Below are 57671 nucleotides of genomic sequence, written 5' to 3' on the forward strand. Positions count from 1 at the left end.
ATGGTACTTTATTGAGCAAATAACCATTAAAATTATGATCAAAATAAAGATTCACTGAATGGTCGGTTACAAACTCCATAAAGTTCATTAGGTTAAATGAGCGGTGGGAATAGATATAGCTTTGATTAGCCGGAACTAAATTTAGCAATGGGAACGGTACCTGACCAAAAACCCAACGTCCTTCAACGGCAATATCAGTATAACCAACCTGTGATAGATAAAAGCGCTTTGCAATGCCTCCGCTTAAGGATTGATAATTATAATCGCCGCCAAAGAAATCCTTTATTCCTACGGTAAGTTTTGCTGACAATATGGGAAACTTGTTTGGAATTTGAGTCCGGTATGATTTTCCTTCAATCATTTGCTCATGCGGTGCCCAGCGTAATCGAAGCGAAAGGTCTGTTGTTGTTAAGGTTTCTACTTCTGTTTGAACACCGTCATTGACAACCAAATAGTGCAGATCTAAAGCCGGGGATTGCTCAGTCCTTCTAAATCCAAGATCATAAGAAAAATGGTTGTTAAATTCGTGCACATAGTTAAACTTATAGGCATTCGTATAAAGCCATTTATTATCCTCTCCTCTTTTAAATGAAAGTAAAAACCCATCACTTTGTGACAGTTCTAAAGCCTGACCGGGGATGATCGCAGTACTTTCAACCCCAACCTTTAAATAATTATTGGGAAATTTATAAATGGATTTATGATTTAAGGAATATGCAACAGAGGCGCTATACTTCCATCTTTCATCTTTTAAACCATAGGCTCCATATCCGTCAAAATACCAGGTTCGGTTAAATGCGGGCAATGTCCGTCCCCCAAATTTAAATCGTGAACCTTCCAGTGCGTTAAAGCTAAAAAAGGTACTGGCCGGTCCCATTTCAAACTTACCGAAGGAATGATACCCTGTTATTAAAAAGTTAGTGATTTTAACCATACTCTTAAAACGCGGAACGGTTTGCAGCGTATCCATGTTATAATACACTTTTGATTCGGTAGTACTTAGTGAATCTGCTCTGTTTTCGTCCCAATAGCTTTCCGTTTGCGAGGTGCTATTTGCAGCTATTATTACCGTATCAACATTATAAAAAGAGTCTTCGCGCGGATGGTTAATTACGTAATCTTTAAAGTTCATTGAGCGTTCGCCCACCACTCCTATGCCCTTGTTTTTCAAAAAACCGAAATCCGACAACACATGGCTCGAGCTTAAATAATAATGACATAAACTATCTTGATTATAAGTCAAATTAATAGCTAAACTCCTGACCCAATTCAAGTTGACATCTTTATTCAGGTTCATTTCAACTTTTTTAATAGCATAACGCCCATCGAGGGTAACATATAAATTTCCCTCAAACATCATATTGCCCTTAACTCGGGGAGTAAAACTTAATTCAACAAGATCTCCTTCAACTGTTTTTATAGTGTCGGTTATAAAAAATTTATAAGAATCCTGGGCGTTATCGGCAATCGGACTTAAAAACTGATTGGTAACTATAAAAATGTTGTTCGCATAAATATCAATATCAGCATACATCCTGTTCAGGTAAATACTTACCCCGTTTTGATCAACATATTTACTTATATCTACCTGTTGCTTCGCTTTTATAACCGTTTTGGTCTTTTTTAATTTTTTGCTGTAGAAGTTATCCGAAATCTTCTCTTCCATGTACATTGGATAAATCGTCTTGCCTTTTATCTTCAATGTATCTTTATTTTCGAATAGAAATTTCATAGGAGAAAGCAGTTTTTTATCCAGTACTTTCTGCGGAAGATCGCTCAATGAAAAAACAAGCTTTTCATACTTTTCATACTCAATGCTTTCATAGTTTTTAGGCTGATTGATGGGTTTGTTTTCAATAACCTTTTGAATAAGTGCTACAGCAGGATTGTCCTTGTTTTTGTAAACAAGTTTTTTGCTTGCCCGTACCTCTGCTTCTGACAAGGTTTGGGCATCATTTATCATTTGAACATTGATAGTTTGAGTAATTCCGGGTGTAACTTTCTTAGTGACAGTTTTATAACCTAAAATACTAAACTGAAGCTGAATGGAGCTGGAGGATGTAACGATCGAATAAAATCCGTTTTCATTTGTTGTAACGCCTATTTTGGTGTTTACTAAAGAAATACTAACACCAGCAATTACTTCACCCGATTTTGCATCTGTAACTTTCCCCTTAATGATGGTTGATTGAGCGTAGGTAAAAGTTGTTGTAAAAACAAGAATGCAAAAAATGCTTATAAAATTGAGATTGTACGGTAATGAGCGGCCCCTGAACATTTGCTGGTTTTAATAATCGACCTTACTATAACACAAAAAGGTTATTGAAGTTCTGTTAAACGTTATTTTTTACACAATAAAAAAATGCGTTCAAAACCAACTCTATAATTATCACAAATACACAACTGCAGCTTTAATTTCCTTCTATAAGCATATTATTAGCACATTTCCCAATGATAAGAAGAGCATTTTCAACTTCCGGAGTAAACTGATTACAATAACCAATTCTGATATAGTTTTCATGGCGTTTTTTAGCTGAAAAAATAGAACCCGGTAAAATGGCAATTCCTTGTCTGAGTACGATATCCTGAAGTTCTATGGCATTTACTTTATGAGGAAGTTCTATCCAGATAACATGTCCTCCCTGAGGATCAGTTACTTTTGTCCCTTCCGGGAAATATTTAAAAATAGCTTCCCTGTACTTCCGCATTTGAATATGATAGGCCAAGCGCAAAGCCTTTAAATGATTATCATAGCGGCCATTTTCCAAAAAATGAGCAACGGCTTGTTGCATAAGCGTTGGAGCAGCAATACTGGTCATAAACTTTAACCGCTCTACTTTTTCTTTGAACCGGCCCGGCGCAGTCCAACCTACTCGTAAACCAGGAGCTACAGTTTTAGAAAATGATGAGCATAACAACACCAGTCCATGTTTATCAAACGACTTCGCATTTTTCGGTCTACTTTTCCCAAAGTAGATATCTCCAAGGATATCATCTTCGATCAGCGGAATTTCCCGTTTAGCCAATAACTCTACCAATCGTTTTTTTTCGCTATCAGGCATGCAACTTCCCAACGGATTATTGAAATTCAACGTAAATAAACAAGCGGCAACCTTCGTTTTGATGATTGCTTTTTCAAGCTCGTCAACATCAATCCCCGTATCAGGATTAGTGGTAATTTCCAACACCTTCATCCCGAGGCTTTCGATCGTTTGAAGCACTCCATAGTAAGTAGGCGACTCAATAGCAATGGTGTCGCCTTGCTTTGCCACCGCTCGCAGGCATATATTAATGGCCTCCATGCACCCATTGGTCACAATAATTTCATCCTTAGCAAGACTCCCACCCCAATGCAACGAAAGGCGTGCTATTTGCCGTAGTAAATTTTCATCGCCCGGCGGAAAAGCATATTGAAACGATTTACCCTTATGCTCACGTAAAACAGCTTGAATAGATTTATTGAGTTTTGCTACCGGCAACAATTCAACAGAAGGACCGGCAATTGACAAATCAACCACTGATGCTTTAGCATGAGGTTTGACAAAATCAGATACTAAGCTATCAACCCTTACATTAATGGGCATTTTCCAGGTGGCTGTGGCTGACGGCTCTTGAGAATTTCGTTTAAATGATTTTCGAACGTAGTAGCCCGAACGAGGTCGGGCTTCAATCAAACCCTTCTTTTCTAAAAGGTAATAAGCCTGAAAAACGGTCGACATGCTCACCTTTTGTTCTAAGCTCAAAGAACGTACAGAAGGCATTTTATCACCGGGTTTTAAAACCTCATTATCAATTAAACGTTGAATAGAAAGTGCTATTTTTTCAAACAACGTAACTTTGGTTAAAACGATTTCGTCTTCCATTTTCAAAACTGATATGGTCAAATTTAACAAAACTGAATCTGTTTAGTTGTTATTTTTTTATTCAACTTTGTTTTGAAGATCAGAAAATACTGTGCAGATGAACAACACACATACTAAAGCATACATTGCATTGGCTATAATTTGTGTAACCTGGGGGACCACATTTTTAGCAACAAGGGTCGGCATTCAATCAATTCCGCCTATTTTATTCGGGGCAATGCGCCAAACCCTTGCAGCACTCTTTTTCTTTACTGTGTTTTTTATGCGTGGCGGAGTACTTCCAAAATGGCACGACATGCGCATGCAAGTTGTAGCGGGCTTGCTCATGATTGCTTTTGGCAATGGAGTTGTAGCCTGGGGAATAAAATATGTGAGCAGCGGTTTGGCCACGATCATCTGTTCAATGATGCCTATTTGGGTAATTCTGATCAATTTGGTAAGCAATAGTGGTGAAAAACTCAACTGGAAAATCGGTTTAGGAACCTTGATGGGTTTTACGGGTCTGGCGCTTATTTTCCGTGATCATTTAACTGACCTTCAAAACCGTGATTACCTCTTCGGAATTATAGTGATTGTGTTTGCCAGTATCTCATGGACACTGGGAACAATGATCGCCAAAAAGAACTTTACCGAAAAAGTAAGCCCTTTCCTCTCTTCAGGTATTCAAACACTTTCAGGAGGGATAATGCTTTTCATTTTCAGTCCGTTTGTTGATAGTTATGAACACTTAAAGTTCGACCAGAATGGATTGATGGCCCTTGCATACCTGGTGATTTTAGGTTCGGCCGTTTCATATACTTGTTATAGTTATGCCCTTTCAAAACTGCCTACGTCTGTAGTGGCAATGTACGCCTACATTAATCCGGTTATTGCGGTGATAATGGGCTGGCTAATTCTGGATGAGAAATTAAACGGAGTGATTGGCATTTCGGCAGCTATAATTCTTGGCGGTTTGTATTTAGTAAATCAAGGTTTTAAAACGCAAACTAAAAAAGAAGAGCCTGAGCTCGTGAAACCGAATGTTGCCCAATTGGAGTACGAATAAATTGTAAAAATCCTCAAACTATTAAAATCGAATAATATGGAAACGCTTGCTGTAAACATTGTTGATTTTAATTCAACCCATTATAAAGCTTTTGAAGCGTTAAACAGTGCATGGATTGAGAAATACTTTTATCTGGAAGAGATAGATAAAGAAGTATTGAGTAAACCCGACAAATATATTTTTGATCACGGTGGAGCCATTATCATGGCTGAAGTGGATGGAGTTGCTGTTGGAACTGTCGCATTAAAACGTGTTGACGATGAAACTTTTGAGATGACCAAAATGGCCGTTGACGAAGACTATCGCGGACTGAAAATTGGCTGGTTATTGGGAAAAGCCATTTTGAACAAAGCAAAAGAATTAGGTGCCACGAAAGTGATTCTATATTCAAACCGCATATTGATACCGGCAATAACCATGTACCACAAGCTTGGCTTTGCAGAGGTTGCGTTGGAAGAAAGTGGCTATGTCAGATCAGATATAAAAATGGAAGTAAACTTAAGTTCTAGGTTTGAAATTCAAAGTACAAAGTAATGAGGGTAGATTACTTCTGCCCTTGTACTTTTAAAATTGTACTTTCTTAAATCATCTTTCCTCTTTCCAGTACCAATCGATGTTCAATGCAAGCAGGCATTTCACTTTCGTAGTGTGAAACGTAAATCAGCGTTTTTTCAAAATGCTTACAAATATCGTTTACAATGCTGGTAAAATGACTGGTTTGATAACGGTCCAAACCCTGACAAGGTTCATCCAACAGCAACAATGGAGGATTTTTAACCAATGAACGGATTAAAAGCAACAACCGCTGTTCTCCTAATGAAGCCTTATAAAACGGTTTGTTACTCAAGTGTTTCAAATCCATTATTTCGAGCCAGCTCTTCACTAAGGCTTGTTGAAAATAACTTACCTCAACTGATGAGCCAATTTGATCATTAAATCCTGAGCAAACCGTTTCATAAGCCGTTGTAGGGTCCTGCGAAAACCCACTTAAGGTATAATCATTTGAAGCCACACTTATCGCTTCAACATATGAACTTGTGCGCTGAAAGAAATTATGCATTTCGGGTGATACATAACCTATTTTTCGTTTGATATCCCAAATGCTTTCTCCGCTTCCACGCTTTTTATCAAATAAATAAACTTCGCTTTGGTAGCCCTGTGGGTTATCGGCATAAATTAAACTTAGCAATGTTGATTTACCAGATCCGTTTTCACCTGTTAATGCCCAATGTTCTCCCCTTTTAACCTTCCAGGAAACATCGTCTAAGATCAGTTTATCATCAAAGCCTATGGTTACATTTTCCATTCTTACAGCATTTTCAAAAGAAGAATCATTTGCAGATGAATATTGCCTTATTTCGTCCCAATTGACTTCTTTTCCGATAGTTATTGCACCATAGCCATCTTCTTTCTGAAAATCATGGTAATTGAAAACATGTTTGATTTCACCATTATTCATTGAAAATATGCGGTCGGTACAAGTCGGAATTTCGTCAGATGCAACAACTACCAAGGTTAACTCATAGGTATTTTTTAGGTTGGCGAGTAATAGATGCAAAGCCGATCGGGTTCTAACATCCAAGCCAATAAAAGGCTGATCGAGCACTAATAAGGTTGGTTTTGCCAGCAAAGCCTGTGCAAGCTGTACACGCTTCCCTTCACCATTAGAAAGTTCAATTATCGACTGATCGAGTTTTTCTTCTAACTGAAGGAACTTTATCACCTCGTGCAATTCCATTTCACTAGCATTTGATCGGGCTAAAACTTGCCTAACAGTTGGAAAATTCCCGTGATAATTACGGTCAAAACGTTGCCCGAAATAAGTTCTATTGTGAAATGCAAAGCGAAAATCGTGTTGCTGATGCACAAAAACGCGTCGAATGCCCTCATCATTAATTTGAAGCGAACCGCTTGAAACAGGATAATGCCCTGCAATAACTTTAGCTAAAGATGTTTTTCCGGCACCTGATTTACCGGTAATGGCGATACATTCTCCTTGCTGAATGTTAAAAGTACAAGCCGACAAAATATGTTCTCGTTGCAAAACTAGTTCAACGTTTTCGGCTTCGATAAGAGGTAACCTCATTTTCCTTATCATTTAAATCTGAAGGGTCAAATGTAACAGGTTTGCAAAAACTTGCTAAACAAACTGCTTAACTTACTACGATAATTAACAAGCTCTTTACACAGCCATTGCTTTTTTATTCAGCTTACGATCACTATTTTCGATGCACAAAACCAATCATAATGATCAGTATCAACTCGGTTAAACAATTCTATAACGGCGCTACTCAACTCCATTTCAACGACTGGTTGGTAAATTCGGGCGAACATTGGCTGATGCTTGGTGGTTCAGGAACGGGAAAAACCACCTTACTGCATATCATGAGCGGCTTATTGAAACCCAGTCAGGGTACTGTCAATATTGAAGGAACTGACCTTTATAGTTTGAAAGGTGCCGAACTTGATCATTTCAGAGGAAGAAACATTGGTATTATCTTCCAACAACCTCATTTGATTAAAAACCTTACCGTTTTAAACAATGTAATAGCAGCCCAATATTTTGCAGGTTTAAAAGAAGATAAAAAGAGGGCATTAGAAGTGCTGGATTCATTAGGATTATCATCAAAAACTAAATCTCTTCCTGCTGAGCTTAGCCAGGGACAAATGCAGCGGGTAGCAATAGCGCGGGCTGTTGTCAATCATCCTAAAATTGTAATTGCTGACGAACCTACCTCAAGCCTGGATGACGAAAACACGGATTCGGTGTTGAAACTCCTCGAAGAACAGGCAGAACGTAATGGAGCAACATTGGTAATTGCTACGCATGATGAACGGATAAAGAAACGATTGACGAGACAATACATACTTTAATAATCACCAATTACCATCCGAGAAAGCAAGCGACTCTGTAAGCCTAAGCTCATGAAACGAAAACTCAACAATCTAAAATCATCAATCTAAAATCAATAGATGAATCTTTTAAAACTTAGCTGGTATAATCTTAAAGCCAATATATTATCAACACTGCTAAATGTGTTGTTGCTTTCGTTTGGGATAGGAATTATTGCCCTGTTAATGCTGGCTTCTGACCAGGTTGGTAAAAAACTGGAGAGTAATGCCAAAGGCGTTGATGCTGTTGTTGGCGCTAAAGGCAGCCCGCTTCAACTAATCCTTTCGAGCATTTACCAGATCGATAACCCTACTGGAAACATTAAATTATCTGATGCCCAAATGATCATGCGCAACCAGGCAGTAAAACTTGCTGTTCCATTGGGCCTGGGTGATAGTTATGAGCAATTCCGAATTGTAGGAACCAATGCCAAGTATGCCGAACTTTATGAACTGACTTTAGCTCAGGGGAAAACATTCGATTCGCTTTTTGAAGTGAATATTGGAGCGAATGTGGCAAAAGTAAAGAACTTGAAGATTGGCGATACCTTCAATGGCTCACATGGTTTAAGTGAAGGAGGAGAAGAACACCATGAACATAAGTATAAAGTAACCGGAATTTTCAATCCTTCGGGTTCAATTGCCGACAACCTGGTTTTAACCTCTATGCCGAGTATTTGGGCCATGCATTCGGAAAGTACAGCTCATGAGGCGCCTCATAAGCACCAACAGGGCGAGGTTGAAACAACGGGACCCAATGCTGGTTTCGAAGAATCTAAATTAGTACACGACCAGTTTCATGGCGAGGCACCACTTGAGGAAACAACAACTCCAGTTCCAGCACCAATAGAAAATCAAAATGAGCCTGAAATAACTTCCATCTTGATCAAATATCGCTCTCCGGTAAGCGTGGTTACCTTTCCGCGTTTTGTAAATACACAAACTAATATGCAGGCAGCTTCACCAGCACAGGAAAGCGCACGTCTTTTTTCATTGATCGGTGTGGGAGTGAAAGCAATGCAATGGTTTGCGGGGCTGATCATTATAATATCCATTTTCAGCGTATTTATCAGTTTGTATAATTCGTTAAAAGAGCGCAAATACGATCTGGCAATCATTCGTACGATGGGAGCCCCTCGAAGTAAAGTATTTTTGCTGATCATTACTGAGGGACTACTTTTAGCAGTTATTGCCACATTTATCGGTTTAATATGGTCGCATGGAGCACTTGAGTTTATCGGGCATAACCAAGACACTGAACAAACCAAATTAACTGGATTAACGTTCTTAAAAGATGAATGGAAACTTATTTTCGGTGGATTGATTATTGGACTAATCGCTTCGGTAATTCCCGCGATTCAAGCATATAAAGCTGATATATCGAGAACCTTAGCAGAAAATTAGTTTATAGACCATGGTCGATAGTCAATAAAAAACTAAACCGGCCAAAACTATGGTCTATGGGCCATGGACTATTGACCATCGACCCAAAAAATTAAGAAAACATGATCAAAAAAAACATATTCAAACTTATACTCGTAGTAGCACTAATAGCTACAACCAATATTACCAAAGCCCAGCAGTCGGAAAAACCACCTGAACACGTAGCCATAAAATCAGTGAGTTGGGACATTATTAACGATTTGAGCTATAAGATGGACAAGGCTGGCGATTATACACCTGTTTTCAGCGACCGGCTTAAAGGTATTAACGGAAAAACTATCGACCTGAAAGGTTATATCGTTCCGTTTAAAATGGGAGCCAAACATAAAAACTTTGCCATTTCGGTTTTACCCATCAGTCAGTGTTACTTTTGCGGTCAGGGAAATATTCCACCAATGGTCGAGGTGGTAATGAAAGAACCCATTCCATATACAGATAAGATCATTACTGTAAAGGGAAAAGTAAAGTTGAATCCATCTGATTCGAACCACATGGAAATTCTTTTGGAAGAGGCAGAGCAGGTTGATTAGGTTTTTAGTGATGAAAATTATAGAACATTTAAAACAGAATTGGAATGGGATTTTCTATCTCATTGGAATACTTGTTTTGATACTACTTTTCTCACAAGTAAGGTTTTCGGATAATAAAAAACTGGAAAAGACGCAAGAAGAACCTATTGCAGGCATTCCGGTCCCAACCGATACCACCATTCCACCCTCACATGAGCTTCATGAAAAAATGATCACTTCGGAGGTTTGGAGTAAACTGGCAAACTTGTCCTACAGAAAAGAAATTATCGATAATGAACAATGGACAATCCCTGTTTTTCCTACTGAAATAAAGGCCTTAGAGGGTGAAACAATAACCTTAAAAGGGTATTTAATTCCATTGGAAAAAGGGCTGCAACACCAGTTATTCATGTTATCAGTTTTACCAATTGATCAGTGTTATTTCTGCGGAAAAACCAAAGGAGTGCCTGAAATGGTGGAAGTGAATATGAATAAGCCGATTGACTATACCAAACAACCTATTAGTGTTAAAGGTATACTCCAATTAAACGAACGAGATGAAGAGCATTTCGCATTTATGCTTATGGGAGCTGAATTAGTTAGGCCTTAATTATGATAATGAATAGAATTCCCACATGAAGAAATTATTACTTATATCAACTCTATTATTCACCGCAACTTTATTAAAAGCACAGCACGTAGCCGATATGATAAAGTCGCCAGTGTGGGATATCATCGGCACTTTAAAAATTAATAAGGTAAATGCTGATAAGCAAACAGCCGTTTTTTCACCGCAATTAAAGGCCATGGAGAATAAACAGGTAACCTTACAGGGTTATATGATTCCGATTGAAGAAGGAATAAAGCATAAGCGTTTTCTGCTTTCTACCCTACCGGTTAATCAGTGTTATTACTGCGGAAAGAATGGAGTACCAATTATGATCGAGATTGAAATGGCCGCTCCCATTGATTTTAGCTATAAACCCGTTGAAATTTCAGGGATTTTTAAGTTCCACTATGGCAATGCAGCTGATAATGTTCCTATTTGGTTAATTAATGCAACCTTAGAAGACTAACTTACCACTTCACCTGCGGTGGGTTTTTCGAGGTGATCATAATTCCGATAATTTTTGTAGGAAGCGGCAATCGGTCGAGATTCATTTTACGATACCAGCGCTTAGGAATTCCTGAAGTATCCATTACAAAGTCAATGCCTTCGGGGTTTCTAACGATCAGATTTTCTTCTTCCCAACGAGATTCTAGATACCCGTAAGCCAACACCAAATCATCCAGCATCATTCCCACCGAAATATCACGGTCGGTTTTAAAATAAGGGTGCTTTGCAATTATTTGACGAATAGTACAAATAGAATCACCATCACATTCAGGAGTGATAAATAAGTATTGACTCGTTTTATCCGTTGCAGTTACTTGGTACTGTTCGTATTTATTTTTTTGATCGTAGATATATACCTTATAAACACGATCCTTAGGAAATATCTTTTTAATGGTATCAACCGACATTCCAATCTTTAAAACCCCTACAGAGTTTATTTTGATAAGGCTTGGTGATACCTTTACAACTACTGGTTTTGTTTTGGCATCGGCTGTGGCTTTTTTAGGATCAGTGGGCTTAGCCTTTGGATCTGTTTTTTTTGCGTTCGCGCCTTTTTTAGCAGCAGTAGTTGAAGTTACTTTAATTGATGTGGTTGACTTACCAGCCGAATCTACAGCAGTTGAAGATAAGTTAGTAGCGTTCAATGAATCTGCAACCATTGCCTTTGCCTTTTTAACCGAATCGGTCTTTGAGGTGGTTTTCTTTACTGATGTTTTAACAGTTGAAGAAACCGGAGTTTTGGTTGAAGATTTAGGCTTCTGTTGAGCCATTACAATAGCAGGGCCCATCAAAACAAATGCAATGAACGTAAATAAAATTAAGTATATCCCTTTCACTTTCATTTCAACACGCTTTTCAAACATCATTCTCAAAATTCCTGAACTTAATACGATTATTTTACCCGGGTCCAGATGTCTGTTCTTCCTATAAGTGACACACCAATAAAACCACGAACATTCAAATTGTTTTTATCTTTTAACGTCATTTTGCATGAGTACGTTTTTCCGCTCTTTGGGTCATAAATAGTTCCATCTTCCCACACTGTATCATCCGCATCATATTTAAAACCTTTCAAAATTTCCAATCCATTAATCTGTCGGCTGCGCAAAGATGCTTCAGGATTTTTATCATCTAATTTATCCTGACCATTCTCTTTTTTTGGGTTTTTCAACCAGATAATTTTGCCGAAATATTCATTTTTATTCTTAAAAATCTGAACATGAGCATCTTTATCCTTATTCAACCAAACACCAACAATTGCGTCTGAGCCACTTTGGGCAAACCCTGTAACAGTTATAAAGCAAACTGTAAAAATAAGAGCGATAATTTTCTTCATAATAACGTTAAAAAATGAATAAGTTTTGCAAAACTAAAATAAAACACGACTGTTGTGTAATTTTGAAGCTAAAACGTATAACAATATGGAGACCTTAATGATAGTTTTAACCCTACTTATGGGCGCTTGCAATTCAAAAGTAGTTAGTAATGATGCAAATATGCAACCCAAAACCAGTATTTACGATTTGAAATTCACCGCTATTGATGGACAGGTGATCGACTTTAAACAATATAAAGGTAAGAAGCTTTTAATTGTAAATACCGCTTCTGAATGCGGTTATACCCCTCAATATAGCGACTTGGAAAAACTAAACGAAGAATATGGTAACAAAATTGTCGTTTTAGGCTTTCCTGCTAACAATTTTGGTGGACAAGAACCAGGTAGCAATACTGAAATCAAAGGATTTTGTCAAAAGAACTACGGTGTAACCTTTCAGCTGTTCGAAAAATCATCGGTAAAGGGAGATGATAAAAACGTTATCTATCAGTGGCTAACTGATAAGAATAAAAATGGTTGGAACGATCAGGAACCTACATGGAATTTCTGCAAATACCTGATCAATGAAAAAGGAGAATTGGTAAAATTCTTCCCTTCTAAAGTTAAACCTACTGATTCTGAAATCATTTCGATGTTATAATTCGCATCGTTTATCCTACACAAACAAAAGCCTTTTGCAATGATGTAAAAGGCTTTTTTATTTTTTATCAAACTGAAAAACATCGTTTTGACATTGTATTCATCACTTTTTCCTTCATTACGTTTATAAAGAAGTAATTAACTTTACTTTCTCACTACCTCTAATTCTAAAACATATGCAAAAAAGTTTATTAATTATCGCGTTTATCTCGTCTTCTATCTATGCAAATGCTCAATCAGGTATTAAAACAATTACCGGCTTCAGTCACCCCGAAAGTGTTTGCCAACATGGATCTACCATTTATGTTTCAAATGTTGGAGAAAAGCTTGAACCGGATCAAAAAGACAATGACGGCTTTATCAGTAAAGTAAACCTAAAGACAGGAAAAATTGAGGAGTTAAAGTTCATCACAGGATTAAATGCCCCCAAAGGCTTGGCTATTGCAGATAATGTACTTTATGTTACCGATATCGATCGGGTGCTCGGCTTCAACCTTAAATCAAAGGAAAAAGTTTTTGAACTGACAATTTCAGAGTCTGTTTTTATCAATGATATTGAGGCTGCTAAAGGCATATTATACGCATTAGCAACTGACAATGGAAAAATATTTGAAATCGACATTCAAAATAAAACCTACAAAACCATTGCATTTGCAACTGTACCCGGAGCAAATGGTTTAAGTTATAGTGCTAAAGCAAACAAATTGTACTGTGCCGGATTTAGCAGCGATGGACAAAAACCTAACGGTAATGTTTATGAGATTAATCTAACCAATAAAACCATGAAAAAGCTTTCTGATTATGAAGGATTTTTAGACGGAACAGCATTAAAAGCCGGCAAACTTTACATTTCGGATTGGAAAGCCTTTGAAAAGAAAGGTGTTCTAACCGAAGTAGACTTAAACAGCAACGAATCTCACGCTATTAAACTACATGACCTGATTAGCGGCCCTGCCGATTTTATCATTAGCAATGATGGAAACTTTTTCATTATACCGGAAATGATAGCAGGAAACATACTAATCGAAGAAATTAAATAATTGTTATTGCACATAAAAAAAGCGCCGGTTTCTGACCGGCGCTTTTCATTAATATTTCATGAAGTAAATTATTACAGTTCTTTTCTAAGCCTTGCTACCGGAATATTCATTTGCTCGCGATACTTTGCAACCGTTCTACGGGCAATATTATAGCCTTTATCTTTTAAAATCTCAGCAAGTTTTTCGTCAGCCAGAGGTCTTCTTTTATCTTCGTTCCCTATGCAATCTTCTAAAATTTTCTTCACCTCCCTGTTCGAAACCTCTTCGCCACTTTCAGTTTGTATTGCTTCAGAGAAGAATGATTTTAACAAGAACGTACCAAATTCTGTTTGAACATATTTGCTATTGGCAACGCGCGAAACGGTTGAAATATCCATTCCAATCTGATCAGCGATATCTTTTAAGATCATTGGCTTAAGCTTACGCTCATCCCCCTCTAAAAAATAATCGTACTGATAGTGCATTATGGCATTCATCGTTTTAATAAGCGTTTGCTGACGTTGCTTTATGGCGTCAATAAACCATTTCGCCGAATCGAGTTTTTGCTTAACAAACTGAACAGCTTCTTTTAGTTTTTTGTCTTTGCTTGTTTGCTTATCATAGGTTTGAAACATCTCCTTATAATCACGACTTACCCGTAATTCAGGAGCATTTCGAGAATTCAGGGTCAAGATTAACACTCCATCGTTGTTAGCAATATGAAAATCGGGAATGACCTGCATTTGCTTGATATTGGAATCTGCACTCGAATCACCCGGTTTTGGATTTAATTTCAGAATTTCATTAACGGCTGCTTTTAATTCATCTGAAGATATTCCCAACGAACGCTCAAGCTTATCGTAATGTTTTTTAGTGAATTCGTCGAGGTAATTTTCAACAATTTCTATGGCAAGGTGAACCACACGATTATCCTGATCTTTTTTACGCAATTGTATCAATAAACACTCCTGAAGATCCCTTGCCCCAATTCCTGGTGGATCAAAGCTTTGAATAATCTTCATCATGTCTTCCACTTCCTCTTCAGTTGCATCAACATTTTGTGAGAATGCAAGATCATCAATCAATGATAAAACTGGGCGACGCAAATAACCGTCATCATCCAAACTACCAATAATTTGTTGGGCTATTAAAAAATGACGATCATCTAAATCAACCATATTCAGCTGAAATTGCAACATTTCGAAAAACGAACGTGACTCGGCATATGGCAATTCTTTTTTGTCATCATCATCATCAGAGTCGTATGCTAATGAAGTAGCATAGTCTTTTTCATCATCTTGCTGTAGATAGTCTTCTATACTGAATTCTTCCGACAGGTCACTTTCACTCTCTTTGAAGTCTTCCTTATCATCGTTATCAAAATCATACTCATCCTTTTCTTCGTTATGGGCCATCAGACTTATGTCTTCTAAAGCAGGATTCTCTTCTAACTCTTCCTTAATACGTGCATCCAACATTACAGTAGGTATCTGTAACAACTTAATAAACTGAAGTTGCTGAGGAGATAACTTTTGTAATAGTTTTTGCTGCAGGTTCTGTTTTAGCATAGTTTCGGCATTGGCATTGACAAATGTAAACTGAAAAACGGAATTTTAATACGATTTCCTTATTCTATCCCGATTAAAATATAATACAATTCGTTGATTTAACAAAAAACGAGACAATTAGGTTCTGAATTGTGTTTTAGGTATATAAATTTCTGCCCAGTAGGCTTTGATAAAAATCACTATAAATTAATTATCAGACATTTAAACACAATAAAATTACTTCATTATATATATACTTAATCAATTATTAAGGTAGATAAATAGTATTATATTCTAAACACTTTTAGTTGTATTTAAATCATTATAGTTAAGTATTTGTTTTTGCCTTTTAAAACAGATAAATTGAATTAGCAAACAAACATATTAACTACAGCTATGGGTTTTATAAAAGAATTTAAAGAGTTTGCCATGAAAGGCAATGTAATTGACTTAGCAGTCGGTGTTGTTATAGGTGGTGCATTTGGAAAAATTGTTACTTCATTGGTTGATGATATCATCATGCCTCCAATTGGTTACCTGCTCAAAGGAATTGATTTTAAAGACTTGAAATTACATTTAAAAGAGGCAGTGGTTGATGCTTCCGGAAAGGTCACTTCTCCTGAAGTAGCTATAAATATCGGCAACTTTATTCAAGTGCTAATTCAATTCATCATTATTGCCTTTGCCATATTTTTAGCTGTAAAAGCTATTAACTCTATGCGTAAAAAGGAAGAAGAGGCTCCGGCTCCGGCTTCCCCTCCACCAACAGAAGCATTGCTTGCCGAAATACGAGACTTACTAAAAAACAGATCATAAATGTAAAGCTGGCTTCAAAGCCGGCTTTCTTTTTAATATATTCCTTACAGAACCTCTGAGCACTTCATCGCTTATATTTTTACATTGGCCCCAGTCAGCTCAATAATTATTTTCTTTTATTTTTGCCGGCATGCGAAAACCGGTTATTCTCTTAACTATAGTTTTACTTACCTGCTTTAAAGCATTTTCACAAGAAACTGATTCAATACCTGCATGGAAGATCGACGGTACCAATACCTTTCTTTTTAGCCAGGCTGGTTTTAATAATTGGGCAGCAGGTGGGCAAAATTCATTAACCTTTATCGCTGGCTTTAAGTTAACAGCTAACAGGGTAACTCCAAAAAATAATTGGGAAACCATTTTTGATTCGGCTTTCGGGACGCAACGCCTCGAGAGTAAAGAATATCGAAAAACAGAGGACCGATTTGAACTCAACTCGAAGTTTGGTATAAAAGCATCTGATAAGCTTTATACAACGTTTTTAGTTTCGTTACGTAGTCAGTTTATTGTAGGCTTTAAATACGCCGATAATAGTGCGCCCACCAAAGTTTCTGATTTCTTATCACCGGGTTATTTAACAGCCTCTGTCGGTTTAGATTATAAACCTTACCCAGGACTTTCATTATTCATCTCTCCAGTTGCTTCGCGAAGTACGATCGTTTTAGATCAGGATCTCGCCAATCAAGGTGCTTATGGTGTTACAAAAGCGGTGGTTGACGACCAAGGAAATATAATCAGAAAAGGAAGCAATTATCTTCAGCAGGTTGGTTTAAGTTCGAGTTTCAGATATGCTGGTAAACTTTTCGAAAATGTAAACCTCAACACAAAGCTCGATTTGTTCAGCACCTACGAAAACCTGAACTCAATTGATGCTTATTGGGAAGCACTTTTCGATTGTAAAATCAACCGTTTTTTAACAGCTACCCTTTCAACCGGTTTAATTTATGACCAAAAAGTTCTGATCACAAAGATTGAAGACGTGAATGGAGTACCAACGCCGGTAAGTCGTCCACGCGTTCAATTTAAAGAAATCATTAGCCTGGGCTTTAAAATCACTTACTAAAAATTTGATTGTGGACTATCGCTGCTAAAAAGATCTTTTCACCTTTGGATCGGTAATAATTACATAGTCAGCTAAATTTAGGAATTTAGAAAAATCAGGATTCTCAAAAGAATTGTCAGAAAAACAACTAATCGTCATCACCTTTAAGCCTGCTTTTTTCAAGCGATAACAAGTTCCTAAATATTCATCACTATGAAAACGTCCATTCAATTGAAATACTTTATATCCCTTATTTTTATTGATAAACGTTACTATTGCTTCAGCCATTGAGGCATCCCACAAATTTTGAGATTGATAGATTTGCATACCCGGCATTGAATGTCCACCCATTGTTTCTAAAAATTTGTTATAATAAGCTCCCTCAAGCGTATCAATTGGTAAGGAAGGAAGCCATTTCCGGGCATCTTCACTCAAATCATTAAGTGAAGCCATACCCAGACGCGCTACCCTATTTACATAACGTGCAGGCGCATTTGCAGCAATTACTGCTAGTTTTTTCTCTCTGGCATATTCAATCAGAGGTTTATAATCATTATAATTTTTCCAGCACCTGGCTTCATTGATAAAATTCTTCTCTTTAATTAAGCTCTTGAGGTATTCATCTAATACTAGTTGAACATCTCGCTCAAACATTTCCATTGACAAGGCCAATTGCTGACCAAACGCCAAATTCAGTTCTTTAAAAATACTCAGCTCCAAAAAATGACCAACTGAATCGTTATGTTCTTCACCAAACTGAATTACCTGAAAGCCTTTAGCCTCCTTAATCAACTGATTTAAATTAACCTGTTTCCGCTCTTTAACTGAAAATATTTTATACTGATTTTCAAGCATCTGTGCATTCATATGAATAACATTCAACTGCATACAAAAACAAACAATGGCTGTTTTAATTAACAACGGTAAGCGATTTTTTACGAACATTTTATTTCTTATTAACGATTATATCGCAACAAAATACTCATATTTTTAAAAGGTAAGTCCCGCTCACCGATTAAATAGAAGTAAGAAAGTCTTACTTTTGTGCCATAAAGGAATTCTAAAATTCTTTTTGTTTTGATAAAAAACAACCCTATATTTGCAGCCCTGTAAAAGTGATTAATAAAACAGCAAAGAATATAACGAGATGAAAAGAACATACCAACCATCGAGACGTAAAAGAAGCAACAAACATGGCTTCCGCGAGAGAATGGCGAGTGCTAACGGCCGTCGCGTACTAGCTTCTCGTCGTGCAAAAGGCAGAAAAAAACTTACTGTATCTGACGAAAAAAGACATAAAGCTTAATTGATATTGGCCTGATGGCTAAATTGAGGCCGGTAAGTAAAATTGGATTCGCCATTTTAGTCCACTAAAAACCCGGTTTCAGTATATCAATGAATACTTTTAAAAAAGAAGAACGATTATGTAGTAAACTACTCATCAATGAGTTACTACAAAATGGTTCTTCTTTCCTTTTATACCCCTTCCGCATAGTCTGGCTACCTGTTCAGGTAAACGCACAAAACTCCCCAGCACAAATTTTAATCAGCGTATCAAAAAAACGCTTTAAAAGAGCCAATAAACGCAATCGTATTAAAAGATTGATCAAAGAGGCATATCGCTTAAACAAACAACAATTACTTTATTCCACTCTTTCTCAAAACAATCTTTGTATTGTATTTATGTGTAGTTATATTGGAAACGACATTTTTACATTCGAAGAGTTAGAAAAAAAACTTAAATTAATGCTAATTCGTTTAAGTAAAGAGACAGGTAAAAGTTTACAGGGCGATTAATGCTAAACCGTATTTTCAATTATATCTTTATTGCTTTAATTAGGGTTTATCAATACGCTATTTCGCCCCTTTTGGGTCAGAACTGCAGATTCACCCCTACTTGCTCGCAATACGGGGTTGAAGCCATTAAAAAGCATGGTCCATGGAAAGGCGGTTGGTTAACAATTAAACGTATTGGACGTTGTCATCCATGGGGAGGACATGGACATGATCCTGTTCCTTAATAGTAAATTAATTTAAGTATAGTTATTCACAGGAATAATTTTTGAGACTAGGTGCAAGATTGATCTTTATTATGTTAAAACGGTACAAAAAAACGCTCTTGATCTTAGCCATAACAGTCGGCTCTCTCGGCACTATGGCTTTTGTTGATGACTTCTTCGAAATTTCGAAGAACCTCGACATCTTTTCGGCACTTTATCGTGAGGTAAACACCAATTACGTTGATGAAGTTGAACCCGCAAAACTTATGCGAACGGGTATCGACGCTATGCTAAAATCTCTCGACCCTTACACCAACTTCTATTCTGAATCAGAAATTGAGGATGTAAAATTTATGACCACGGGTCAATACGGAGGCATAGGAGCGACTATAATGCAGCGTAAAGGCGAAATAATTATAAATGAACCCTATGAAGGTTCGCCAGCTCAATCTGCCGGATTAAGAGCCGGAGACATTATTCTCTCAATTGATGGCCGTTCTGTAAAAGGAAAGACCAGCAGCGATATCACCACTTTTTTAAAAGGTCAACCGAACACCACCGTAACATTATCGTTAATACGCCCCGGAGAAAAGACTGAGTTTCAAAAAGTATTGACCCGTCAGGAAATCAAAATCAAAAATGTTCCTTATTACAATATGGTAAGTGACAATATTGGCTACATAAAACTTACCGGTTTCACACAAAATGCGGGTAACGAGGTAAAAGAAGCGCTTAGTGAATTAAAGAAAAATCCTGGTCTTAAAGCGGTGATTCTTGATGTTAGAAGCAACCCTGGAGGCTTATTAAACGAAGCGGTGAATGTGACCAATGTATTTATTGACAGAGGTCAGTTAATTGTAACCACAAAGGGAAAAGTTGCGGACAATAATCGCTCTTATAAAACCATTAATGCCCCAATTGATCTGGCAATTCCAGTGGCAGTATTAACCAACAGTCAATCGGCTTCTGCTTCAGAAATTGTTTCAGGGGCAATTCAGGATTTAGACCGGGGGGTGATTGTAGGCCAACGAACATTCGGTAAAGGATTGGTTCAAAACACACGTCCTTTAGCATTTAATACCCAAATGAAAATTACTGTTGCTAAATACTACATTCCTAGTGGTCGCTGTATTCAGGCTTTAGACTATGCTCACCGCAACCCTGATGGCAGTGTAGGTAAAATTCCTGATTCATTAATTCGTGAATTCAAAACGGTAAACGGACGCAAGGTTTTAGATGGAGGAGGTGTTATCCCCGACTTTACTACAGATCAAAGTTCATTGAGTAGCATTGCTCAAAGTTTAATCAGCAAAGGCCTTATTTTCGATTACGCAACTGCATATCGCAATAAGCATGTTTCAATTAATGCAGCAAAGGACTTTAAATTATCAGATGCTGATTACGCAGACTTTGAGAAATACCTGACCGACAAAGATTACGACTATGTCACAGCCAGTGAAAAAACGCTGGAAGATTACAAAAATGCTGCTATTAAGGAAAAATACTTTGATGCCATTAAACCTGATTATGAAAAGCTTAAAAGTTCGTTAAAACACGACAAGTTATCAGATTTAGCAAAGTTTAAAGATGAAATTATAACCTTGTTGGAAAATGAAATATCTGCACGGTATTACTATCAGAAAGGTAAAATTGAGTCAGCATTAAAACGTGATAAAGATGTAAAAAAAGCGATTGAAGTACTAAATAATACAAATCAGTATAACACCACCCTGGCAATTAAAAACTAAAAAAATTAAAATGCTATTTTTGAAGGCGAAAGCAGTGCAGCTTTCGCTTTTTTTTTGATTCATGGCCCTTATTTTAAGTATAGAAACCGCTACCGCTTGTTGTTCAGTAGCACTATCAAACAATGAACAGGTAATTGCTTTCAAGGAAGAAACCAGTCCGAATATTCATGCAAGTTCCTTAACCGTATTTATTGAAGAAATATTACAGGCTTCCGGACTTTCAGTGGCTGACCTTGATGCAATTGCTGTAAGTATGGGCCCTGGCTCTTATACCGGCTTACGAATTGGAGTTTCGACGGCCAAAGGATTATGTTACTCATTAAATAAACCACTTATTGCTATTAATACGCTAAAAGCAATGGCCAATGGATATTTATTAAATAATGATACTTCAAATGGAGTTTTATTGTGTCCAATGATTGATGCGCGCAGAATGGAAGTTTTTACCACTATTTATAACCAACAATTAAACGAAGTGGAAGCTACTAATGCTGCAATTATAAATGAAACATCTTTTACAGAATTACTAGGTGAGCAAAAGATCGTATTCTTTGGTAATGGGGCTGAAAAATGCAAATCGATGTTAACCTCTGAAAATGCACTCTTTGATACCGGAGCTTATAACTCGGCCAGGTTCGTGGCGCCATTGGCCTATGTAAAATACCTTCAAAACAGTTTCGAGGATGTAGCATATTTCGAACCTTTTTACCTCAAAGATTTTGTAAGTACTCAGCCTAAAAAAAATTAAGAATTACTCTCCAAAATCTTTAGTTCGCTGCACTCGCCTACGGGCAGTACGGCTTTTCTTTTTGTCATCCATTGGAATATAGGTGGCTGTTTCGGCATAATAGCATTTGCCAAATTTAAATACCAAGCCAAAATTCACATTTCCGGTTGTTCGTGAATCATAATAGTATTGAGTATGCTGGTTTGAAGCTTTTGCAAGCTTAATTGTCCCAAGTAAGTTGTCGGAACCTATAATAAAATCACAAACCCTTGATTTTATCATTACATGCGTTCCCACCTGGAAAGCATTATTCGTATTATACTGTGCTTGTAGTAAAAAATGGTAATTTTCGTAAAAGAAATCATTTATAATAGCCAAATCCGATTGCCAATTATACAGAGGCATCGACACAAAAAAAGAAGATCGCAAATATGGCAGAAGCAATCCGCTAACACCCCCTTCTAAACGGGCTGGAAGCGAAGTGCGAAAGTGCTTTTGTGTAATGGTGGTATCGTTGAACTTCAACAGATTTTTCACACTATCAATAGAATAATCGCTTAGCAGAATTCCATTTATATACCGTCTTCCATCGTAAATCTTCTCCCTATTAATGTCTTCCCAATTAATAAACCCAGCGTCTTTTACGTATAGTGAAGCTTGCCATTCTTCATTAAACTGCGCATTAACACCGGCAGAAAATGTAAAACCCGGATTTTTAAAATTGGGTAAAAAATGGCCAGCGGTAACTGAATCTGTTTTGCCCAGCAATCTGGAGGTACCTGTTAGACTTAGATACAGTTCATTTTCTTCTGGGGTACTCAAACTCTGCTGAATATCCATTTGGGTATTGGTAAACTTTATATCGGCATAGTTAATACCACTTACATAACCTAGTTTAATTCCAGCAGTGAGAAGCTCGTTAATACTTCTGCTATAACCAAAAGCAATTTGTGTATAAGCAGCGCCATAGCTATTGGTAATAAATTGGTTTGGGTAACTTCCAGGCTCCAAATTATTACTGTTAAATGCAGAAACAGCTTCATTTTTTCCATTTGCTGTTCCGTAAGCTTTCGAAGAAACATCGACCAATAACTCTGAATGTGTGCGATAATCAAGTAGAATTTTAGCAGCAATCCAATTGATTGAAGCGGTTCCTATGCCATAATTTACTTTTTGAGAATTAGGTAAAGGAGGAATATGATAAAGAGTTTTGCTATTATTTAAAGCATGATTACGTAACAGAGTATCAGCATCACCAAAAACACGTGCATCAGCTGTAAAAGATGGGATAAAGCAATTAAACTGTACCAGGTTACAATCACTTTTAAGTATCCCGATTGACGGATTCTCAAGGGCCTCAAATAAGGTTCCTGAACCAAAAACGGCAATTCGCTGCGCTTGAACCGCGCTTGTTAGAAACAACAGAATTATTACGAGCGTAAGTTTTTGTTTCATATAATTATAAAACAGGTAAATGGATGCTTGTTAGTTTATTCATTTTTATACTTTGTCCCATTTAGATTGTTTCATTAAAAAACGAAAAAATAAACAATAGTTATATAATTCTATTGATGATAATTTTAATTGATTTACTGCTTTTTAAAAATAATAACCTTATGATTATCAGCGCCAACTATAACAGAAAAATCACCATATAATTTTGAATTGTATTTAGCAAAGGCGGTACTTCCCTCGACAGGAAATCCCGAACTCAACTCACCCTTCTCTTTGAGCTCAATAAGCTGGTGTGCTTCGGGCTGATTTAAGCCAATGGTGCATTTACCATCCGGACTCTTAAAGAACTGGACCTCCGTAGAAGCCTTTCCTTCGGGTTCATAATCATAGATTAGTGATCCATCTGTAGCGTAAACAAACAGGTGATTTTTATCAAAAAAGACATATTCTGGCTGCTCATTACCAGCAATGTTCTTTAAAGCAAAAAATTGCTCCCCAGACCAGCTTCCCATAGTTTTAGAGCGAACACGACCATCAAAAAATATAGTAACAATATTTCCGGATGCATCAGAGCTCACAAATTTGGAATTGGAGGCCTTCGTATTTATTACCGGATAAAACTCATTTCTTACACTATTGGGAAGCTTTCCACTCGATAGTAGTTTTCCTTTCCGATCAAAGAAACTAAACTTGTTATCCGTAGAAACAGTAAACAAAAAAGTAATTCCCGCCATTTTTACCATCTGAAAACTTTTGTCAAAGCTTCCTACGTTTCTTTTTGGATTCCAACCGGCAACGGCCTTTCCCTTTAAATCAAAAGCAAATACGGACCTATCACTTAAGGGTACGAAAAACCGATAATCATGGTTGCCATCATAATCAAAAACAGAAACAGGGGCTGTTATTTTCTTCCTAAAAACTATTGGAAAGCCAGAAAGTGGCATGGCATTTTCATCGCATACATACAATTTTGAATAAGTATTAAAGATCAAAATCGGTTTACCATTAGGTTGTATAACCTGAATATTACCCAAGACAGGGTTATCCAGTTTAAATTTCCAAAATAATTTACCTGATTCATTTACAAAATATACTTGGTTTCGTTTATCCAATAAAACAAACGCATTGTCACCTGCTTCTGATTTTACCAAAATCGGTTGCTTCGCAAGATCCCCTTCTAAACTTATTGTGGTAGCAGCTGTATATTTAGTTGAATCTTTTACTGTTTTTTCTGTTTGCGGTAAATACAGAAGGGTCATATTACTAAAGAACTGCCCTCCACTTGAATTAAGTTGAAACGTTAAGCCATAATAATTTGAAACCCCTTTATTGGAATTAAGGAATTCTGAAAATTCATTTTTCACTCCTTTAGTTAACATGTTCCGACTATTAGCCACATTTAAATAAACATATACGTTTGACTGCGAATTAATATATTTTGCAAATGACCGATAACGTTCATTGTCTTCCAATGGTTTCAGTTGAAGGTATTCATCAATGAATTTTTGCAATAAACTTTCAGAGGTAGCTGCAATCAAATAATCATTAACAATAGCCATATACGGTCTTCTGATTTCTTTATAAACACTTCCCAAAGCATTGCTTAAGATATCCGGATGATCACAATAATAGATTGCAAAACCTCTGTAGTTAAGACTCTGACTTCTTCCCCTGCTATTAACTATAAGCCCACCTAAATAAGCAGCAGCTTTAGCTGTATCACTCAAAGCAACAACTGCCATTTGACTATCTGCAACATTGATTCCTTCATTGTTATACATAACCAGTGCAAACTCGTTCCCCATAAAAGCAGCCCAATCATTTTCAAAATCTGCCCGATACACTTTATTGAAATTGCTTATCCATTTCTCATAGGTTGAGATCTGCTTATTCTGCCCCAGATAAACTTTTTGATCTTTCTTGAACTGGGCATAATTTTCAATTCCAAAATCAACCAAAACCGCAGTATTTTCTGAAATAATTAAGGGGATTTTAATTGTTTGTGGCTTCTGATTTAAAAACATCGCCAGGTAATTTGAGGTAGATAGACCAGCCTCCGTAATGCCATTGAACATCAGGGCGTCACTTTTATAATTTAAGTTCAAATTACTTGATTGAGCAATTTGCGATAGGAATCTGAATTCTCCCTTTCTATTCTTCTCAAGAAATGCATCGACCCAAATACTCAACTGCTCGTAATTTATATAAACACTTGCCTGAACTGCCTTGGCTTTATTACTTTCAACTTTTATCAATGAACCCAAAGCATTTCCTTGGCTGTTCACCTGCAGATCAAGACTTTGCTCTATCAATTTCTTATCAAAACTCCCGATAAACAGACCCTTATAATGACAAAAAAAGAAGGACTCTTTATTGATTGTTTGTGTAGCAAATACATTAACTCCAAAGATCTCGCTAGCGTTATACTTAGCCCTATTCTCTTCATCTGATAAATGCTCAAAAAAACTATCCAATAATTCATCTTTTACAGGAATCACAAACAACATTTCAACATTATCGTTTAACCCTATGTGTGATGAGATTAAAATACGCTGATTTTCCAATGTCTTGTAGAGATCAGCATGTTGCAGAAACGACTTATTTAGATCATTTAATTTTGCCAGTTGAGTTGGAGTAAACAGATCTTCGAGGAGTTTACTTTTTTTTACGAGTACAAAAAAATCATTGGAATGCTGAAGATCAACTACTAATGCGGCTGTTTCGGGAATAGCTTTTAATGGCTGGGATTGTGAAACACTAGAATTGAGGTTTTTGAAATAAAAAAATACAACCGTGGCCACTGCTGCAACTAATACACTTACTGCCACTATAAATTTGTTCATGGATGATGATTTTAAACAAAAATATACTTTTACATTTTTGTATCGTTTACATATCGTAAACTGTTGTTAATTTTGTTGCCTATTTCATTATTTAAGATAACCTTCCGTTCATGCAAAAACAAGTTTTAATGACTGCGGCATTTTTTGGTGCCCTAGCCGTGGGATTAGGAGCCTTTGGTGCTCATGGTCTTAAACCATTATTAAATGATTATCAGATTGCTATTTGGGAAAAAGGCATTCAATATCAGTTTTATCATACTATTGTTATCCTTGTTCTTGCATTTTATCCAAAAATTTCCGTTAAAAGTTCCTTTTTGAGAGCGGTTTGGTTTTTTATCGCCGGCATTATTCTATTCTCAGGTTCCCTTTACTTTTTGGCTATAAAAGACATTATTGGTTTAGAAAATGCCAAATGGATCGGTATTGTTACTCCTATAGGTGGCATTGCTTTTATCTTAGGTTGGCTATCGATCTTTATTGGTGCCACCCGCGAACGTATATAAGCATAAATTACGCGTGCAAAATGTAATTATATGCTTAAATTGACGCTGCATTGAGCGTCTGCTATTACACATCAAATTTATATGCTAAAACTTCATTCGGGCGAATTTAACGATCGGTTAACCTTGTTTGCCGAAGTTATATTGCCCTTAGCCATTTCACGCAATTATACCTATCGGGTACCTTTTGAATACAATCAAAGCATACGTGTGGGGCAGCGTGTTGTGGTGCAGTTTGGCAAAAACAAGATCTATACAGCTTTAGTTCATCAGCTTACCACCGAAGCTCCATCTCTTTATGAGGCCAAGTATATCATCTCGGTCTTAGACGATAAACCTTTAGTAACCGAGAATCAATTAAGACTTTGGCAGTGGTTATCATCTTATTACATGTGCTACATTGGTGAGGTGATGAATGCCGCCTTGCCTACTGCCCTCAAACTGGCCAGTGAAACAAAGATCCTTCTGAATCGTGAGCATGAATTCGACAAGACTCTCCTCAATGATAAAGAGTTTCTGATAGTTGAAGCTCTTGAAGTAAAAGATGAATTGAGTATTAATGATGTAATAAAGGTTTTAGGTCAAAAAACCGTAATGCCACTCATTAAATCACTCACCGAAAAACAAATTGTTTTAATTTCTGAAGAGTTGAATAATCGTTTCAAGCCTAAGCTTGAAACATTTGTGAAACTTCATCGCATTTATAACAACCCTGATCAGCTTAAAGAGCTATTCTCCATTTTAGAAAGAGCTCCCAAACAGGTTGATCTGTTGATGGTTTACCTTAGACTTTCCAAAATTCAGCCTTCGGTAACTAAAAAGCAGCTAATGGAAGAAAGTGGTTCATCAACTTCTGCTTTTAATGCCTTGGTTGAGAAAGATATTTTCCGAACGGAGAAAAAAGAGGTCAGCCGCTTTTCTGACCCAGAAATTGAGCTGATTAAAAACTACACTCTATCTCCTGCTCAACAATTGGCTTTTGACGAAATAGCCAATGGCTTTAAAGAAAATAAACCGGTTTTGCTCCATGGTGTTACCGCATCTGGCAAAACACAGGTCTACATAAAGTTAATTGAAGACTGTTTGAAAGAAGGTCGACAGGCTCTTTACCTTTTACCTGAAATTGCTCTTACCGCCCAAATGATCCAACGGTTACAGGCCTATTTTGGTGAAAATGTAGGGATTTATCATTCGAAATATAATGATAATGAGCGCGCTGAAGTTTGGCAAAAAACGCTGAACAACCAATACAAAATAATATTGGGGGCCCGTTCTTCGGTGTTTTTGCCCTTTGCTGATCTAGGACTGATCATTGTAGATGAAGAACACGAAACCTCATTTAAACAATTTGACCCCGCTCCACGTTATAATGCCCGAGATACGGCCTTATACCTGGCTCATCTCCATACATCAAAAATTATTTTAGGTTCGGCAACTCCATCTGTAGAAACATACTTTAATGCAACCAGCGATCGATACAAATTGGTTCCATTAACTGAGCGCTATGGAGGTGTACAGCTTCCCGAAATACAGGTTGCCGACTTGCAACAAGAACGTAAGCAAAAGTCGATGCGATCGCATTTTTCGGCCTTGCTGTTTACCGAAATTGAACTCGCTTTAAACAGAAAAGAACAGGTGATTCTTTTCCAAAACCGGAGAGGCTATGCTCCAATGTTAATATGTGGCACCTGTGGTTTCACCCCAAAATGTGTTAACTGCGATATTAGTCTCACCTACCACAAGCACGACAACAAGCTGCATTGTCATTACTGTGGTTTCAAAGATGATATCTTTTACCGTTGTCCAGCTTGTGGAAGTACACAGGTAGAACAAAAAGGATTTGGAACTGAAAAAATTGAGGATGAATTAGCAATACTTTTGCCCGGAGCTCAAATTGCCCGTATGGATCTTGATTCTACCCGCAGTAAATATGGTTACCAACAGCTGATAAATGATTTTGAAGAACGCAAAATCGACATTTTGGTAGGTACACAAATGGTTACTAAAGGCCTTGATTTTGAAAACGTAAGTTTGATTGGAGTATTAAATGCTGACGCTATGCTTAATTACCCCGATTTTAGAGCATTTGAGCGCAGTTATCAGTTAATGACACAAGTTAGTGGCCGTGCCGGCAGAAGAGCTAATAGAGGTAAAGTAATTATCCAAAGTTCCCAACCGAATCACCGGGTAATTGAGTGGGTAATGTACAACAAGTATGATCAGTTGTTTAATTCTGAACTTGCCGAACGTAGTGGATTTCAGTATCCACCCTTCTATCGTCTGATTCAGATCGATATAAAAAATAAAGACCTTGAACAGGTAAATGAATCAGCCGAGTTTTTAGCAAAAGAACTCAAAGGTCAACTTGGTAAGCGTGTTTTGGGCCCCGAATTTCCACTCGTTGGCCGTATTCGTAATTATTATATCAAAACCCTGTTGATTAAGATTGAAAAAGAAGGTGTATCAATTTCAAAAGTAAAACAAGTTATTCAGGCTGCTATTGATCTTTTTTATACACAAAAAAATAACCGTAACAGCCTGATTAAAATTGACGTAGATCCGTATTAATCCTGGGTTCCAAAATTATAGGTAATAGACAAACCGGCAACCGGATTAAACATGGTATCATAATGGTATTTACCAGGAGTGGTTGTTTTAACACCTGTGCTTAGCATTTCAGATTTAATACCTTCGTGATATAAAATTCCATCAAAACTTGTTGTAGCAGTAATGGCAATAAAATCTACGGGAAAAATCTTAATACCCACAAATGGAGAAAACCCAGCTCCATTTCTTGTATTAGTTTGTAAGGTCTCCTCCGAACTACCTACTGATAAATTCCCATTGTAATCAGACCGATAGTAGAACAAGTCGAGCCCTAACACTGGTCTTACATTTGAGTAATAGAACTCTTTCTCAAAACCTCCCCCCACCTTAAAGGTTTCATATTTACCTGTGGTCTTCGGACAAGTAGAACATTCCGGATTAGAGTTATCGTCTTTAAATCGGTTATATTCAATTGTTGATCTCCATAAAAATAAATTACTCCTAACTTTAAAAATTAGAGCACTAGGATAATTTAGGACGTAGTCGTTATTATCATAGTCAGAATTAGGAACCGGCATTCGCTGGGTATAACTTAATGCCTTTATCCCTAAGCTGAACTTATAGGGAGAGATCTCTTGGGCTTTGGTTAAGAAAGAAATAGATAATAATAATAATAAGGCAATAGTTGGTTTAGTATTAAACATGGAAAACAAATTGATTTAACAGCAAAAATAAGGAGTGCGAAAGAAATTACCGCGCACTTATCAAATATTGAGCCATTTTTCTGTATTTTTGATAATTATATAACTATAGCTTAAAATTAATGCTCGATTCGTACAAACACAAAGGATTAAGAAAAGTATTGGTAAAACAACTTAAGGAAAAAGGCATTAAGGATGAACGAGTTCTGAAAGCTATTGAAAAGATTCCGCGTCATTTCTTTATCGAAAAATATTCAGCAGAAGTGGCTTATGAAGATAAAGCTTTAAAGATTGATGCCGGACAAACGATCTCTCAACCCTACACTGTTGCCTATCAAACTGAACTATTGCATATACAGTCAGGAGAAAAAGTGCTTGAAATTGGTACAGGGTCGGGGTATCAAACCTCTATTTTAGTTGAGTTAGGTGCTAATGTTTACACTATTGAACGACAAAAAGATTTGTTCAACAAAACCACTGTATTTTTACCTAAACTTGGTTATAAAGCAAATTTCTATTTAGGCGATGGATCCATGGGTATACCCGAACAGGCACCATTCAATAAGATTTTAGTGACTGCGGGAGCACCAAACATTCCTGATACCCTATTAAAACAGTTAGCCATTGGAGGAGTTATGGTGATTCCGGTTGGTGATGAAAATGTACAAACGATGACTACGGTGATCAGAGTATCAGAAACCGAGTTTGAGAAAGTGGAATTCGCACAATTTAGGTTTGTGCCGTTAATTGGTGACAAGGCTTGGTAAACTAGTTAGATTTACGATTGTAGATTGAGTAATTTCAATTTAGAATCGTAAATCTATCCTCTAAAATTTCCGCAATCTTCCCATCTCTACTTTGGCATCTCTTTCTTTAATGCTCTCTCGTTTATCAAACTCTTTTTTACCTTGTGCAAGCGCAATTTCAATTTTAGCAAATCCTCGGTCGCTGATAAACATATACAATGGAACAATTGTATAGCCTTTCTCCTTGGTTTTTTGGGTAAGTTTTTTTAATTCTTTCTTCTGTAAAAGCAAAACCCGGTCGCGTTTAGCTTCGTGGTTATAAAATGAACCATGAGAATATTCAGCAATATGCATATTTCGAATATATAATTCATCATCCATAAATGCACAGAATGCATCATTGATATTCACTTTACCTTCTCTTATCGACTTAATTTCGGTACCTAATAATTTTACTCCAGCTGTATATTTATCAATTATATGGTATTCGAAATAAGCCTTCTTATTTTTTACATTGATATTATTTGATGACATGCTTCTTTTTAATGAGTGAATGAGGATCATACGCTCATTCAATAATCCATTCCTATCATTTAACAATCAGCACCGGTACATTCACTTTGTGACGTACAGTGTCTACTGTGGCCCCAAAGATAACATCTTTTAAGGCTTTATGTCCATGTGCACCCATTACTAAAAAGTCAATATCTTTTTCGTTTACAATCTGCGAAATCGACTTTGCCGGATTTCCGTATCCTATTTGGGCATTTACTTTATAACCATGATTAGTTATTTCGGCAACATATATATCAAGATTATCAGCATCGCTACGGGTTTCAAAATCGTTTATATTCTTACCAAGGTATTGGGCACCAGCGGATTCAACAATGTGAATTAAGGTATACTCGGCATCCTTCCCACCCTGCACAAGGGCATTACGAATAGTATGCTTATCCATTTCCGAAAAATCCACCGTAACGGCTATATGTTTATACTTAATTATTTCAGGTTTACCAATTGAAATCGCTTGTCCATGAGGCACAAAGTCATCCTTAGCGCTTTTTCGCCGAACAAATGGTGCAAAGATCACGTAAATCAGCAAGCAACCAGTTAATATGGCTATAGGAATAACGAATAAATAGATATAAATCACGTTTGAGCCAGCTACTTCTATCCAACCTCCAATTTCTTCTATCACTAATTTAACGTTTAATGAAATAATTAGGGCCGCACTTACCCATGCCAATATTTTAACCCAAGGTTTAATAGCGAAGCCATTCATTTGAGTTTTATCACTACAAAAATGAATAAGAGGAATTATGGCGAAACCCAACTGTAGGCTCAACACTACCTGACTTAAGACCAATAGCTTACCCAATTGATCTTCTCCAAACCATAAAATGGTTATAAGAGCAGGAACAATAGCAATCAATCGAGTTATTAATCTTCTTAGCCATGGCCTGATACGGAGATTTAAATAACCTTCCATAATAATCTGACCGGCCAAGGTTCCGGTAATAGTTGAACTCTGTCCCGACGCAATTAGAGCAATGGCAAACAAAGCCGGCGCTAATGAACCAAAAATGGAGTTTAAAAGTTGATGTGCATCTTCAATATCAGCCACTTCAAAATAACCGTTATTGTGAAATGCCGCAGCCGCTAAAATGAGAATGGATGCATTTACGAAAAAAGCCAGGTTAAGCGCTATGGTAGTATCAAAAAAATTGAACTTTAATGCTTCCTTTAAACTCTTATGCTCGTAAGCAATTTTACGGGTTTGTACCAATGAGGAGTGCAGGTATAAATTATGTGGCATTACTGTGGCTCCAATAATACCAATTGCAATATACAGGGCATCACCACTTAAAATTGATGGCTTAAAACCTTTGGCCACTTCATGAAAATCTGGGCTTGCAATAAAAACATCCACTAAAAATGACACACCGATAATGAACACCATTGAAACGATGAACACTTCCATTGTCCGGATACCCTTGTTCATCAAGAAAAGAATGATCAATGTATCAAGCACTGTTATAGAAACACCCCAAATCAATGGCAAGCCGAATAATAATTTTAACCCTATAGCCATTCCAATAACCTCGGCTAAATCGCAGGCAGCAATGGCTATTTCGGCTAAAACATATAGTGGAATATTAATATAGGATGGGTAGGTTTTTCTAGAGGCCTGTGCAAGATCAAGACCACGAACAATCCCTAATCGGGCGCTTAAGCTTTGCAGCAATAAGGCCATCAGGTTCGACATTAGTAAGACCCAGATTAGCTGATACCCAAATTTGCTCCCTCCGGCAATGTCGGTGGCCCAGTTTCCAGGATCCATATATCCTACACTTACCAAATAAGCGGGCCCAATAAATGCAAAAAATCTTTTCCAGGCACTTTTATTTACAGGAATATTTACACTTGAATGAACCTCTCCTAACGAGCTTGTACTTTGAACTTCGGCCATAAAATTATTTCGCTATCAGAATATTATTTGCTACCTCTTTACTAAGAAAAAGCACCCTGCCATCAGTAGTTGTAATAACCACCGACTGATCATACTCGTTTTTTTCAGTTAAATAGACCGAAGTCCCCAATCCCAATTTTTGCTTTTCGAGGTATTGGAGAAACGTATTACTGTGATCACATACGCCAGCCACTTTACCCGAGTCGCCTTCATTTAGTTTTAACAGTTTATAAAAGTTATTGGCTGAAAAAATTCCGTTCTTTGAAGGAATAGGATCACCATGAGGGTCATACTTTGGGTATCCTAAAAACTCATCAAGGCGGTCAATTAATGCCGATGAATTTATATGTTCGAGTTCTTCGGCAATATCGTGCACCTCATCCCACTTAAAATTGAGCTTATTTACCAAAAAGAATTCCCACAAGCGATGCTTTCGAATAATTTGAATGGCGATATCCTCTCCTTTTTTTGTCAAGCTAACCCCCTGATATTTGGCATAGTTTACCAGCTTTTTATCGGCAAGCTTTTTAACCATATCTGTAACTGAAGCTGCTTTCGTATTCATTACCTCGGCAATGGCGTTAGTGGTAACATTTCCAACACTTTGCTCGGTAAGTTTATAGATGGCTTTCAGATAATTCTCTTCTGTAAATGAGTTCATATTAACAATTGAACCAAATCTAATATTTTTTTTAGACTAACCTAAAATATCCAAAAAATATTTCGGCAGAATATTGTTTGGTGGCGAATAAATTCGCTACTTTGCAACAAATAAAAAACAATGAACGGACATCATCTCGATAAAATAGACCTGCACATTATCAAATTATTACAAAAAGACGGACGTATTACCAATCTTCAATTGTCGAATGAAATTGGATTATCACCGGCTCCAACTTTAGAGCGTGTTCGTAAGCTCGAAAATCAGGGATATATTAAAAGTTATCATGCAGCAGTTGATGAAGAATCGCTTGGTTTTTCAGTTAAATGCTTCATTCAAATTACTATCAACTTAAACATTCCTGACTCACGGAATAAATTCATCAATAAGATCAATGAAATCGACGAGGTAGTAGAATGTCACCACGTAACCGGTTCCTCAGATTTTGTTGTAAAACTTGTAGCAAAAGATATGAAAAGCTACGAAAGCATTATTTTGGAGAAATTGAGTAAAATTGAAGAGATTGGTCACCAAAGTACTATGATGATTCTTTCTAGTAATATTAAACCGTCGCTTCCAATTCTTATTTAGAAGTAACTTGCCAGTTTACAGGCGCTAAGCCTTGTTGACTAAGCAATTCATTCGTTTTTGAAAAGTGTCTGCAGCCTAAAAATCCGTTATATGCCGAAAATGGTGATGGGTGGGCTGCAGTCAATATAAAATGATCCTTTTGATCTATTAAAGCCGTCTTAGCTTTTGCATAGTTTCCCCACAAAATAAATACTAATCCTTTCTTTTTCTCCGACAAGATTCTAATAACTGTATCGGTAAATTGTTCCCAACCTCTATTTTGATGCGAACCCGCCTGATTTGCCCTAACTGTTAAGGTCGCATTCAGTAATAAAACTCCCTCATCGGCCCACTCTGTTAGTGAGCCATGGCCCGGTGTTTCCAATCCAAGGTCGGTTCCCAATTCCTTATAAATATTTTTGAGAGATGGAGGTACAGCCACACCCTTTTGAACTGAAAAACAAAGCCCATGAGCCTGTCCTGCCCCATGATAGGGGTCTTGCCCAATAATTACAACCTTTACTTTATCAAACGGTGTATGATTAAAAGCATTAAAGATATCTGCTCTATTAGGATAAATCTCATAGCCTTTGCTCTCTTCTTCATGCAAAAAAGTCTTCAATTTGACCATGTATTCCTTTTCAAATTCATCTTTTAATACCGAAAGCCACGAAGGTTCTAATTCTATTAACATACGTATTTAATTTGGCTGAAAGATACAAAAATCAGTTATTCTTCTCCTGCACCTGTATTCTCTGAACGACTTTCGTAACTATCATGGGGATTTTGCGTATTAAGGATTATAAACTATTAGTCACGTTTAATAACCACAATTATAAACCATAGTCGAGATATGAAAAAAGGCCGCATTTTACTTATTGCTCTCTTAGGCTGCGTCAGCTTTTTGTTTTCTTCATGTAATAATGATGAAGAACCAGTTTTAACTTTTGATGGCAGTTGGGTACTTCAAAGTGCAGATGTAAAAGTATTTAATGCCCAAAATGAGCTTACTAATCAGTTTAACATTCCGATTTCTCAATTTGCTGAAAAGAATAAAATGGAGATTCAGTTTAAGGGTGATAAGATAATTACCCAGGTAGATGATCAGGGAAATGCGATAATAACCACACTAACCTACCGAATTGATAATAATAAAATATTGGTTAAAGCCAGCGCTGAAAGTTCAGAAAGTGTTTATGGGGAATACACCCTAACAGGGGAAAATTTAATAATAAAAGAAACAGAAAGTAGCGCAGACGGAAAAACAGAAACCCTACTCGTTTATAAACATAAATAACATTACATCAATCGATAGCCAGTTAATACACAAAAGCGCCCCGAAAATCTTCGGGGCGCTTCTTTTTATTATGTCGTAGCTATTATTTATACAAACCAGTTCTTCACTTCTTCTAGCGAAGGATTTTTAATATCCAGCTTCATTTTCTTTTTCAAGCCGCCCATATCATTAAACACCTTATTTGGATTCGCAGCTTTAAAATCTTCAGTGGTATTGAAGCCCATTTTACGGATCACCTGTACCCATTCTGAAGGAACTCCTAGTGCTACAAAATCCTCGTCGGTACTTGCCGAAACTTTCTTTTCAGGACGCATTTGAGGGAAGAATAACACCTCCTGAATCGTGCTTTGGTTAGTCATTAACATTGTTAAACGATCAATACCAATACCCAAACCCGCTGTTGGCGGCATACCATATTCTAGTGAACGTAAAAAGTCCTCATCCATAGCCATTGCTTCATCATCTCCACGAGCAGCCAATTTCAGTTGCTCTTCGAAACGCTCACGCTGATCAATCGGGTCGTTCAACTCCGAGTAAGCATTGGCAATTTCTTTACCGTTTACAAACAGCTCAAAACGCTCTACTAAGCCTTCTTCTGTACGGTGCTTTTTAGCCAATGGAGTCATTTCAATTGGATAATCGGTAATAAAGGTAGGCTGGATCAATAAGTGTTCAACCTTTTCGCCAAAAATCGCATCCACTAATTTGCCCTTACCCATCGTATCATCTATCTCAATGCTCAATTTATGACACACTTCGCGTAATTGAGTTTCGTCCATTTTCGAAACATCAATACCAGTATATTTTTCAATTGAGCCATACATTGATAAACGTTCGTATGGCCCTTTAAAATCAATTTCATTACCCCAAGCCTGAACCTTTGTAGTTCCATGCAATGAAAGGGCAACTTTTTCGATCACCTCTTCGGTCATAGTCATCATCCATTTGTAGTCTTTGTAAGCTACATAGATCTCCATTGAAGTGAACTCTGGGTTGTGAGTACGGTCCATACCTTCGTTACGGAACATTTTACCGAACTCATAAACACCGTCAAAACCCGCCACAATTAAGCGTTTTAAATACAACTCATTAGCGATACGCAAGAACAAAGGCATGTCGAGTGTATTATGATGTGTATTAAACGGACGAGCCGCTGCCCCTCCATGAACCGCCTGCAAAATCGGGGTTTCCACTTCTAACCAGCCATGCGAATCAAAATACTGACGCATAGTGCTGATTAGTCTTGAACGGGTGATAAAAATATTTTTAAACTCCGGGTTAACTGTTAAATCAACATAGCGCTGGCGATAACGCATTTCCGGATCAGTAAAGCCATCATAAACATGTCCTTCTTCATCGCGTTTAACCACCGGAAGTGGTTTTAACGATTTGCTCAAAACTGTTAAGGAGCTAACATGTACCGAAATTTCACCGGTTTTAGTTAAGAAAGCATATCCATTTACACCAATAAAATCACCGATATCCAGGATCTTTTTAAATACCGTATTGTAAAGGGTTTTATCCTCACCAGGAGCAATTTCATCACGAGCAATATATACCTGAATACGACCCGATGCATCTTGCAACTCGGCGAATGAGGCGCTACCCATAATACGTTTACTCATGATACGACCGGCAAGTGATACCGACTGAAATTCAGTACTGCCTTCCTTAAAATTATCTTTTATCTGTTTTGCATGAGCGTTGACTTCAAATAATTCAGCAGGATAGGGATTGATGCCCAATTGGCGCAGTTCTTTCAACCCTTCACGGCGTTGAATTTCTTGTTCGTTTAGCATGGTTCTTCTTCTTAACTTTTCTTAAAACGGAGTGCAAATATAGGAATTTGAATATTAGGCAGAAAATAAGTCAAAAATGAATATTTTTAGCGGACAACCCTATTCCATATGACTAGAAAAATTTTGCTTTTCAACATACTGCTAATGGTAGGTTATACATCTAAAGCTCAAGAGTATACCATTACTTCTCCTAATCAAAAGCTAAAACTTATAATAAACACCAACAAGCATTTAAGTTATAAAGTAGAGTTCAATAACCAAACGGTCATTCAACCTTCCGAAATTTCACTTCAATTGGCTAATGGAAGAGTACTTGGCGATTCTCCAAAACTAGTAAAGAAGGATCAGCACAAGGTAAATAGTGAAATCAAGCCCCTATTTGGATATAATTCATCTTACACTAACAGTTATAATGAATTGCTACTTCATTTTAAGGGCGAATATACGCTTGCAATTCGTGCCTACAATGAAGGAGTTGCTTACCAATTTATCACTTCTTTCAAACAACCAATTATAATTAACAAAGAGCAGTTTGAACTTAACGTGAATGGAGATTATCCATTTACCGCTTTGGGAAGAAAAGATAAATGGCATGGCTATGAGACAAATTATACAACGCAGAATATTTCCGCAATCGATTCATTATATGCCTGCTTACCAAGTGTTATAAATTCAGGTAACAATGTTAAAATTGTTGTTTCGGAGGCCAATTTATATCATTACCCAGGGATGTATCTTTTGAAAAACAAGGAAAAACAGCATTCACTGATCGGCGAGTTTCCGAATTATCCACTCGATGTGCAACCAGGAGGTTATAGTATGTTCAACCTGAACGTTGTTAAATCGGCGGATTACATTGCCAAAACCGAAGGTGCAAATAAGTTTCCATGGAGAATAATTACCATTACGGATGATGAAAAATCGTTATTGAACAACCCCATTGTTTACTTATTAGCAGAAGAGCCTAAAGCAGATTACTCCTGGGTAAAACCTGGTAAAGTGGCTTGGGACTGGTGGAATGCCAATACTTTGCAAGGAGTTGATTTTCAATCGGGCGTAAACACGGAAACCTATAAATATTTCATTGATTTTGCTGCCAGAAATGGGATAGAATATGTCAATCTGGATGAAGGATGGTCGGACCAATTTGATTTATTAAAACTTTCTGATAAGATAAACATGATCGAAATAGTTGATTATGCAAAACAGAAAAATGTAAAACTCATTTTATGGATGGTTTGGCATACGCTGGATAAACAATTGTCTGAAGCCTTGGATCAATTTCAGAAGTGGGACATTGCGGGTATCAAGGTTGATTTTATGGATCGGGACGACCAACCGGTAATGGAGTTTTATGAACGCATAGCCAGTGAAGCCGCTAAAAGAAAACTGCTGGTAAATTTTCATGGTGCATGCAAACCAACAGGCTTGGAACGTAAATACCCGAATGTGATCAATTATGAAGCGGTTTATGGATTAGAACAGAATAAGTGGGAAACGTTGAAACCCGGGCATGATACTCATTTACCTTTCTTAAGAAACTTTGCAGGCCCTATGGATTATACTCCGGGAGCAACACGCAATGCCAGTATTTCAAACTTCCGACCTGTTTTTGAACGACCTATGAGCATGGGCACCCGATGCCATGAATTGGCTAAATTTGTTTGCTTTTATGCACCACTTCAAATGCTCGCCGACTCCCCTACCGACTATGAAAAGGAACCTGACATGTTGGATTTCTTGTCGAAAGTGCCGGTTGTTTGGGATGAAACCGTTCCTTTGAATGGTAAACTAGGTGAATATTTGGTCATTGCACGCAGAAAAGGCGATACCTGGTATCTTGCAGCCATGACGGATGAAAAAGAAAGAGACTTAACACTTCCAACCAGTTTTTTAAAAGATAAGCAATATTCAGCAACCTATTTTGAGGATGGTATTAACGCGGATCGTATTGGTACAGATTACAAGAAAAAAACAGCAATTTTAAAGGCAAACGAGCTTCAAAATCTATTCGTTAAAATGAAACCTGGTGGTGGATTTGTAGCGATTTTTAAGACAGAAAACTAAATTAACCAATTGTGTATGGCAACTGAACGTAAATACAAAAGCTTTAGTGAGTTTTATCCTTTTTATTTAACTGAACATAAAAATACAACCAGCAGGAGATTGCATTTTATAGGTACAGGATTGGTTATTTTAATTATACCTGCAGCTATGTTGTTTCATAAAGCTTGGTTTTTATTGCTGATACCATTTGTTGGCTATGGTTTTGCATGGGTAGGACATTTCTTTTTTGAGAAGAATAAACCTGCTACTTTTCAATATCCTCTGTGGAGCTTAGGTAGTGACTTTAAATTATTCTTTCAGATTCTTGCAGGCAAAGAAAAGCTATAAAAAAAAGAGCCAAGGTTTACACTTTGGCTCTTGTTTTTTATCGATTATTTTACGGCTTCATCAACACTTACTCTTAGATCTTTGAAGCTGCTTCGCAAGTCCATATATTGTTTCACAAGTTTTTCTTGTGTTTGTTTCATTAAAACCTGATCTGCTAAAACCTGTCGTCGACCACTTTCAAGTACAGGAATACTATCTAACAGTTCTTTGTGATGTTGTACAACAACTCCCATAGAGTCAATTAATTCCCGCTGGCGAAGCAACATACCTTTAGCTCGATTACGCAAAGCTAAATAAGCACTATCGCTTTCAGATTTAACAACCTTTATTAATGAATCCCGTTCGGTAATAGTACGAATCTGTTGAGCAATCATCAAATTATAGAGTGAATCCATTGCTGCTACTTTCGATTCGGTAATTTTATGGGCCGCTGCTATTTGTTCCTGATTTTCTTTTCGTTTACAGGCCGCAGCTATAATTAAGGTGGCAGTAATTAGAAATAAAATTCTTTTCATAAGATTGAGCGTTTACTTACTTAAATATAATTTAAAATTTGCTCAAACAAATACCTAAATGCTTAATAAATGAAAAAACTAAATAACAATTAAAATTTAAGTGAATACAACAGATGCATTTCTCACTATACTGATTTCTAATCACTTCCTCTTAATTAAGGTTGTACAAAAAAAGCTGCATCGTTTACGATACAGCTTTATAACTATTCTTAATTCTCAACTAAAAGACTTTATTAGTTTTCATTGTGGATAACTAGATTCCTCTGCGCTTTTTCTCCTTAACAATAAGACCTAGTTCACGTCCCATTTGTCCCGCAATAGCAGTATTCTCTTGTGCTCTACGGAATAAATAAGGCAAAACTGATTTAACCGGTCCATAAGGCACATATTTAACGACATTATAATTCTCGTGTGATAAATTATAACTCAAGTTATCACTCATACCCAACAACTGCGAAAAATAAACCTTAGGATTTTTAGTATCAATGTTATGTTCTGCCAATAAATTCACCAACTTCATACAGCTGACTTCATTATGTGTACCAGCAACAAAAGATATACGGTGGAAGTGTTCGATACAGAATTTTACAGCTTCATCATAATCACGGTCAGTTGCTTCTTTATTCGGTTGAATTGGCGACTTGTAACCCATCTCAGCAGCTCGTTCACGTTCTTTTTCCATGTATGCACCACGAACAAGCTTAGCTCCTAAATAATAATTACCTTCTTCGGCATCCTGCGTGTTCTTCTTTAGGAAAGCCAATCTGTCATGACGATAGATCTGATAAGTGTTATAAACGATAGGATCAATACGATTATATTTCTTCATCATATCAATCGTCACATTATCAATAGGGTCCTGAATCCAGGTTTCCTCAGCATCGACCATTACCGGAATACCAGCCTGATAAGCTGCGTGGCAAATCATATCAACACGAGACTGCACTCTTAACCATTCATCACTCTCTTTTGGTGTTAATTGATCACCGCGGTGGATCTTCTCCAATAACTCGAAACGTCCCAAGCCGGTAACTTTAAATACTGAAAAAGGAACTTTGTGATCTTTGGTAGCACGGCTTATGGTTGAAATAATCTCATGACAAGTTTCATCAAAGGCCTTTTCATTATTTTCACCTTCCACAGAATAATCTAAGATGGTACCAACCTTGAAATTAGCAAGCTGATTGATGGTGCTTTCGCAATCCCGAATACTTTCTCCTCCGCAAAAATGACTGAATATTGTTTTTCGGATAATGCCTTCAATAGGTAAACCTATTTTCATAGCAAAATTTGTCAACGGTGGGCCAATTTTCACTAGGAAATTGACATTAATTACTTTAAATAGCCAATAGGCTCTTTTCAGCTCGCTGTCCGACATATGCGAGAATGCAATTTCTGTATTGTCGAATGATAGAGCTGATGGTTTATTGATGGTGGGGCTCTCTATCATGCGACAAATATACATTTTTTACAATATGAACGATAAAACCGTTTATCTTTTAACCTATTGTACACCAAATAGTTAACACAAATAAAGACTTTTGAGTCTCGTATTAGTCTTAAAAAGAACCCGAACTCATTTTAAATAGAAATAGTAATTTAGCCGAATGAGTTTACCTGCCATCCAAAGTTCGGGCTACGAAGTGGTATTCGGCGATGCCGCTGAACTGCTTATTGATTTTCTAAAGAAACACACCTATTCCAAGATATTTTTTCTGGTAGATACCAATACTTCAGAGCATTGTTATCCAGGCATTGCCTTACATATCGCCGGTGATATTCCTCATGATATCATTGAAATTGATGCCGGAGAGGAAAATAAAAACATTGATATCTGTATCGGTATTTGGAAGATGCTTTTGGATTTTGGAGCCGATAGAAAAGCCTTGGTTATTAATCTCGGAGGTGGGGTGGTAACTGATATGGGCAGTTTTGCAGCTGCAACCTATAAACGAGGCGTTGATTTCCTTCAAATTCCAACCACCTTACTTTCGCAAGTAGACGCATCAGTTGGGGGTAAAACCGGAATAGATGTTGACGCTGTAAAAAATATGGTTGGTACTTTTACTAACCCTCAAACAGTAATTATCGACCCTAATTTTTTACAAACATTACCAAAAAGCGAAATTGTTTCAGGCTTTGCCGAAATTATTAAGCATGGACTGATTGTTGACAAAGATTACTTTAACTCAATCAAAACAATTGATTTCGAAAATATTGATGAGAAAATCATTCATCGTTCAGTAGAAATTAAAAATGAAGTGGTAACCGCTGATCCTCATGAGAAAAACATTCGCAAAAAACTAAATTTTGGACATACGATTGGCCACGCTGTTGAAAGTTATTCATTACAACACGACAAAACTCCATTATTGCATGGAGAAGCTATTGCCATTGGAATGATCACCGAAAGCTGGCTTTCAGCAAAGCATGCAAAACTTAGTGAAGCCGAACTGACCGAAATTTGTGACTTTATCTTATCAGTTTACCCAACCTATAAAGTGAATGAAAACAGCTTTGATGAACTCATTTCGTATATGAAAAATGATAAGAAAAATGAGGCTGATCAAATCAACTTCACACTGCTAAAAGCTATAGGGAGCTCTGAAATCAACTATACTTGCAGCGCTGAAGAGATATTAAATTCGATAAGATTTTACAACAACCTTATTAAATAGACAACAAAAAATAGTTTTGATTAAATTTTTTATAATTTTTATCAAATATTTTTTGTTTTACACAAAAAGACTTCTACATTTGTATAAATACGAAATAAGAAAACAAGCAATGATTATAAACAACGCATATTGGTTCTTTGGTTACTTTTACTTTTTTAGTGAGAGCCGGGACTAGTATGTAGATACAAAAGATACACTTACATAAAAGGTCCCGGCGCAAAAGCGACGGGACCTTTTTCATTATCAGCAGTATATGAACAAAAAAAGGGTTGCAATTCAGGGAACAAGAGCTTCATTTCACGAGGAAGCGGCTTACAAGTATTTCGGCGAAGAAATTGAAATTGTGGAGTGCGTTACGTTTAAACAAACGTGTGAAGCAATTAAACATAACAAAGCTGATTACGCTGTCATGGCCATCGAAAACTCAATTGCAGGCAGTCTGTTGCCCAATTACAACCTATTGCAAGAATACAATTTCCCGATTGTAGGTGAGGTTTATCTTCATATTCAATTACACCTGTTAGCTTTACCGGGAGTAAAATTTGAAGATGTAAAATACGTTCACTCCCATCCTATTGCTATTCGTCAGTGCAATGATTTTTTTGAAGATTTTCCGCACCTAGAGGTTCTTGAAAAAACAGATACAGCTGCGTGTGCAAAAAATATTCGCGAGAACAATTTAACCGATACCGTTGCTATTGCCAACTTAACAGCGGCGAAAATGTACAATCTGGAAGTGCTGGAACGCCGTATCGAAACGAATAAAAAGAATTTCACCCGTTTTCTGATACTGTCAAAAGACAGCATTGAATCAGTAAAAAACAATAAAGCGTCTATCTGTTTTCAGGTTGGAAACACTATCGGTTCATTGGCAAAAGTTTTAAACATTTTTGTTGAAAATCATATTAATCTAACAAAGATTCAATCGATGCCAATTATCGGTAAACCAAACGATTACAATTTTTATGTAGACCTGGAATGGGAAAAAGAAAGTGATTACGACCACTGCATGAGAAAGCTCCTAAAAGCGGTAGTAAACCTGGCTGTTATGGGTGAATACGTAAAAAATCCAATGAAATAAAAACGGCCCCCAACAAACAAACAAACAAACAATTATAAAAGGTTAAATTTAAACAATACAACATGAAATCATTCAACGTCCTTCCACTAAACGATTGGTTCCCAGCCGGAAACGAACCACTAATAATTGCCGGTCCTTGCAGCGCCGAAACTGAGGATCAGGTAATGGCTACTGCCCATGAACTGAAAAAAACCGGTAAAGTTCGTTTATTCCGTGCCGGTGTATGGAAACCTCGTACTCGTCCCGGAGAATTTGAAGGCCACGGAGCGGAGGCTTTGAAATGGTTGCAAAGAGTTAAAGCTGAAACTGGTTTTCCGGTTACTTGTGAGGTTGCTACAGCCAAACACGTGGAAGAATCATTAGAGGCTGGCGTTGATGTTTTATGGGTTGGAGCTCGTACAACTGTAAATCCTTTCTCAGTTCAGGAAATTGCGGATGCTTTAAAAGGCGTTGATATTCCGGTGATGATCAAAAACCCTGTTAACCCTGATCTTTCGTTGTGGATTGGCGGTATTGAACGTTTACACCGTGCAGGTATCAATAAATTAGTAGCTATTCACCGTGGTTTTTCTTCATTCGAAAAATCGGCTTTCAGAAATGAGCCAATGTGGGAAATGGCCATCCAGTTAAAAACCCAACATCCTGAATTGCCAATCATTGTTGACCCTAGTCACATTTGCGGAAACCGTGAGCTGTTGCCTTACATTTCACAAAAAGCAATGGATCTGGATATGCAAGGATTAATGATCGAAAGTCATATTAACCCTGCTACTGCATGGACAGACGCTAAACAACAAGTTACTCCTGAAAACCTGTCCGTATTGGTTAATAACCTTACACTTCGTAAGCCTGAATCTCAAAACGTTGAATTTGTTAGCAAACTGGAACAACTTCGCCAAAATATTGATAAGCTTGACGATCAGATCATTCAGAAAATGGCAGAACGCATGTCGATTGTGGAGAAAATTGGTGAATATAAACGCGATAACGATGTTACCATTTTACAGGTGAATCGTTGGGAAGAAATTATGGGTAAACGTACTGCATTTGCAAAAGCGTTGAACTTAAGTGAATCATTTACACACCGTTTATTAGACCTGATTCACAGTGAGTCGATTCGTCGTCAGACAGAGATCATGAACACAAAAGTAGAAGAACAGGCATAGTTAAAAGATTTCACAGATTAAATACCGATTACACCGATTCTTTCGGTGTAATCATTTTTCCAAAATCAGTGTAATCAATTTATTATGAACAGTATACTCGTAAAAAAAACTACCGATGTTCTTAAGGGAGAAATTATTCTTCCGGGTTCAAAAAGCGAAAGCAATCGGGCTTTGATCATGCAGGCCCTTTGCAAGCAACCATTTGAAATCCAAAATCTTTCTATTGCAGATGATACTGTTACACTTGAACATCTGTTAAAAACAGAAATCGCCTCTCAACAAACTGAAATAAATGTGGGTCCTGCAGGCACAGCCATGCGGTTTTTAACAGCACTTTTATCAGTTACTCCGGGTGAATGGCTATTAACAGGAACTCACCGAATGCTTGAGCGACCGATTAAGCTATTGGTGGATGCTTTACGCAATTTAGGAGCTGATATAGAATATACGGGCAACGAAGGTTTTCCTCCTCTAAAAATTAAAGGAAAAGACCTCAACCTTACGAATGAAATTTCCATTGATGGCAGTGTAAGCAGCCAGTATATTTCAGCATTGTTAATGATTGCCCCTACCCTTCCTAATGGTTTAGTTTTAAATCTAACGGGTGTTGTGGCTTCTCGTCCATATATTGAAATGACATTGGCGATGATGGCTGAATTAGGAATTGAGCATTCATGGACTAATAATACCATTGGCATTAAAAATCAACCTTATCAAGCCAATGATTTGTTCATTGAACCTGATTGGAGTGGATCTTCTTACTGGTACTCATTGGTAGCACTTTCAAAAGAGGCTAATATTAAACTTACAGGATTAAAAGACCACAGCTTGCAAGGCGATAGTGTTATATCTAAAATCATGGAAGATTTTGGCGTTAAAACTGATTTTCTGAAAGATGGAATCAACTTAACTAAAACTTCTGATAAGGTTACGGTAGACTTTATTGATTTTGAACATTGTCCGGATATTGCTCAAACATTGGCTGTAATTTGTGCCGGATTAGGTCACAATTGCACTTTTACCGGATTAGAAAGTTTGAAGATAAAAGAAACAGACCGTGTTGCGGCATTGCAAAATGAGTTAGGAAAATATGGTGTTACTATTACTCAAGAAGGTTTAAATTACCATATCGATTGTTCAAAAAGTTCGATTAATAAGGCGGCCACCGATACTTTTATCAATACTTATCACGATCATCGTATGGCCATGGCTTTTGCACCCCTGGTGCTAAAGGTTAATTCGATGGAGATTGAGGACCCTAAAGTTACAGGTAAATCCTATCCTCATTTCTGGGAAGATCTGGAAAAGATTGGATTTGAATGTACTCAGTCAGAGCTTAACACTACTAATTAAAACGATTAATGGAATAAGATTGGACGATCAAAATAGCTCCGCTCTTATTTCTTACTTCTTACATCAATAGAATGGCAGGCAATACATTTGGAGATGCTTTTAGAATAACTACTTTCGGCGAATCACACGGAACCGCCATTGGTGTAATTATAGATGGCTGCCCGGCAGGTTTAACACTCGATTTAGACTTTGTACAGTCAGAATTGGATCGTCGTAAGCCAGGGCAATCCAAAATTACTACCCAACGTAAAGAATCTGACACGGCTCAAATTTTATCAGGAATATTCGAAGGTAAATCAACAGGAACACCTATTACTTTCCTAATTCCAAACGAAGACCAGCGCTCAAAAGATTATGATCATAACGTGGGTCCCTTTCGCCCTTCGCATGCAGATTACACTTATCAAACCAAATATGGCATACGTGATCATCGAGGAGGTGGGCGTTCATCCGCACGAGAAACGGCTGCCCGTGTAGCTGCAGGTGCTGTTGCAAAACTGTTCTTAAAAGAAATTGCCGGAATTGAGATCAACGCATATGTAAGTGCTGTGGGTAAAATGAAAGTAGATAAGTCTTATCTGGAGCTTAACTTATCATCTGCAGAAAATAACATTTTGCGTTGTGCTGATCCAGAAAAAGCCGAAGAAATGATCGCTTACATTGACAGTGTTAGAAAAGCCGGAGATACTGTTGGAGGAGTTGTGACTTGTGTTGCTACCAAAGTGCCTGTAGGCTTGGGTGAGCCTGTTTTTGATAAACTACACGCTGACTTAGGAAAAGCCATGTTAAGTATTAATGCGGTACACGGTTTTGAATACGGTTCAGGTTTTGAAGGAGCCACAATGCTGGGTTCTGAGCATAATGATCTGTTTGATACGGATTTTTCGACCAGAACCAATAATTCAGGAGGTATTCAGGGCGGAATTTCCAACGGTCAAGATATCTACTTTAAAGTTGCCTTTAAACCTGTTGCCACGATTATGAAAGGACAAGAAACGGTTGATAAAGAGGGTAAAAAGGTTGAGCTACATGGCAAAGGACGACATGATCCATGTGTAGTACCTCGGGCTGTTCCTATAGTGGAAGCTATGACAGCACTTGTATTAGCCGATCATTATTTACGAAATAAAAATTCCAAATTATAAGAGAAGAGGCCAAGCGCCTCTTTTTTCTTTAAAATGCCTCTTTAGAAAATTACTTTTCTTCTATTTTTGCGCGCGCAATTAAACTAAATACAAATGAAAAAAATCTACTTATTAACCATTGCCTTATTAGGCATGGCTAGCGTATCAGTGGCACAATCTAAAGCCAGATTCGGACTTAAATTTGGGGCGAACTTCGCTAATCAACATGCTACCTATCAAAATGTTAGCAAAGACGGATCAACATTAACTAGTTTTTACCTTGGCGGATTTGTGAATTCAACGATCAAAAGAGACTTTTCGTTTCAGCCGGAGTTTATCATTTCTTCACAAGGTGCCCAGGAATATATCAACAGAACAACTGTTACTTACAGCACTGTAAATATCAATATTCCATTAATGTTTAAACTAAGAGCTATTGACGGATTAAACTTTGAAGCGGGACCACAGCTAGGATTTTTATTAAGCGCAAATAATCGTGCCAATGGTCATTCAGTTGATGTTACTGATGGCTACAATGCAGTTGACTTGGGCGTAAACCTTGGAGCGGAATACATATTCTCTTCAGGCTTTCTCTTGGGTCTTCGTTACTCACATGGCCTTACTGACATTGTAAAAAACGATGTAGGCACCACCACCAATCGAGTTATCTTATTCGGAATCGGTTATCGGTTTTAGTTTTTAATAATAGTTTAATAAGGTCTGGCTAAAACCCAGGCCTTATTTTTTTAAGTAGAACTACCCGAAAAGTTATTTAACATATGGCCTCTTAATAAAAGTTCTATATTTGAACCATCATTTAAAAATTAAAACCAAAATGAAAAAATTCTACTTATTAATTGTAGCAACCTTATTATCAGGAGCAGCATTCGCGCAATCAGTAAAATATGGTATTAAGGTTGGAGCCAACCTTGCCAATGTAACCAAAACCACTTTTGAATTTAATGGAGCAAGTGAAGAATCTTTACAACCTAAATCATTAATGGGTTATCAGTTCGGAACTTTCGCAAACATTAGCCTTGCAAACACATTTGCTATTCAACCAGAGTTATTGTTTTCAACTCAAGGTTGGAAAGGGAAAGAATCAGGTGTAGAAGAAGGCACACCATACACTGCCGAGACTACCTTTAAATCAACTTATTTAAATGTTCCGGTTTTATTTGAATATAAACCGATATTAGGCTTAGGATTTATTTTAGGGCCTCAATTTGGTTATCAGATCAACAAAAAACAAGATTTTAAAGTCTCTGCCTTGGGAATGAGCCAAACTGAATCACTGAACAGTGAAGATCTGGATAATGAGGCCAAAGATGCGGGCTTTGAATATAATAAGTTCGATTTAGCGGCTGTAGTTGGCGCCCAATATACAATTACAAAATTTGTTGTCGGCCTTCGCTATAATATGGGTTTAACTTCATCAAGTAAATCAAACATTGATGGTTTAAAACTTAAAGGTGGTAAAAACAATGTATTTAACTTCTCTGTAGGATACACTTTCTAGATAAAAAAATATGAACGCAAAAAAGGCCGTCTTTTCAAGATGGCCTTTTTGCTTTTTGGGCCTCTATTAAAATCATTAAAATGTTTCCTATATTTAATATTAAACACTTATAATCAAACAAATACTCATTCATCTAACTACAACTACCTCTCATGTCTGATCAAAAAACCTTTCACCTGGGCCTTTGTATGGCCGGAGCCGTTTCTGCGGGTGCTTATACGGCCGGAGTAATTGATTACCTAATTGAAACATTAGAACGCTGGGAAGAAGCAAAAAAAACTGGGGACCCTTCGATCCCAACACATCAAATTGTTATCGATGTTATAGGCGGGGCATCAGCAGGAGGAATGACCTCGATTATTGCCGGAGCTGCCATGCAAAACCCAATTGGCCATATTACTCCTGATAAACGAAATGACGAAGCCTTTAAAAACAATAACAAACTTTATGATTCATGGGTGAACCTGGCTGCAGATGATATGTTGCCATTAATGCTCAAAAATGATGACATAGAAAAAAACAATAAGGTTATCTCACTTTTTAACTCCGACTTTATAAAGGGCATTGCCGATAAAGCCGTGACAGTTAATCCAAATACACCTTATCCTCGCCCTTATTTATCTGACGATGCAGATATTTTGGTAACCTTAACCAATTTACAAGGCATCCCCTATTCATTAGGCTTTTTGGGTGGTGTAAGTAAACTAGATCAATACAAAACCTCCACACACCGTGACTTTGGTCATTTTGCATTAAACAAAACAACTTACAAGAATGATGGCCGTATCCCGCTCTCTTTCCTTAATAATACTAATCTCGATATAGCCAAGAACTGTGCTATGGCAACTGGAGCATTCCCCGTTGGACTTTCAGCCAGAGAGATTCAAAGAGACAAGCAACAGGTTTTTGACAACAGGTTTATCAATCTGCTGAATGAGATGGAGAAAAAATATAACACCAATATTCCAAAATCAATTGTGACTGATAACCTTATTGCTCAAAAATCATTTCTTCATGAAATATTTGACAAGCTTCAAAATCAGAATGCTTATACTACCTTAAACGTAGATGGTGGGATGCTCAATAATGAACCTTTTGAAATTATCAGAGATGTAATTATTGATAAGACAAAAGAAGACAGAGCGGCAAATAATAATTATGACACCTGCCGAAGCAGCATTTTAATGATCGACCCATTTCCCTGTGAAGACCCAGAAACTGATTTCGATTCAAGCATAGGTATAATGAACGTAATAAAGCAAACCTTTAAAACTATGCGAGGTCAATTACTTTTTAAACCACAAGACATTGAAAAAGCAATGGATCCTAAAAACATCAGTCGATTCCTAATTGTTCCGGAGAGAGAAAACAGCACTGATAATATTTCAGGAAGCATGGCCATTGCTTGCGGTTCATTTGAAGGATTCGGAGGTTTTTTTGATAAATCATTCAGGGTTCATGATTATTTTCTGGGTCGACGAAATTGCCAGTATTTCTTACAAGAATGGCTTACCATCCCAGTCGATACCACCAATCCCATTTTTACAGAGAATTATTCGCCTGAAGCTAAAACCCGTTTTCTATCTAAAAAAGGAGGCTTGCCCATTATTCCTGATACGAATAAAGGAAATTCCAATATGGAAGAAAAGGCTTTAGATTGGCCTCAAATTGAAGCATCAAAAGTGGAAAGTTGGCGAAAACTTTTCAGGGAACGGATAAAAGAGCTTACATTTAGATTAACCGATCTGAAAGGGTTCGATAAATTTCTTTTAAATATTGGTTACGGAATTTTAATCGGAAGAAAGGCGACCGATGCCGTAATAAATATGATAACTAACGACTTACGAAAACATAAATTAATCAAATGAAAAGAGTTACCGGTATAGGCGGCATTTTTTTTAAGTGCGATGACCCTGAAAAACAAAAAGAATGGTACGAAAAACACCTTGGCATTCAATCAGGTGAATATGGCGCCACATTTGAATGGCGTGAAAAAGAAAACCCTGATCAAATCGCTCATACAGCCTGGAGTCTCTTTAAAGCCGATTCGAAATATTTTTTTCCTAGTACCAAACCTTTTATGTTTAATTATAGGGTTGAAAATTTAAGCGAGTTATTAAAAGTTTTAAAAGAAGAGGGCGTTACAGTTGTTGGAGAAATAGAAGAGTTTGAATTTGGAAAATTTGGATGGATACTTGATCCGGAGGGAAATAAAATAGAATTATGGGAACCAATGGATGAGAATTATTAATTAGAATATAATTCTATTGCCTAAAAACAACTAGTTTTAAACTCTTATGATTCATATTTTGTATATTGATAAAAATTAATCTATAAGATTTAATAAAGTATCATTAATCACCTCATAGAAATTCTAAAAATTTACACTCAAGCATGAAAATAATCGTTTTTGGTGCTTCCGGCCGTACAGGATCTCAAATTGTAAAACAAGCTTTAAATCGAAATTTTCATGTTACGGCTTTTGCACGCAATCCCTATGGAGTGCATATGTTGCACCCTATGCTAGAAATAATAATGGGAGATGTTCTAGATCATGAAAAGGTTCATGAAGCTCTCCAAGGACATGACATTGTACTGTCAGCATTAGGCTTTGTTAATCCCGAGCATCGTTTGATTGGCTACTACAACATTATTAATGCAATGAAAGACCTGGAAATTAAACGATTAATTGCTGTTGGCGGCATGGGAGTTTTACAAGCTACTGCTGATACAATTATTGCCAAAACGCCTTCATTCCCATCTCAATATGTTTCGGTTTCTGAAAGTCATCACAAGGTTTATGAAGCACTGAACAATAGCCACCTCGATTTTACTTTTGTTTGCCCACCCAATATAATTCAAGGTGAAAAAACAGGAAACTACCTGGTAAAACCTGATTATCATCCGGGAGGAATGTCAATCAACAGCGGAGATCTTGCCGATTTCATGTTAAACGAAATTAAAGACCAGGCATTTATCAGAAAAAGAGTGGGTATATGTAATGCTGAAAATAGCATTACACAAAAGTAAAATCGCTATAACAGTTTTTCAGACCTTTTTCCAAAAGGTCCCGGCGAAGGTTCTTTCCTATAAATACTATTTTACTGGTTCGCACCATTCCTGGCTCCCAATCACTCCCAAGAGTATAAGTTGCATTTTTCATTACCGATTGCACTATATGTCTTTCATCCAGCCCGGCAAAGTTCAACACTCCCTTTACTCTGTAAAAACTTTGTCCCTGAATTACCAATAACACATTCAGCCAATGTCTGAATTTCAATAAATCCAATGGCTGGTCAAATACAAACGCTTGAGATACCACTTCCTCATGCTTTGATTGTAAATTCATTGGAAAAAACCGGAACCCCTGTTCCACTTTCCTCGCTTCATAAGCATCCTGATTTAACAGATCAACAGTCTCCTGCTCACCAAACTTGGCCTTTATTATACTTGCGTAAGGATTAACATTTTTTACAGTGGTTTCCACTTTTTCTAAGGTTCCCTCATTAACCAAATCAATCTTATTTATTACGATAACATCGGCAAAGGCCATTTGCTTACGCACCTCTTCCCTTTCGGTCATCTGCTCGATCAGATTTTGGGCATCAACAAGACAGATTACTGCATCCAACTTAAAATGCGCTTGAATAATCTGGTCGCCAATAAAGGCTGCTGCAATTGCTGATGGATCAGCAATTCCGGTACTTTCAACCACCAAATGATCAAAAACTGGAAACTCTTTAACCAAATTCGCCAGCACTTCATTGAATTCGCCATTCATCGAACAGCAAATACATCCGCTCGAAATTTCAAAAAGTTCATTATCTCCCTTATAAACCAGTTCACTGTCAATACTTACCTCACCAAACTCATTTTCAAGCACAACTAATCTTTTATCATTATTCTTTCTGATCAATTGATTTAATAATGAAGTTTTACCTGCGCCTAAAAAACCTGTTAAGATGGTTACCGGAATTGGATAATTGGATTTTTGCATGAACAAAAGTACTGATATTAACTTTATGAAATAAAAAGGGGAATGCCCACTCCCCTGACTCGTTAGATAATTTCCTCTTTTTTGTGTCAAAAAATCTACCCAAACTAGTTACTTTGCTTTCTGATAGAAAATATCCATTATTTCGCTTATGTCACAACCCATTAATACCGGTATCCTATCTTACGGATACTCTACCAAAGTTTTTCACGGACCACTTATCAGCAATGATCCCAATTTTAGCTGGACAGCTGTTGTGGAGCGAAATCATGAAGATTCAAAGGAAAAATATCCCCACCTAACCATTTATAAAAGTGTGGAAGAACTTTTATCAAATGAAAAAATTGAACTGATCATCGTTAACACACCTAATCAAACTCATTATGAATATGCCAAGAAAGCCCTAATGGCTGGTAAGCATGTAATAATTGACAAACCATTTGCAGCTACTGTAAATGAAACCAAAGAGCTAATTGCCCTTGCGCAAAAACAGCAAAAAATGCTTACAGCTTTTCACAATAGAAGATGGGATGGTGATTTTAAGATTGTAAAACAAGTTATTGAATCAGGTGATTTAGGACGATTGGTGGAAGCAGAATTTAAATTTGAACGATACCGTACAAGTTTAAATCCGAAGAAACATAAAGAAGAAGCTGCTCCTGCAACCGGACTTTTATATGAAATTGGGACACATATTATCGATCAGGCTGTTGTTCTTTTTGGTAAGCCTCAGGGTGTTTATGCTGATATTTTAAAACTCCGCGATAATTCTTTGGTAGATGATTATTTTGAATTGATTCTTTATTATCCGCAGCTTCGACTAAAATTGAAAAGCACACTTTTAGCTAAGGAAGAACTCCCTGGCTATATTATAAATGGAACAAACGGTTCATTTGTAAAAAAACGCATGAATTTACAGGAAGATCAGTTAAAAGCAGGTATGGTACCGGGTGATGCTGGTTATGGAGAAGAACCTGAAGAAGAATGGGGAATTTTGAACATCGACAAAAATGGTGAAACGTTGAAGACTAAGCTTCCTACTCCTTCATCAAACTATAGCGACTTTTTCAACTTGGTTTACGACCACCTACGACAAAATGGACCTGTTCCAATTGATCCGAGTGATGCACTAAAAGGCATCGAAATTATTGAGGCTGCATACCATAGCAATTCCAACAAATGCGTAACCAAGCTTTGATAGGGCGTCAGAATTGGTTATCTTCCGCCGCAATTTATTGAGAGTATGAAAAAGAAATATGCAGTAGGTGTAGATATTGGTGGTTCCCACATAACCTCGGCCGTTATTGATCTTGAAAATGGAAGCATTGTTCAGAACAGCCAAAGCCGGATGCGAGTTAACGCGCAAGGAACGCCGGAAAATATCATTGCCGTTTGGAGCGAATGCATAAACACCTCTATTGACCTGATCGGCAGAGAGAACATCACAGGAGTTGGCATCGCAATGCCGGGTCCATTCGATTATGATTTAGGTATCAGTTACATCAAAGATCAAAATAAGTATGATTTACTATTTGGGCTTAATATTAAAGAATTACTTGCTAAATCGTTACAGCTTGATTTAAATCAACTTTTATTTTTAAATGATGCCGCTTGTTTCTTAAAAGGAGAAACCTTTAGCGGTGCCGCCGCCGGCAGTACAAAAGCAATCGGACTTACCCTAGGAACCGGATTAGGATCGGCCTTTTATTTTGATCATAAAGCTGAAGATGCCAATTTGTGGTGCAGTAATTTCAGGGATGGAATGGCGGAAGATTATATTTCAACACGTTGGTTTGTGCGTCGCTACGCCGAACTATCAGGACGTGAAACCCCTGATGTTAAACATTTATCCGAACTGGTTTCTACCGATGGAACCGCCCAAATGGTATTTGAAGAATTTGGTAAAAGTTTAAGTGAATTTACCATACCACTTATCAAAGAAAAAAAACCAGAATATGTGGTTATTGGCGGAAACGTTGCCAATGCCTGGGATCTATTCATTAACAAATTGCAGGATGATGCCGCCAAAGAATCGCCGGAAACAAAAATAGTCAAGGCACAACTTTCAGAAGATGCTGCCTTATTCGGAGCGGCAACTCTTTTCTTATAAAATGGGAATTTAATGCCCACCAGAAATATCATAAACGCTCTTTGATAGACTTAAAGGGCGTTTATCATTTAGCGCGTTTTTTGTAGATTACTTAAACATAATGTTTAATGAACCCTAAACATTGTTGTTATGAAAAATCTCTTCGTTTCCCTATTAATAATTGTAGCATGTATATCCTGCAAAAACAATAACGGAGATGAATCTCCTCCCCCCGGCTCCGACACAACCTTTACCGTTAATGTTTCAACGTTGATAAAAGGTCTTGATACCCCATGGGAAATGACTCAGTTAACAAACGGAAGAGTGTTGGTTACCGAACGACCTGGAAGAATCAGAGAGATTAACAATGGCGTGCTGGAAAGCCAGCCTTGGTTAGATCTTAGCTCATCCGTTGATGAACGGGGAGAATCGGGTTTGTTAGGAATTTCAGCGGACCCTGATTTTAACACAAATAAATATGTATATGTAGCTTATACCTATTCGAATGAGGGTAATTTTCTCTTAAAATTAGTGCGCTTAAAAGAAAACACATCCGGTAAAGGCGAAATAAATAAAGTCTTGGTTGATAACATAAGAGCCAATACTAGTCACGATGGTGGAGCAGTCAAATTTGGCCCTGATAAAAAATTATATTGGACCGTAGGTGATGCCGGAAACACTTCATCTGCTCAGAATTTAAATTCGCTTAATGGAAAAATCTTAAGGCTGAACACTGACGGAAGTATACCTTCCGACAACCCAGACCCTGCATCATACGTTTATTCATACGGACACCGAAATCCACAGGGATTAGCTTGGCAACCAAAAACCAATCAATTATACTCCACAGAGCATGGTCCGTCCGGCTCTCCAACTTGCTGTAGAGATGAACTTAACTATATAGAAAAAGGCAAAAACTACGGCTGGCCCAACATTTACGGTGACCAAACAGCAACTGGAATGGTTTCACCAATTTTGTTCAGTGGAAACGATTATACCTGGGCACCTGGAGGAGCAACATTTATTACCAAAGGAAAATGGAAAGGCGACTTATTATTTACCGGCTTGAGAGGTCAATCACTTTACCGTGTAGTCCTTGACTCAAAGGACAACCGAAAAGTTTTACACCTATATAAACATTTCGAAAATGAGTACGGAAGATTAAGAGATGTAATGCAAATGCCGAATGGGGATATTTGGCTTGCGGTTAGTAATAAGGATGGACGCGGAACTCCTGGTACTGATGACGACAGGATATTAGTAGTTAAAGTGGAATGACGGTTATGCCGGAAAATATTTTTTCATACGTTCCACCACCTCATACACTGCCGGACAAATAGCGGTGTTTTTTAAGGTAATATCCAAAATTTGGAGCATTGGAGAGTGATCGGTATGCGGATATTCTCGGCAAGCCTTAGGCCGGTCTTCGTAAACCGAACAATAATTATCATTACCTAAAAACGGACAAGGAACTGTTTTTAAAACATAATCATTGTCTTCATCAATACGAAGGTATTTTTCAACAAAATCACCAGGTTTCAGCTTTAACCTCGAGGATAAACGCTCAATATCACGCTGAGTGAACAAAGGACCTGTTCCTCTGCAACAATTAGCACAAGTTAAGCAATCGGTTTTAGCGAACACAAGTTCATGCTGTTCAGCAAAAGCCAAATCAACTTCCCGCGATTTTTTGTTTTTTAACCGCTCAAAGTACCTCTTATTTTCCTTCTTTCGCTTTTGCGCCTCGCCCTTGAGTTGTTTTAAATCAATCACTACAGATAAACTTGTTTAATGAATCTGAAACCTATAAAAACACAATTACCCCACGCCAAGTGAGGTAAATGCCTTTATGTTTATATCACCGGAATTTTAACATACCGGCCATATTAATTATTGTTGATTTTCGCGCTCTTGAGAAACATTAAGTACACGTGCAATAGCCGTTAAACATAATACAGCTCCAACGGCAATAAGTCCCCAGCAAACCAATGATAATACATGTGAATCAATAATAAATCGGGCAAAAGTTCCGATTAATACAACAATTACACCTACGGCTAAAAATGCGAAGTCTTTATCTAGTTTGCTTTCCATTGTTTTAAAATTTTGCCAAAAATAGGTTTTAACTCCTATTGATGCAAATTCTTCAAACTGAATAAAAAAAAATAAAATGAATTATGAAGATTATCAATTTATTAAGTAAAATTGGGGCAACGTAAAAAAGAGTTAGATAAAGATGCAGAAAAGAACTAAACCAAATAAAGTAAAAATTGCTCTCTCCTTATTATTTTCCGCCTTGTTAATATTTAATTTTTCGAATGTTAACGCTCAGGTGAACAAATCAAAAAAGATTAGAACCATTATTATTGATCCAGGACATGGCTATCCTACCCTTAATGCGCACGGCCGTTATAGCTACGAATCAG

57 protein-coding genes (2 of these 57 running past the window's edge) are annotated in these 57671 nt (G+C 37.2%); 37 read left to right on the top strand and 20 right to left on the bottom strand.

The window, feature by feature from the left end; all coding sequences use genetic code 11:
• Together NF867_RS05440 and NF867_RS05445 are read right to left on the bottom strand one after the other, a co-directional pair.
• Window positions 1-2278: the 5' portion of a DUF5686 and carboxypeptidase-like regulatory domain-containing protein gene (locus NF867_RS05440; RefSeq protein ID WP_252586610.1), read on the bottom strand. Its footprint begins 290 nt before the window's first position; the window shows 2278 of its 2568 coding nt (coding positions 1-2278); the start codon lies at window positions 2276-2278; its stop codon lies beyond the left edge, outside the window.
• Window positions 2279-2411: 133 nt separating this feature from the next.
• A complete protein-coding gene (locus NF867_RS05445; protein ID WP_252586611.1) occupies window positions 2412-3863 on the bottom strand; it encodes an aminotransferase-like domain-containing protein in 1452 nt (483 codons plus the stop codon).
• A 97-nt stretch (window positions 3864-3960) separates the two neighbouring features.
• Between NF867_RS05445 and NF867_RS05450 the strand changes: the two genes are divergently transcribed.
• The gene (locus NF867_RS05450; protein ID WP_252586613.1) at window positions 3961-4908 is read left to right on the top strand and encodes a DMT family transporter; all 948 of its coding nucleotides are present in this window, start codon (window positions 3961-3963) and stop codon (window positions 4906-4908) included.
• Window positions 4909-4944: 36 nt separating this feature from the next.
• A complete protein-coding gene (locus NF867_RS05455; protein ID WP_252586615.1) occupies window positions 4945-5442 on the top strand; it encodes a GNAT family N-acetyltransferase in 498 nt (165 codons plus the stop codon).
• 46 nt (window positions 5443-5488) lie between these two features.
• Here the strand turns inward: NF867_RS05455 and NF867_RS05460 are convergent, their stop codons facing one another.
• Window positions 5489-6994, bottom strand: coding sequence for an ATP-binding cassette domain-containing protein (locus NF867_RS05460; RefSeq protein WP_252586617.1), 1506 nt, complete (start codon window positions 6992-6994; stop codon window positions 5489-5491).
• Between the two features lie 161 nt (window positions 6995-7155).
• Here NF867_RS05460 and NF867_RS05465 point away from each other — a divergent pair, with 161 nt between their 5' ends.
• From NF867_RS05465 to NF867_RS05485, 5 genes are all read left to right on the top strand, one after another.
• Window positions 7156-7782, top strand: coding sequence for an ABC transporter ATP-binding protein (locus NF867_RS05465; RefSeq protein ID WP_252586618.1), 627 nt, complete (start codon window positions 7156-7158; stop codon window positions 7780-7782).
• Window positions 7783-7881: 99 nt separating this feature from the next.
• A complete protein-coding gene (locus NF867_RS05470) occupies window positions 7882-9204 on the top strand; it encodes an ABC transporter permease (protein WP_252586620.1) in 1323 nt (440 codons plus the stop codon).
• A 101-nt stretch (window positions 9205-9305) separates the two neighbouring features.
• Window positions 9306-9773 (top strand): hypothetical protein, encoded by a 468-nt coding sequence (locus NF867_RS05475; protein WP_252586622.1) that lies wholly within the window; start codon window positions 9306-9308, stop codon window positions 9771-9773.
• A 10-nt stretch (window positions 9774-9783) separates the two neighbouring features.
• Window positions 9784-10362: a hypothetical protein gene (locus NF867_RS05480; RefSeq protein WP_252586623.1), complete on the top strand. Its 579-nt coding sequence runs from the start codon at window positions 9784-9786 to the stop codon at window positions 10360-10362.
• A gap of 25 nt (window positions 10363-10387) precedes the next feature.
• Window positions 10388-10828 carry a hypothetical protein gene (locus tag NF867_RS05485; protein WP_252586624.1) on the top strand — a complete coding sequence of 147 codons (441 nt, stop codon included), beginning with the start codon at window positions 10388-10390 and terminating at the stop codon, window positions 10826-10828.
• A gap of 1 nt (window position 10829) precedes the next feature.
• Here the strand turns inward: NF867_RS05485 and NF867_RS05490 are convergent, their stop codons facing one another.
• Together NF867_RS05490 and NF867_RS05495 are read right to left on the bottom strand one after the other, a co-directional pair.
• Window positions 10830-11735 carry a hypothetical protein gene (locus NF867_RS05490; protein WP_252586626.1) on the bottom strand — a complete coding sequence of 302 codons (906 nt, stop codon included), beginning with the start codon at window positions 11733-11735 and terminating at the stop codon, window positions 10830-10832.
• Between the two features lie 26 nt (window positions 11736-11761).
• Window positions 11762-12205 carry a DUF2147 domain-containing protein gene (locus NF867_RS05495; protein WP_252586628.1) on the bottom strand — a complete coding sequence of 148 codons (444 nt, stop codon included), beginning with the start codon at window positions 12203-12205 and terminating at the stop codon, window positions 11762-11764.
• 85 nt (window positions 12206-12290) lie between these two features.
• On the opposite strand from NF867_RS05495, the gene NF867_RS05500 reads away from it, so the two are divergent.
• The gene (locus NF867_RS05500; protein ID WP_252586630.1) at window positions 12291-12845 is read left to right on the top strand and encodes a glutathione peroxidase; all 555 of its coding nucleotides are present in this window, start codon (window positions 12291-12293) and stop codon (window positions 12843-12845) included.
• A gap of 175 nt (window positions 12846-13020) precedes the next feature.
• Window positions 13021-13884: a DUF6923 family protein gene (locus tag NF867_RS05505; RefSeq protein ID WP_252586632.1), complete on the top strand. Its 864-nt coding sequence runs from the start codon at window positions 13021-13023 to the stop codon at window positions 13882-13884.
• Window positions 13885-13955: 71 nt separating this feature from the next.
• On the opposite strand, the gene rpoN is transcribed toward NF867_RS05505, so the two are convergent.
• Window positions 13956-15431: an RNA polymerase factor sigma-54 gene (gene rpoN / locus NF867_RS05510; RefSeq protein ID WP_252586634.1), complete on the bottom strand. Its 1476-nt coding sequence runs from the start codon at window positions 15429-15431 to the stop codon at window positions 13956-13958.
• Between the two features lie 375 nt (window positions 15432-15806).
• Here rpoN and mscL point away from each other — a divergent pair, with 375 nt between their 5' ends.
• On the top strand, window positions 15807-16226 hold the full coding sequence (gene mscL, locus NF867_RS05515; protein WP_252586636.1) for a large-conductance mechanosensitive channel protein MscL: 420 nt from the start codon (window positions 15807-15809) through the stop codon (window positions 16224-16226).
• A 130-nt stretch (window positions 16227-16356) separates the two neighbouring features.
• Entirely contained in the window at window positions 16357-17289 is a 933-nt protein-coding gene (locus tag NF867_RS05520) for a DUF3078 domain-containing protein (protein ID WP_252586638.1), read from the top strand.
• Window positions 17290-17313: 24 nt separating this feature from the next.
• Here NF867_RS05520 and NF867_RS05525 read toward each other — a convergent pair whose 3' ends face one another.
• Window positions 17314-18213, bottom strand: a complete 900-nt coding sequence (locus NF867_RS05525; protein WP_252586640.1) for a ChaN family lipoprotein — start codon at window positions 18211-18213, stop codon at window positions 17314-17316.
• A 202-nt stretch (window positions 18214-18415) separates the two neighbouring features.
• On the opposite strand from NF867_RS05525, the gene rpmH reads away from it, so the two are divergent.
• From rpmH to tsaB, 5 genes are all read left to right on the top strand, one after another.
• Window positions 18416-18574: a 50S ribosomal protein L34 gene (gene rpmH, locus NF867_RS05530; RefSeq protein WP_252586641.1), complete on the top strand. Its 159-nt coding sequence runs from the start codon at window positions 18416-18418 to the stop codon at window positions 18572-18574.
• Window positions 18575-18663: 89 nt separating this feature from the next.
• Entirely contained in the window at window positions 18664-19065 is a 402-nt protein-coding gene (gene rnpA, locus NF867_RS05535; RefSeq protein ID WP_252586642.1) for a ribonuclease P protein component, read from the top strand.
• Window positions 19065-19289 carry a membrane protein insertion efficiency factor YidD gene (gene yidD, locus NF867_RS05540; protein ID WP_252586643.1) on the top strand — a complete coding sequence of 75 codons (225 nt, stop codon included), beginning with the start codon at window positions 19065-19067 and terminating at the stop codon, window positions 19287-19289. Before rnpA ends, yidD begins: the two co-directional genes overlap by 1 nt.
• 71 nt (window positions 19290-19360) lie before the next feature.
• On the top strand, window positions 19361-21016 hold the full coding sequence (locus NF867_RS05545) for a S41 family peptidase (RefSeq protein WP_252586646.1): 1656 nt from the start codon (window positions 19361-19363) through the stop codon (window positions 21014-21016).
• A 61-nt stretch (window positions 21017-21077) separates the two neighbouring features.
• Window positions 21078-21764, top strand: coding sequence for a tRNA (adenosine(37)-N6)-threonylcarbamoyltransferase complex dimerization subunit type 1 TsaB (tsaB, locus tag NF867_RS05550; RefSeq protein ID WP_252586648.1), 687 nt, complete (start codon window positions 21078-21080; stop codon window positions 21762-21764).
• Window positions 21765-21767: 3 nt separating this feature from the next.
• Here the strand turns inward: tsaB and NF867_RS05555 are convergent, their stop codons facing one another.
• Together NF867_RS05555 and NF867_RS05560 are read right to left on the bottom strand one after the other, a co-directional pair.
• Window positions 21768-23198 (bottom strand): DUF5723 family protein, encoded by a 1431-nt coding sequence (locus NF867_RS05555; protein ID WP_252586650.1) that lies wholly within the window; start codon window positions 23196-23198, stop codon window positions 21768-21770.
• A 134-nt stretch (window positions 23199-23332) separates the two neighbouring features.
• A complete protein-coding gene (locus NF867_RS05560) occupies window positions 23333-26041 on the bottom strand; it encodes a hypothetical protein (RefSeq protein ID WP_252586652.1) in 2709 nt (902 codons plus the stop codon).
• Between the two features lie 110 nt (window positions 26042-26151).
• On the opposite strand from NF867_RS05560, the gene NF867_RS05565 reads away from it, so the two are divergent.
• Together NF867_RS05565 and priA are read left to right on the top strand one after the other, a co-directional pair.
• Window positions 26152-26544: a DUF423 domain-containing protein gene (locus NF867_RS05565; protein ID WP_252586654.1), complete on the top strand. Its 393-nt coding sequence runs from the start codon at window positions 26152-26154 to the stop codon at window positions 26542-26544.
• 81 nt (window positions 26545-26625) lie between these two features.
• Window positions 26626-29109 (top strand): replication restart helicase PriA, encoded by a 2484-nt coding sequence (gene priA / locus NF867_RS05570; protein WP_252586655.1) that lies wholly within the window; start codon window positions 26626-26628, stop codon window positions 29107-29109.
• Here priA and NF867_RS05575 read toward each other — a convergent pair.
• On the bottom strand, window positions 29106-29792 hold the full coding sequence (locus NF867_RS05575) for a hypothetical protein (protein ID WP_252586658.1): 687 nt from the start codon (window positions 29790-29792) through the stop codon (window positions 29106-29108). The two genes, priA and NF867_RS05575, sit on opposite strands and share 4 nt — an antisense overlap.
• A gap of 119 nt (window positions 29793-29911) precedes the next feature.
• Between NF867_RS05575 and NF867_RS05580 the strand changes: the two genes are divergently transcribed.
• Entirely contained in the window at window positions 29912-30556 is a 645-nt protein-coding gene (locus tag NF867_RS05580; protein ID WP_252586660.1) for a protein-L-isoaspartate(D-aspartate) O-methyltransferase, read from the top strand.
• 60 nt (window positions 30557-30616) lie between these two features.
• Here the strand turns inward: NF867_RS05580 and smpB are convergent, their stop codons facing one another.
• The 3 genes from smpB to NF867_RS05595 are packed head-to-tail and all read right to left on the bottom strand — an operon-like array spanning window position 30617 to window position 33666.
• A complete protein-coding gene (smpB, locus tag NF867_RS05585; RefSeq protein ID WP_252586661.1) occupies window positions 30617-31069 on the bottom strand; it encodes an SsrA-binding protein SmpB in 453 nt (150 codons plus the stop codon).
• Between the two features lie 55 nt (window positions 31070-31124).
• Window positions 31125-33005: an Nramp family divalent metal transporter gene (locus tag NF867_RS05590; protein ID WP_252586664.1), complete on the bottom strand. Its 1881-nt coding sequence runs from the start codon at window positions 33003-33005 to the stop codon at window positions 31125-31127.
• Window positions 33006-33009: 4 nt separating this feature from the next.
• A complete protein-coding gene (locus NF867_RS05595; RefSeq protein ID WP_252586665.1) occupies window positions 33010-33666 on the bottom strand; it encodes a metal-dependent transcriptional regulator in 657 nt (218 codons plus the stop codon).
• Between the two features lie 120 nt (window positions 33667-33786).
• On the opposite strand from NF867_RS05595, the gene NF867_RS05600 reads away from it, so the two are divergent.
• The gene (locus NF867_RS05600) at window positions 33787-34257 is read left to right on the top strand and encodes an Lrp/AsnC family transcriptional regulator (RefSeq protein WP_252586667.1); all 471 of its coding nucleotides are present in this window, start codon (window positions 33787-33789) and stop codon (window positions 34255-34257) included.
• Here NF867_RS05600 and ung read toward each other — a convergent pair.
• A complete protein-coding gene (gene ung, locus NF867_RS05605) occupies window positions 34250-34930 on the bottom strand; it encodes a uracil-DNA glycosylase (RefSeq protein WP_252586669.1) in 681 nt (226 codons plus the stop codon). The genes NF867_RS05600 and ung overlap by 8 nt on opposite strands.
• A 159-nt stretch (window positions 34931-35089) precedes the next feature.
• On the opposite strand from ung, the gene NF867_RS05610 reads away from it, so the two are divergent.
• Window positions 35090-35533: a hypothetical protein gene (locus NF867_RS05610; protein WP_252586671.1), complete on the top strand. Its 444-nt coding sequence runs from the start codon at window positions 35090-35092 to the stop codon at window positions 35531-35533.
• An 86-nt stretch (window positions 35534-35619) separates the two neighbouring features.
• On the opposite strand, the gene lysS is transcribed toward NF867_RS05610, so the two are convergent.
• Window positions 35620-37332 (bottom strand): lysine--tRNA ligase, encoded by a 1713-nt coding sequence (gene lysS / locus NF867_RS05615; protein WP_252586673.1) that lies wholly within the window; start codon window positions 37330-37332, stop codon window positions 35620-35622.
• Between the two features lie 108 nt (window positions 37333-37440).
• Here lysS and NF867_RS05620 point away from each other — a divergent pair, with 108 nt between their 5' ends.
• Both NF867_RS05620 and NF867_RS05625 read left to right on the top strand, forming a co-directional pair.
• A complete protein-coding gene (locus tag NF867_RS05620; protein ID WP_252586675.1) occupies window positions 37441-39399 on the top strand; it encodes a glycoside hydrolase family 97 protein in 1959 nt (652 codons plus the stop codon).
• A 15-nt stretch (window positions 39400-39414) separates the two neighbouring features.
• Window positions 39415-39726 (top strand): Mpo1-like protein, encoded by a 312-nt coding sequence (locus tag NF867_RS05625; protein WP_252586676.1) that lies wholly within the window; start codon window positions 39415-39417, stop codon window positions 39724-39726.
• Window positions 39727-39770: 44 nt separating this feature from the next.
• On the opposite strand, the gene NF867_RS05630 is transcribed toward NF867_RS05625, so the two are convergent.
• Complete coding sequence (locus tag NF867_RS05630; protein WP_252586677.1) at window positions 39771-40241, bottom strand: hypothetical protein; 471 nt, start codon at window positions 40239-40241, stop codon at window positions 39771-39773.
• A gap of 253 nt (window positions 40242-40494) precedes the next feature.
• The gene (locus tag NF867_RS05635; protein ID WP_252586678.1) at window positions 40495-41691 is read right to left on the bottom strand and encodes a proline dehydrogenase family protein; all 1197 of its coding nucleotides are present in this window, start codon (window positions 41689-41691) and stop codon (window positions 40495-40497) included.
• Between the two features lie 157 nt (window positions 41692-41848).
• Between NF867_RS05635 and aroB the strand changes: the two genes are divergently transcribed.
• The 10 genes from aroB (at window position 41849) to NF867_RS05685 (ending at window position 52192) form a co-directional block, all read left to right on the top strand.
• The gene (gene aroB / locus NF867_RS05640) at window positions 41849-42919 is read left to right on the top strand and encodes a 3-dehydroquinate synthase (protein WP_252586679.1); all 1071 of its coding nucleotides are present in this window, start codon (window positions 41849-41851) and stop codon (window positions 42917-42919) included.
• A 253-nt stretch (window positions 42920-43172) separates the two neighbouring features.
• A complete protein-coding gene (locus NF867_RS05645; protein ID WP_252586680.1) occupies window positions 43173-44000 on the top strand; it encodes a prephenate dehydratase in 828 nt (275 codons plus the stop codon).
• Window positions 44001-44062: 62 nt separating this feature from the next.
• Window positions 44063-45166, top strand: a complete 1104-nt coding sequence (locus NF867_RS05650; RefSeq protein ID WP_252586681.1) for a chorismate mutase — start codon at window positions 44063-44065, stop codon at window positions 45164-45166.
• A gap of 84 nt (window positions 45167-45250) precedes the next feature.
• On the top strand, window positions 45251-46519 hold the full coding sequence (aroA, locus tag NF867_RS05655) for a 3-phosphoshikimate 1-carboxyvinyltransferase (RefSeq protein ID WP_252586683.1): 1269 nt from the start codon (window positions 45251-45253) through the stop codon (window positions 46517-46519).
• A gap of 71 nt (window positions 46520-46590) precedes the next feature.
• A complete protein-coding gene (gene aroC / locus NF867_RS05660; protein WP_252586685.1) occupies window positions 46591-47664 on the top strand; it encodes a chorismate synthase in 1074 nt (357 codons plus the stop codon).
• 93 nt (window positions 47665-47757) lie between these two features.
• Window positions 47758-48339 (top strand): porin family protein, encoded by a 582-nt coding sequence (locus NF867_RS05665; protein ID WP_252586687.1) that lies wholly within the window; start codon window positions 47758-47760, stop codon window positions 48337-48339.
• Between the two features lie 139 nt (window positions 48340-48478).
• On the top strand, window positions 48479-49162 hold the full coding sequence (locus NF867_RS05670) for a porin family protein (RefSeq protein WP_252586688.1): 684 nt from the start codon (window positions 48479-48481) through the stop codon (window positions 49160-49162).
• A gap of 152 nt (window positions 49163-49314) precedes the next feature.
• On the top strand, window positions 49315-51030 hold the full coding sequence (locus NF867_RS05675) for a patatin-like phospholipase family protein (RefSeq protein ID WP_252586690.1): 1716 nt from the start codon (window positions 49315-49317) through the stop codon (window positions 51028-51030).
• The gene (locus NF867_RS05680) at window positions 51027-51413 is read left to right on the top strand and encodes a VOC family protein (RefSeq protein ID WP_252586692.1); all 387 of its coding nucleotides are present in this window, start codon (window positions 51027-51029) and stop codon (window positions 51411-51413) included. The genes NF867_RS05675 and NF867_RS05680 overlap by 4 nt, the downstream gene beginning before the upstream one ends.
• A 143-nt stretch (window positions 51414-51556) precedes the next feature.
• Entirely contained in the window at window positions 51557-52192 is a 636-nt protein-coding gene (locus NF867_RS05685) for an NAD(P)-dependent oxidoreductase (protein ID WP_252586693.1), read from the top strand.
• On the opposite strand, the gene NF867_RS05690 is transcribed toward NF867_RS05685, so the two are convergent.
• Window positions 52179-53159 carry a CobW family GTP-binding protein gene (locus tag NF867_RS05690; RefSeq protein WP_252586695.1) on the bottom strand — a complete coding sequence of 327 codons (981 nt, stop codon included), beginning with the start codon at window positions 53157-53159 and terminating at the stop codon, window positions 52179-52181. The two genes, NF867_RS05685 and NF867_RS05690, sit on opposite strands and share 14 nt — an antisense overlap.
• Before the next feature lie 148 nt (window positions 53160-53307).
• Here NF867_RS05690 and NF867_RS05695 point away from each other — a divergent pair, with 148 nt between their 5' ends.
• The 3 genes from NF867_RS05695 (at window position 53308) to NF867_RS05705 (ending at window position 56523) form a co-directional block, all read left to right on the top strand.
• Entirely contained in the window at window positions 53308-54354 is a 1047-nt protein-coding gene (locus NF867_RS05695; RefSeq protein ID WP_252586697.1) for a Gfo/Idh/MocA family oxidoreductase, read from the top strand.
• A gap of 45 nt (window positions 54355-54399) precedes the next feature.
• Window positions 54400-55266 (top strand): ROK family protein, encoded by an 867-nt coding sequence (locus tag NF867_RS05700; protein ID WP_252586699.1) that lies wholly within the window; start codon window positions 54400-54402, stop codon window positions 55264-55266.
• Window positions 55267-55395: 129 nt separating this feature from the next.
• The gene (locus NF867_RS05705; protein ID WP_252586701.1) at window positions 55396-56523 is read left to right on the top strand and encodes a PQQ-dependent sugar dehydrogenase; all 1128 of its coding nucleotides are present in this window, start codon (window positions 55396-55398) and stop codon (window positions 56521-56523) included.
• 3 nt (window positions 56524-56526) lie between these two features.
• On the opposite strand, the gene NF867_RS05710 is transcribed toward NF867_RS05705, so the two are convergent.
• A complete protein-coding gene (locus NF867_RS05710; protein ID WP_252586703.1) occupies window positions 56527-57018 on the bottom strand; it encodes a YkgJ family cysteine cluster protein in 492 nt (163 codons plus the stop codon).
• A 117-nt stretch (window positions 57019-57135) separates the two neighbouring features.
• A complete protein-coding gene (locus NF867_RS05715; protein ID WP_252586705.1) occupies window positions 57136-57339 on the bottom strand; it encodes a hypothetical protein in 204 nt (67 codons plus the stop codon).
• Window positions 57340-57481: 142 nt separating this feature from the next.
• Here NF867_RS05715 and NF867_RS05720 point away from each other — a divergent pair, with 142 nt between their 5' ends.
• Window positions 57482-57671 carry the 5' portion of an N-acetylmuramoyl-L-alanine amidase family protein gene (locus tag NF867_RS05720; RefSeq protein WP_252586707.1) on the top strand. It continues 800 nt past the right edge of the window, so the window shows 190 of its 990 coding nt (coding positions 1-190); its start codon is at window positions 57482-57484; the stop codon falls past the right edge of the window.

It is taken from the genome of Solitalea agri, from assembly GCF_023914155.1.
GTDB lineage: Bacteria > Bacteroidota > Bacteroidia > Sphingobacteriales > Sphingobacteriaceae > Solitalea > Solitalea agri.

Bases quoted from the DNA above. Each gene is read 5' to 3' on its own strand.
- NF867_RS05445 (WP_252586611.1), bottom strand. From the start codon at position 3,863: ATGGAAGACGAAATCGTTTTAACCAAAGTTACGTTGTTTGAAAAAATA.
- NF867_RS05450 (WP_252586613.1), top strand. From the start codon at position 3,961: ATGAACAACACACATACTAAAGCATACATTGCATTGGCTATAATTTGT.
- NF867_RS05455 (WP_252586615.1), top strand. From the start codon at position 4,945: ATGGAAACGCTTGCTGTAAACATTGTTGATTTTAATTCAACCCATTAT.
- NF867_RS05460 (WP_252586617.1), bottom strand. From the start codon at position 6,994: ATGAGGTTACCTCTTATCGAAGCCGAAAACGTTGAACTAGTTTTGCAA.
- NF867_RS05465 (WP_252586618.1), top strand. From the start codon at position 7,156: ATGATCAGTATCAACTCGGTTAAACAATTCTATAACGGCGCTACTCAA.
- NF867_RS05470 (WP_252586620.1), top strand. From the start codon at position 7,882: ATGAATCTTTTAAAACTTAGCTGGTATAATCTTAAAGCCAATATATTA.
- NF867_RS05475 (WP_252586622.1), top strand. From the start codon at position 9,306: ATGATCAAAAAAAACATATTCAAACTTATACTCGTAGTAGCACTAATA.
- NF867_RS05480 (WP_252586623.1), top strand. From the start codon at position 9,784: ATGAAAATTATAGAACATTTAAAACAGAATTGGAATGGGATTTTCTAT.
- NF867_RS05485 (WP_252586624.1), top strand. From the start codon at position 10,388: ATGAAGAAATTATTACTTATATCAACTCTATTATTCACCGCAACTTTA.
- NF867_RS05490 (WP_252586626.1), bottom strand. From the start codon at position 11,735: ATGATGTTTGAAAAGCGTGTTGAAATGAAAGTGAAAGGGATATACTTA.
- NF867_RS05495 (WP_252586628.1), bottom strand. From the start codon at position 12,205: ATGAAGAAAATTATCGCTCTTATTTTTACAGTTTGCTTTATAACTGTT.
- NF867_RS05500 (WP_252586630.1), top strand. From the start codon at position 12,291: ATGGAGACCTTAATGATAGTTTTAACCCTACTTATGGGCGCTTGCAAT.
- NF867_RS05505 (WP_252586632.1), top strand. From the start codon at position 13,021: ATGCAAAAAAGTTTATTAATTATCGCGTTTATCTCGTCTTCTATCTAT.
- rpoN (WP_252586634.1), bottom strand. From the start codon at position 15,431: ATGCTAAAACAGAACCTGCAGCAAAAACTATTACAAAAGTTATCTCCT.
- mscL (WP_252586636.1), top strand. From the start codon at position 15,807: ATGGGTTTTATAAAAGAATTTAAAGAGTTTGCCATGAAAGGCAATGTA.
- NF867_RS05520 (WP_252586638.1), top strand. From the start codon at position 16,357: ATGCGAAAACCGGTTATTCTCTTAACTATAGTTTTACTTACCTGCTTT.
- NF867_RS05525 (WP_252586640.1), bottom strand. From the start codon at position 18,213: ATGTTCGTAAAAAATCGCTTACCGTTGTTAATTAAAACAGCCATTGTT.
- rpmH (WP_252586641.1), top strand. From the start codon at position 18,416: ATGAAAAGAACATACCAACCATCGAGACGTAAAAGAAGCAACAAACAT.
- rnpA (WP_252586642.1), top strand. From the start codon at position 18,664: ATGAATACTTTTAAAAAAGAAGAACGATTATGTAGTAAACTACTCATC.
- yidD (WP_252586643.1), top strand. From the start codon at position 19,065: ATGCTAAACCGTATTTTCAATTATATCTTTATTGCTTTAATTAGGGTT.
- NF867_RS05545 (WP_252586646.1), top strand. From the start codon at position 19,361: ATGTTAAAACGGTACAAAAAAACGCTCTTGATCTTAGCCATAACAGTC.
- tsaB (WP_252586648.1), top strand. From the start codon at position 21,078: ATGGCCCTTATTTTAAGTATAGAAACCGCTACCGCTTGTTGTTCAGTA.
- NF867_RS05555 (WP_252586650.1), bottom strand. From the start codon at position 23,198: ATGAAACAAAAACTTACGCTCGTAATAATTCTGTTGTTTCTAACAAGC.
- NF867_RS05560 (WP_252586652.1), bottom strand. From the start codon at position 26,041: ATGAACAAATTTATAGTGGCAGTAAGTGTATTAGTTGCAGCAGTGGCC.
- NF867_RS05565 (WP_252586654.1), top strand. From the start codon at position 26,152: ATGCAAAAACAAGTTTTAATGACTGCGGCATTTTTTGGTGCCCTAGCC.
- priA (WP_252586655.1), top strand. From the start codon at position 26,626: ATGCTAAAACTTCATTCGGGCGAATTTAACGATCGGTTAACCTTGTTT.
- NF867_RS05575 (WP_252586658.1), bottom strand. From the start codon at position 29,792: ATGTTTAATACTAAACCAACTATTGCCTTATTATTATTATTATCTATT.
- NF867_RS05580 (WP_252586660.1), top strand. From the start codon at position 29,912: ATGCTCGATTCGTACAAACACAAAGGATTAAGAAAAGTATTGGTAAAA.
- smpB (WP_252586661.1), bottom strand. From the start codon at position 31,069: ATGTCATCAAATAATATCAATGTAAAAAATAAGAAGGCTTATTTCGAA.
- NF867_RS05590 (WP_252586664.1), bottom strand. From the start codon at position 33,005: ATGGCCGAAGTTCAAAGTACAAGCTCGTTAGGAGAGGTTCATTCAAGT.
- NF867_RS05595 (WP_252586665.1), bottom strand. From the start codon at position 33,666: ATGAACTCATTTACAGAAGAGAATTATCTGAAAGCCATCTATAAACTT.
- NF867_RS05600 (WP_252586667.1), top strand. From the start codon at position 33,787: ATGAACGGACATCATCTCGATAAAATAGACCTGCACATTATCAAATTA.
- ung (WP_252586669.1), bottom strand. From the start codon at position 34,930: ATGTTAATAGAATTAGAACCTTCGTGGCTTTCGGTATTAAAAGATGAA.
- NF867_RS05610 (WP_252586671.1), top strand. From the start codon at position 35,090: ATGAAAAAAGGCCGCATTTTACTTATTGCTCTCTTAGGCTGCGTCAGC.
- lysS (WP_252586673.1), bottom strand. From the start codon at position 37,332: ATGCTAAACGAACAAGAAATTCAACGCCGTGAAGGGTTGAAAGAACTG.
- NF867_RS05620 (WP_252586675.1), top strand. From the start codon at position 37,441: ATGACTAGAAAAATTTTGCTTTTCAACATACTGCTAATGGTAGGTTAT.
- NF867_RS05625 (WP_252586676.1), top strand. From the start codon at position 39,415: ATGGCAACTGAACGTAAATACAAAAGCTTTAGTGAGTTTTATCCTTTT.
- NF867_RS05630 (WP_252586677.1), bottom strand. From the start codon at position 40,241: ATGAAAAGAATTTTATTTCTAATTACTGCCACCTTAATTATAGCTGCG.
- NF867_RS05635 (WP_252586678.1), bottom strand. From the start codon at position 41,691: ATGATAGAGAGCCCCACCATCAATAAACCATCAGCTCTATCATTCGAC.
- aroB (WP_252586679.1), top strand. From the start codon at position 41,849: ATGAGTTTACCTGCCATCCAAAGTTCGGGCTACGAAGTGGTATTCGGC.
- NF867_RS05645 (WP_252586680.1), top strand. From the start codon at position 43,173: ATGAACAAAAAAAGGGTTGCAATTCAGGGAACAAGAGCTTCATTTCAC.
- NF867_RS05650 (WP_252586681.1), top strand. From the start codon at position 44,063: ATGAAATCATTCAACGTCCTTCCACTAAACGATTGGTTCCCAGCCGGA.
- aroA (WP_252586683.1), top strand. From the start codon at position 45,251: ATGAACAGTATACTCGTAAAAAAAACTACCGATGTTCTTAAGGGAGAA.
- aroC (WP_252586685.1), top strand. From the start codon at position 46,591: ATGGCAGGCAATACATTTGGAGATGCTTTTAGAATAACTACTTTCGGC.
- NF867_RS05665 (WP_252586687.1), top strand. From the start codon at position 47,758: ATGAAAAAAATCTACTTATTAACCATTGCCTTATTAGGCATGGCTAGC.
- NF867_RS05670 (WP_252586688.1), top strand. From the start codon at position 48,479: ATGAAAAAATTCTACTTATTAATTGTAGCAACCTTATTATCAGGAGCA.
- NF867_RS05675 (WP_252586690.1), top strand. From the start codon at position 49,315: ATGTCTGATCAAAAAACCTTTCACCTGGGCCTTTGTATGGCCGGAGCC.
- NF867_RS05680 (WP_252586692.1), top strand. From the start codon at position 51,027: ATGAAAAGAGTTACCGGTATAGGCGGCATTTTTTTTAAGTGCGATGAC.
- NF867_RS05685 (WP_252586693.1), top strand. From the start codon at position 51,557: ATGAAAATAATCGTTTTTGGTGCTTCCGGCCGTACAGGATCTCAAATT.
- NF867_RS05690 (WP_252586695.1), bottom strand. From the start codon at position 53,159: ATGCAAAAATCCAATTATCCAATTCCGGTAACCATCTTAACAGGTTTT.
- NF867_RS05695 (WP_252586697.1), top strand. From the start codon at position 53,308: ATGTCACAACCCATTAATACCGGTATCCTATCTTACGGATACTCTACC.
- NF867_RS05700 (WP_252586699.1), top strand. From the start codon at position 54,400: ATGAAAAAGAAATATGCAGTAGGTGTAGATATTGGTGGTTCCCACATA.
- NF867_RS05705 (WP_252586701.1), top strand. From the start codon at position 55,396: ATGAAAAATCTCTTCGTTTCCCTATTAATAATTGTAGCATGTATATCC.
- NF867_RS05715 (WP_252586705.1), bottom strand. From the start codon at position 57,339: ATGGAAAGCAAACTAGATAAAGACTTCGCATTTTTAGCCGTAGGTGTA.